At 69.7% G+C, this 45,331-nt stretch carries 31 protein-coding genes, 1 tRNA gene, 1 rRNA gene and 4 pseudogenes; 22 read left to right on the top strand and 15 right to left on the bottom strand.

The window, feature by feature from the left end; genetic code table 11:
- The first annotated feature begins 9 nt into the window (after positions 1-9).
- The 3 genes from rrf to ACIA8D_RS37745 all read left to right on the top strand — a co-directional run bounded on the left by rrf (position 10) and on the right by ACIA8D_RS37745 (position 1,070).
- Positions 10-125 (top strand): 5S ribosomal RNA (rrf, locus tag ACIA8D_RS37755).
- A 119-nt stretch (positions 126-244) separates the two neighbouring features.
- Positions 245-910: a DegT/DnrJ/EryC1/StrS family aminotransferase gene (locus ACIA8D_RS37750; protein ID WP_399239289.1), complete on the top strand. Its 666-nt coding sequence runs from the start codon at positions 245-247 to the stop codon at positions 908-910.
- An 87-nt stretch (positions 911-997) separates the two neighbouring features.
- A tRNA-Thr gene (locus ACIA8D_RS37745) sits at positions 998-1,070 on the top strand.
- A 76-nt stretch (positions 1,071-1,146) separates the two neighbouring features.
- Here the strand turns inward: ACIA8D_RS37745 and ACIA8D_RS37740 are convergent.
- Positions 1,147-3,768 carry a SpoIIE family protein phosphatase gene (locus ACIA8D_RS37740; RefSeq protein ID WP_399239285.1) on the bottom strand — a complete coding sequence of 874 codons (2,622 nt, stop codon included), beginning with the start codon at positions 3,766-3,768 and terminating at the stop codon, positions 1,147-1,149.
- A 380-nt stretch (positions 3,769-4,148) separates the two neighbouring features.
- Here ACIA8D_RS37740 and ACIA8D_RS37735 point away from each other — a divergent pair, with 380 nt between their 5' ends.
- The 8 genes and pseudogenes from ACIA8D_RS37735 to ACIA8D_RS37700 all read left to right on the top strand — a co-directional run.
- Positions 4,149-9,719 (top strand): HAMP domain-containing protein, encoded by a 5,571-nt coding sequence (locus ACIA8D_RS37735; protein ID WP_399239283.1) that lies wholly within the window; start codon positions 4,149-4,151, stop codon positions 9,717-9,719.
- 274 nt (positions 9,720-9,993) lie between these two features.
- Positions 9,994-10,674, top strand: a complete 681-nt coding sequence (locus tag ACIA8D_RS37730; RefSeq protein WP_385769324.1) for a two-component system response regulator — start codon at positions 9,994-9,996, stop codon at positions 10,672-10,674.
- A gap of 136 nt (positions 10,675-10,810) precedes the next feature.
- A complete protein-coding gene (locus tag ACIA8D_RS37725) occupies positions 10,811-13,582 on the top strand; it encodes a DNA translocase FtsK (protein ID WP_399239280.1) in 2,772 nt (923 codons plus the stop codon).
- A gap of 217 nt (positions 13,583-13,799) precedes the next feature.
- Positions 13,800-14,654 (top strand): helix-turn-helix domain-containing protein, encoded by an 855-nt coding sequence (locus ACIA8D_RS37720; RefSeq protein WP_399239278.1) that lies wholly within the window; start codon positions 13,800-13,802, stop codon positions 14,652-14,654.
- 66 nt (positions 14,655-14,720) lie between these two features.
- A complete protein-coding gene (gene rimO, locus ACIA8D_RS37715; RefSeq protein ID WP_399239276.1) occupies positions 14,721-16,193 on the top strand; it encodes a 30S ribosomal protein S12 methylthiotransferase RimO in 1,473 nt (490 codons plus the stop codon).
- A complete protein-coding gene (gene pgsA / locus ACIA8D_RS37710) occupies positions 16,190-16,870 on the top strand; it encodes a CDP-diacylglycerol--glycerol-3-phosphate 3-phosphatidyltransferase (RefSeq protein WP_399239274.1) in 681 nt (226 codons plus the stop codon). Before rimO ends, pgsA begins: the two co-directional genes overlap by 4 nt.
- Positions 16,867-17,448, top strand: coding sequence for a CinA family protein (locus ACIA8D_RS37705; RefSeq protein WP_399239272.1), 582 nt, complete (start codon positions 16,867-16,869; stop codon positions 17,446-17,448). Before pgsA ends, ACIA8D_RS37705 begins: the two co-directional genes overlap by 4 nt.
- A 527-nt stretch (positions 17,449-17,975) precedes the next feature.
- A pseudogene (locus ACIA8D_RS37700) lies at positions 17,976-19,127 on the top strand (RHS repeat-associated core domain-containing protein); the annotation flags it as partial.
- A 567-nt stretch (positions 19,128-19,694) separates the two neighbouring features.
- Here ACIA8D_RS37700 and ACIA8D_RS37695 read toward each other — a convergent pair.
- From ACIA8D_RS37695 to ACIA8D_RS37680, 4 genes and pseudogenes are all read right to left on the bottom strand, one after another.
- Positions 19,695-20,066: pseudogene (locus ACIA8D_RS37695) on the bottom strand (single-stranded DNA-binding protein); the annotation flags it as partial.
- 65 nt (positions 20,067-20,131) lie between these two features.
- Entirely contained in the window at positions 20,132-21,052 is a 921-nt protein-coding gene (locus tag ACIA8D_RS37690; RefSeq protein WP_399239270.1) for a peptidoglycan-binding protein, read from the bottom strand.
- Between the two features lie 393 nt (positions 21,053-21,445).
- Positions 21,446-22,432, bottom strand: coding sequence for an IS481 family transposase (locus tag ACIA8D_RS37685; protein WP_399239268.1), 987 nt, complete (start codon positions 22,430-22,432; stop codon positions 21,446-21,448).
- Positions 22,429-23,907, bottom strand: a complete 1,479-nt coding sequence (locus ACIA8D_RS37680; protein ID WP_399239266.1) for an MFS transporter — start codon at positions 23,905-23,907, stop codon at positions 22,429-22,431. The genes ACIA8D_RS37685 and ACIA8D_RS37680 overlap by 4 nt, the downstream gene beginning before the upstream one ends.
- A 128-nt stretch (positions 23,908-24,035) precedes the next feature.
- Here ACIA8D_RS37680 and ACIA8D_RS37675 point away from each other — a divergent pair.
- A pseudogene (locus ACIA8D_RS37675) lies at positions 24,036-24,206 on the top strand (sigma factor); the annotation flags it as partial.
- Positions 24,207-24,252: 46 nt separating this feature from the next.
- Here the strand turns inward: ACIA8D_RS37675 and ACIA8D_RS37670 are convergent.
- The 3 genes from ACIA8D_RS37670 to ACIA8D_RS37660 form a co-directional block, all read right to left on the bottom strand.
- Complete coding sequence (locus tag ACIA8D_RS37670) at positions 24,253-25,131, bottom strand: DUF6545 domain-containing protein (RefSeq protein ID WP_399239264.1); 879 nt, start codon at positions 25,129-25,131, stop codon at positions 24,253-24,255.
- A 271-nt stretch (positions 25,132-25,402) separates the two neighbouring features.
- Positions 25,403-25,936 (bottom strand): hypothetical protein, encoded by a 534-nt coding sequence (locus ACIA8D_RS37665; protein ID WP_399239262.1) that lies wholly within the window; start codon positions 25,934-25,936, stop codon positions 25,403-25,405.
- A 41-nt stretch (positions 25,937-25,977) separates the two neighbouring features.
- Positions 25,978-26,472, bottom strand: a complete 495-nt coding sequence (locus tag ACIA8D_RS37660; RefSeq protein ID WP_399239260.1) for a hypothetical protein — start codon at positions 26,470-26,472, stop codon at positions 25,978-25,980.
- Between the two features lie 355 nt (positions 26,473-26,827).
- Between ACIA8D_RS37660 and ACIA8D_RS37655 the strand changes: the two genes are divergently transcribed.
- From ACIA8D_RS37655 to ACIA8D_RS37640, 4 genes are all read left to right on the top strand, one after another.
- Positions 26,828-27,322, top strand: a complete 495-nt coding sequence (locus ACIA8D_RS37655; RefSeq protein WP_399239258.1) for a hypothetical protein — start codon at positions 26,828-26,830, stop codon at positions 27,320-27,322.
- Between the two features lie 880 nt (positions 27,323-28,202).
- On the top strand, positions 28,203-28,583 hold the full coding sequence (locus tag ACIA8D_RS37650; RefSeq protein ID WP_188336490.1) for a helix-turn-helix domain-containing protein: 381 nt from the start codon (positions 28,203-28,205) through the stop codon (positions 28,581-28,583).
- A gap of 197 nt (positions 28,584-28,780) precedes the next feature.
- The gene (locus tag ACIA8D_RS37645; RefSeq protein ID WP_399239256.1) at positions 28,781-29,254 is read left to right on the top strand and encodes a Dps family protein; all 474 of its coding nucleotides are present in this window, start codon (positions 28,781-28,783) and stop codon (positions 29,252-29,254) included.
- Between the two features lie 131 nt (positions 29,255-29,385).
- Positions 29,386-29,721, top strand: coding sequence for a hypothetical protein (locus ACIA8D_RS37640; RefSeq protein ID WP_399239254.1), 336 nt, complete (start codon positions 29,386-29,388; stop codon positions 29,719-29,721).
- On the opposite strand, the gene ACIA8D_RS37635 is transcribed toward ACIA8D_RS37640, so the two are convergent.
- The 3 genes from ACIA8D_RS37635 to ACIA8D_RS37625 all read right to left on the bottom strand — a co-directional run bounded on the left by ACIA8D_RS37635 (position 29,669) and on the right by ACIA8D_RS37625 (position 36,263).
- A complete protein-coding gene (locus tag ACIA8D_RS37635) occupies positions 29,669-30,445 on the bottom strand; it encodes an SDR family NAD(P)-dependent oxidoreductase (protein ID WP_399239252.1) in 777 nt (258 codons plus the stop codon). The genes ACIA8D_RS37640 and ACIA8D_RS37635 overlap by 53 nt on opposite strands.
- 102 nt (positions 30,446-30,547) lie before the next feature.
- Positions 30,548-31,354 carry an Fpg/Nei family DNA glycosylase gene (locus ACIA8D_RS37630; protein WP_399239250.1) on the bottom strand — a complete coding sequence of 269 codons (807 nt, stop codon included), beginning with the start codon at positions 31,352-31,354 and terminating at the stop codon, positions 30,548-30,550.
- Positions 31,355-31,430: 76 nt separating this feature from the next.
- Positions 31,431-36,263, bottom strand: coding sequence for an ATP-dependent helicase (locus tag ACIA8D_RS37625; protein ID WP_399239248.1), 4,833 nt, complete (start codon positions 36,261-36,263; stop codon positions 31,431-31,433).
- An 87-nt stretch (positions 36,264-36,350) separates the two neighbouring features.
- Between ACIA8D_RS37625 and ACIA8D_RS37620 the strand changes: the two genes are divergently transcribed.
- The 3 genes from ACIA8D_RS37620 to ACIA8D_RS37610 are packed head-to-tail and all read left to right on the top strand — an operon-like array spanning position 36,351 to position 38,349.
- Positions 36,351-37,343, top strand: coding sequence for an AraC family ligand binding domain-containing protein (locus ACIA8D_RS37620; protein WP_399239246.1), 993 nt, complete (start codon positions 36,351-36,353; stop codon positions 37,341-37,343).
- Complete coding sequence (locus tag ACIA8D_RS37615; protein ID WP_399239287.1) at positions 37,250-38,044, top strand: AzlC family ABC transporter permease; 795 nt, start codon at positions 37,250-37,252, stop codon at positions 38,042-38,044. Before ACIA8D_RS37620 ends, ACIA8D_RS37615 begins: the two co-directional genes overlap by 94 nt.
- Positions 38,041-38,349 (top strand): AzlD domain-containing protein, encoded by a 309-nt coding sequence (locus tag ACIA8D_RS37610; RefSeq protein ID WP_399239244.1) that lies wholly within the window; start codon positions 38,041-38,043, stop codon positions 38,347-38,349. Before ACIA8D_RS37615 ends, ACIA8D_RS37610 begins: the two co-directional genes overlap by 4 nt.
- Here ACIA8D_RS37610 and ACIA8D_RS37605 read toward each other — a convergent pair.
- On the bottom strand, positions 38,339-39,628 hold the full coding sequence (locus ACIA8D_RS37605; protein WP_399239242.1) for an MFS transporter: 1,290 nt from the start codon (positions 39,626-39,628) through the stop codon (positions 38,339-38,341). The genes ACIA8D_RS37610 and ACIA8D_RS37605 overlap by 11 nt on opposite strands.
- The gene (locus ACIA8D_RS37600) at positions 39,628-41,031 is read right to left on the bottom strand and encodes an alkyl sulfatase dimerization domain-containing protein (RefSeq protein ID WP_399239240.1); all 1,404 of its coding nucleotides are present in this window, start codon (positions 41,029-41,031) and stop codon (positions 39,628-39,630) included. Before ACIA8D_RS37600 ends, ACIA8D_RS37605 begins: the two co-directional genes overlap by 1 nt.
- A gap of 156 nt (positions 41,032-41,187) precedes the next feature.
- On the opposite strand from ACIA8D_RS37600, the gene ACIA8D_RS37595 reads away from it, so the two are divergent.
- A complete protein-coding gene (locus ACIA8D_RS37595) occupies positions 41,188-42,366 on the top strand; it encodes a PucR family transcriptional regulator (protein WP_399239238.1) in 1,179 nt (392 codons plus the stop codon).
- 59 nt (positions 42,367-42,425) lie between these two features.
- Here the strand turns inward: ACIA8D_RS37595 and ACIA8D_RS37590 are convergent, their stop codons facing one another.
- Positions 42,426-43,373 (bottom strand): hypothetical protein, encoded by a 948-nt coding sequence (locus ACIA8D_RS37590; RefSeq protein ID WP_399239236.1) that lies wholly within the window; start codon positions 43,371-43,373, stop codon positions 42,426-42,428.
- A gap of 79 nt (positions 43,374-43,452) precedes the next feature.
- Between ACIA8D_RS37590 and ACIA8D_RS37585 the strand changes: the two genes are divergently transcribed.
- Both ACIA8D_RS37585 and ACIA8D_RS37580 read left to right on the top strand, forming a co-directional pair.
- Positions 43,453-43,647 carry a DUF3046 domain-containing protein gene (locus ACIA8D_RS37585; RefSeq protein ID WP_399239234.1) on the top strand — a complete coding sequence of 65 codons (195 nt, stop codon included), beginning with the start codon at positions 43,453-43,455 and terminating at the stop codon, positions 43,645-43,647.
- Positions 43,648-43,704: 57 nt separating this feature from the next.
- Positions 43,705-44,931 carry an AI-2E family transporter gene (locus tag ACIA8D_RS37580; RefSeq protein WP_399239232.1) on the top strand — a complete coding sequence of 409 codons (1,227 nt, stop codon included), beginning with the start codon at positions 43,705-43,707 and terminating at the stop codon, positions 44,929-44,931.
- A 9-nt stretch (positions 44,932-44,940) separates the two neighbouring features.
- Here the strand turns inward: ACIA8D_RS37580 and ACIA8D_RS37575 are convergent.
- Positions 44,941-45,249, bottom strand: a pseudogene (locus ACIA8D_RS37575) (hypothetical protein); the annotation flags it as partial.
- Positions 45,250-45,331 lie beyond the last annotated feature (82 nt).

Raw genomic sequence — 45,331 nt, 5'->3', positions numbered from 1 at the left:
TCATAGTGTTTCGGTGGTCATAGCGTGAGGGAAACGCCCGGTTACATTCCGAACCCGGAAGCTAAGCCTCACAGCGCCGATGGTACTGCAGGGGGACCCTGTGGGAGAGTAGGACGCCGCCGAACTAATTTTGATAAAAGAGCTGGTCCCCGAACCCTTTGGTTCGGGGACCAGCTCTTTTTTGTTGCTCGTCACCTGTCGTTCACGTCGTGTGGGCACGATCCCTGACATGGGCACAGTTGAAATGCTGCGAGCCGCAGGCGTCGGTACCGGCGACGAGGTCATCGTGCCGGCGTTCGGGAACGTCGAGGTCGCCGAGGACGTCGTGCGGGCGGGGGCCGTGCCGGTCTTCGCCGATATTCACCCGGAGACGTACTGCATCGATCCCTCCCACGTAGCCGCCAGTCTTGGTGAACGGACGGCCGCGGTCGTCGCCGTGCACCGCTTTGGGCACCGGGCCGATCTCGCCCGGCTGAGGGAGCTGGGCCGGCGTCACGGCCTGCTCGTGCTTGAGGAGCCCGGCGAGTCCGAGAAGTCGTACGACGAGGTGGCTCAACGCCGCGTGCACGCCGCCTATTTGAGCGCGCGGCTCACCGGCGTGCGGACTCCCGTGGGGCAGGAGGGGCACACGTATCAGCAGTACGTGGTGCGGGTGCCCGGTAATGGGCGGCCGGATCGGGACGCTTTCGCGCGGGTGTTGCGCGGGAAGGGCGTCGAGTGCCGGGTGCCGGTGAAGACGCCGGTGCACCGGCTGCCGGGTTTCCGGTTCGACATCGCGCTCCCGGAAACCGAGTTGGCCGCCGACGAGACGCTCGCCCTGCCGGTCGAAGCGGCAATGTCACGGCGGCAGTTGCAGCGGGTCGTGCATGCCTGCAACGCATTGGGCGGATTGCTGCAGCCGGCCTTCTAGGGCCTACCTGGGCGGTGGTTCGCAGGGGCCTCAACATCAGGTAAGCTTTATTTTGTTGCCGAGCGGAAAACTCCGCGAAAGCGACAGGCCCCTATAGCTCAGTCGGTAGAGCGTCTCCATGGTAAGGAGAAGGTCAGCGGTTCGATTCCGCTTGGGGGCTCGTGAATTGAAGGCCCCCGCCCATTGGGCGGGGGCCTTTTTCATGCCCCCGCCGCCCCCTGTCCCCAGGGGGCCCGTCAATCGTGGTGCAGGCCCGGGACGCGCATCGCGAGGATCGCCATGTCGTCCGACGGGGCGTCCGCGGCGAAGCGCTCCACCGCGCGCATGATGCGGGCGGCAACAGCCCCGGCCGTCAGGCCCGTACAGGTGGAGAGGACATCCGCCAGACCGTCGTCGCCGAGCATGCGGCTGCCCTCGCGGCGCTCGGTGATGCCGTCCGTGACGCAGAGCAGGACGTCGCCCGGGTCGAGCGTCAGCGTCTGCTCGTACAGCTCCAGGTCGTCCATGACGCCGAGCAGCGGCTGGGGCTCCGCGTACGGGGCGACGGAGCCGTCCTGGCGCAGGCGGAGCGGGAGCGGGTGGCCGGCGCAGACCATCTTCACGATCGCCGAGCCGTCCTCCTGCGGCCACAACTCCCCGTAGAGCAGGGTGAGGAAGCGGCTGCGGGCGCCCTCGTCGAGGATCGCCGCGTTCAGGCGTTCCAGGACCGCCGGGCCGCCGAAGCCCTCGCGGGCGAGCAGGCGCAGGGCGTGGCGGGCCAGGCCGGTGACGGCCGCCGCCTCCGGGCCCGTGCCGCAGACGTCGCCGATGGCGAAGCCGTACGCGTCGTCCCGGATGGGGAACAGGTCGTAGAAGTCGCCGCCCACCTCGTTGCCCTCGCCGGCCGCGCGGTAGATGACCTCCACCTCGACGCCCGGGACTTCGGGCAACTCCGGTGGCAGCAGGCTGCGCTGGAGGGACTGGCTGATCGCCATGCGCTCCGAGTAGAGGCGCGCGTTGTCGAGGGCCAGGGCGGCCCTGCGGCTCAAGTCCTCGGCCAGCTCCAGGATTTCCTGGCGGAAGTGCTCGTCCGTCGGCTTGCCGAGGGTCAGCATGCCGATGACGCGGTTGCGGGCCACCAGAGGCAGGACGACGGTCTCGCCGCCGACCGCCGAGGCCGTCTGGAGCGTCGTGCCGATGCCGGAGCTGACGCTCGCCGGTTCGCCGAGACCCAGGCTTCTCATGGACGTACGCAGTGCTGCCTGGTGGGCGGCTTCCGCGGGGGCCGCCCAGACGCGTGCGCCCGGGGTCGGGACCGGGTCCGGGGGCGCGATCTTCGAAAGGAGCGCCTTGAGTCCGTCGATGCGCTCCTCGTCCTCGTGCAGCACATAGGAGAGATATGGCTCGGAGGCCTGGTCGGCGATCGTGTAGACCGCGCACCACGTGGCGAGGGTCGGGACCGTCATCTGGGCCATGAGCGCCAGGGTTTGATCCCTGTCGAGCGTGCCCGCCAGGAGATCGGAGGCCTCGACGAGGAAGCTGAGCGAGCCGCGGCGGAGCTTTTCGAGTTCGCCGAGGCGGGCCGACTCGACGGCCAGTGCGATGCGGTCGGCGGCGAACTGCAGGCGCAGCGCCTCTTCGTTCGAGTAGCGGTCCGGGGCCTCCGCCGCGACGCCCAGGGAGCCCGTGAGGCGGCCCTCGACCTTGAGGGGGACCGTGACGACCGAGCGCATGCCCGTGCCGTTCAGGAGCGGGACGGCGCCGGGGACCTGGGTCAGGTCCTCGTGCACGGCGGGCATTCGGGCCGAGCCGTAGCGGTTGGGGCCGACTTCGACGGGCACGCGCGCGAAGCGCTGCCGTGCGGAGGGCAGGCCGGTCGAGGCGCGGACCTCCAGCTCCGTCTCGTCGTCCGTGGCGAGGAGCAGGAACGCGGAGTCGCCGTCGAGCATGTCGCGGGCGCGCTCCACCGTGCGCTGGAGCAGTCCGTCGAGGTCGTCGGGCGCCGGCGAGCCGATGAAGACCTCGAACGGGTCGGAGCCCTGGCTCTCGGAGTGCGCCCCCGGGTCGGGGGAGGGGAGGCGCAGCGGGGTCTGGAGGACCGCCCGCTCGTGGTCGCGCACCAGGAGGCAGACGGTCGACGGGTCGCCGTCGGTGTCGCGGACGCGCAGGTGCGAGGCGTACACGGGCGTCACGCGGCCGTTGGCGGTGCGGATGCCGTAACTGCCCTCCCAGCGCGAGAGTTGGAGCGCGTCGACGATGCCCGTGCTGGTGCCGGGGGTGTGCGGCCAGGCCGCGAAGTCCGTGAGGGGCTTACCGGTGACCTGCTCGGCCGCGTACCCGAACAGCTCCTCCGCGTCCTCGTTCCACCCGGTGATCGCGCCGACCCGGTCGATCTGGACGACGGCTACGCGGACCCGCTCGTCCGCGAGCGGGAGGAGGTTGGTGGGGAGGTTGGGGCCCGCGGCGCGGGTGCCCACCGAGCGCTCGGGGAGGTCGAGTTGGAACCAGACCCGCTTGTGGGTGGCCGAATAGTCCACGCCCCAGCGGCTGGCGAGCGCGGCGCAGAGCTGGAGGCCGCGGCCGCCCTCGCGGTCCGGGCTGCCCATGTTCATGGCGGACGACTGCAGCGGAATCTCGCGCTCCGGATAGCGGTCGGAGACCTCGATGCGGACGTGGTCCTCACTTCGCAGGCACAGAACCTCCGCGGATGTGCCCGCGTGAACCACGGCATTTGTCACGAGTTCGCTGGTCAGAACGACGGCGTCGTCGATGATGTCCGCATGGCCCCACCCTTGGAGGGTGTCGCGTACGAAGGAGCGGGCGGTCGCGACGGAGCGTCCGACCGGCTCGAAAGTGGCAGCCGCGCGCGCGGTGATCACAGAACTCCCTGTACGAGTTGTACTCGATGTCCGAGTGTCGAGGCTCAGGTCTCCCGTACCCATGTCTCGGCCGCCCCTCCGATGCCCGCTCGTTTTCCGCCACCGCCCAGGCCGGGCAGACCGGGGTGGGTGGACAGCCGTATGCAAGGTTACTTACCTTCGCCGTCCATGCGGATGCCGGTCGTCTGTGTTTCCGCCCGGAGGGTGTGCGGACGGTGTGCGAAGCTGCCGAACTGTTATGGCCTGGTTCAGCCATGGTGAAACACTGGGCAAGCTTCCATAGAAGAACGCATTGAAGTGCCGGTGCGGCGGTAGAAGCGAATCCGAGAAACACCCGAGCAACCCGAGCAGTACAGGTCGATCCCTGCGGGAGGGACACAGTGGAGTCTGGCGCAGCGACGCGAAGCAAGAAGGCGCGCGCAGAAGGCGGACAGTCCCTGACAAAACAGCGCAAAACGCGCGGTGGCAGCGGTACGACGACCGTGGATACCGCGGCGCTGAACAGGCTGCTCGCAGGTCTTGTCGCGATGAGAGACGGCAATTTCCGCAAGCGCCTGACCGTCAGCGGCGACGGGGTGATGTCGGAGATCGCGGCCGTTTTCAACGAGGTGGCCGACCGAAATCTGCACCTGACGGGTGAGATGTCCCGAGTGCGGCGCATGGTCGGCCGCGAGGGCAAGCTCACCGAGCGGCTCGAGACGGGCGCCTGTGAGGGCTCCTGGGCCACGGCGATCAATGCGTCCAACGCGCTCGTGGACGACCTCGTACGGCCCGTCTCAGAGGTCGGGAGGGTGCTCTCCGCGGTCGCGGACGGCGACCTGTCGCCCCGGATGGAGCTGCGGGCCCAGGTGCCGGAAGGGAAGCCCGAGGGGCATGGGCATCCGCTGCGCGGCGAATTCCTGAAGGTCGGCCGGACCGTCAACAACCTGGTCGACCAGCTCTCCACGTTCACCGACGAGGTCACGCGTGTGGCCAGCGAGGTGGGTACCGAGGGCAAGCTCGGTGGACAGGCGCGCGTACGTGGAATGTCCGGTTCGTGGAAGGACCTCACGGATTCGGTCAACACAATGGCGTACCGGCTGACCGCACAGGTACGTGACATTGCTCTCGTCACCACCGCGGTGGCCAAGGGCGACTTGTCCCGGAAGGTCACGGTTCACGTCGCGGGCGAGATGCTCGAGCTGAAGAACACCGTGAATACGATGGTGGACCAGCTGTCGTCGTTCTCCTCCGAGGTCACGCGTGTGGCCCGCGAAGTGGGCACGGAGGGTGAGCTCGGCGGCCAGGCGCAGGTGCCCGGTGTGGCCGGTGTGTGGAAGGACCTCACCGATTCGGTGAACCTGATGGCCGGCAACCTGACCGCGCAGGTGCGTGGAATCGCCCAGGTCACCACGGCCGTCGCCAACGGTGACCTGTCGCAGAAGGTCACGGTGTCGGCGCGCGGCGAGGTCGCCCAGCTGGCCGAGACCATCAACCAGATGACGGAGACTCTGCGAACTTTCGCGGACGAGGTCACGCGTGTGGCCAACGAGGTCGGTGCCGAGGGTCAGCTCGGTGGCCAGGCCAATGTGCCGGGAGCCGCCGGCACGTGGAAGGACCTCACCGATTCGGTGAACACGGTTTTCCGGAACCTCACAACTCAGGTGCGGGACATCGCGACCGTCACGACGGCGGTGGCGAACGGTGATCTGTCGCAGAAGGTCACCGTCGACGTCGCGGGCGAGATGCTCGAGCTGAAGAACACCGTCAACACGATGGTGGACCAGCTGTCCGCCTTCGGTTCCGAAGTGACGCGCGTGGCGCGGGAGATCGGTGTCGAGGGTGAGCTGGGCGGTCAGGCGCTCGTACCCGGCGCGGCCGGTACGTGGAAGGACCTGACCGACTCCGTCAACACCGCGTTCCGCAACCTCACCGGGCAGGTGCGCAACATCGCCCAGGTGACGACGGCGGTGGCGAACGGTGATCTGTCGCAGAAGGTCACCGTCGACGTCTCCGGCGAGATGCTCCAGCTGAAGAACACCGTGAACACGATGGTGGACCAGCTGTCGAGCTTCGCCGACCAGGTGACGCGGATGGCGCGGGACGTGGGTACGGAGGGCCGCCTCGGCGGTCAGGCCCGCGTGGACGGCGTGAGCGGCACGTGGAAGGAACTGACCGACTCCGTCAACTTCATGGCCGGAAACCTGACTTCACAGGTGCGGCAGATCGCTCAGGTCACGACCGCGGTGGCGCGTGGTGACCTGTCGCAGAAGATCGACGTGGACGCGCGCGGCGAGATCCTGGAGTTGAAGAACACCATCAACACGATGGTCGACCAGCTCTCCGCCTTCGCGGACCAGGTGACCCGGGTGGCCCGTGAGGTGGGCACCGAGGGCCGTCTCGGCGGCCAGGCGCAGGTGCCCGGCGTCGCCGGCGTGTGGCGCGATCTGACGGATTCCGTGAACGGCATGGCCGGCAACCTCACGGCCCAGGTGCGCAACATCGCCCAGGTGGCCACGGCGGTGGCGCGTGGTGACTTGTCGCAGAAGATCGACGTGGACGCGCGCGGCGAGATCCTGGAGCTGAAGAACACCCTCAACACGATGGTGGACCAGCTCTCCGCCTTCGCCGAGCAGGTGACGCGGGTGTCCCGCGAGGTGGGTACGGACGGCATCCTCGGCGGACAGGCCGAGGTACAGGGCGTGTCGGGTACGTGGAAGGACCTGACGCAGTCCGTGAACGGCATGGCCAACAACCTGACGCTTCAGGTGCGGAACATCGCCGAGGTCACGACGGCCGTGGCGCGCGGCGACCTCTCCAAGAAGATCACCGTCGACGCCAAGGGCGAGATCCTCGAACTCGTCACCACGGTGAACACGATGGTGGACCAGCTGTCGTCGTTCGCGGAGCAGGTGACCCGGGTGGCCCGTGAGGTGGGCACCGAGGGACAACTGGGCGGTCAGGCAAGGGTTCCGGGTGTCACGGGCATCTGGAAGGACCTGAGCGACAACGTGAACCTCATGGCCAACAACCTGACCATGCAGGTGCGCAACATCTCCCAGGTCGCCAACGCGGTGGCCAACGGCGACCTGACCCGGCAGGTCACCATTGAGGCGCGCGGCGAGGTCGCGCAGCTCGCCGACACGTTCAACACGATGGTGCGGACCCTGAGTTCGTTCGCCGACCAGGTCACCAAGGTGGCCCGCGAGGTGGGCACGGACGGCATCCTCGGCGGCCAGGCCCGCGTACCCGGAGTGTCCGGTACGTGGAAGGACCTGACCGAGTCCGTGAACGGCATGGCCTCGAACCTGACCGGACAGGTGCGCAACATCGCGATGGTCACGACCGCCATCGCCAAGGGCGACCTGACCAAGAAGATCGACATCGACGCGCGCGGCGAGATCCTCGAGCTGAAGACGACGATCAACACGATGGTCGACCAGCTGTCGTCGTTCGCCGAGCAGGTGACCCGGGTGGCCCGAGAGGTGGGCACCGAGGGGCAACTGGGCGGCCAGGCACGCGTGCGTGACGTCGACGGCACCTGGCGCGACCTGACCGAGTCCGTGAACGAGATGGCCGGGAACCTGACCCGTCAGGTGCGTGCCATCGCGGCCGTCGCCACCGCGGTGACGCGCGGCGACCTCAACCTCAAGATCGACGTCGACGCCGCGGGCGAGATCCAGGTCCTCCAGGACAACATCAACAAGATGATCTCCAACCTGCGCGACACCACGATCGCCAACGAGGAGCAGGACTGGCTCAAGGGCAACCTGGCCCGCATCTCGGGTCTGATGCAGGGCCGCCGCGACCTCGACGACGTGGCGGGGCTCATCATGAGCGAGCTGACGCCGGTCGTCTCGGCGCAGCACGGCGCCTTCTTCCTGGCGCTGCCGCTGGACGACGGCGCCGACGCGGCGATCGCGGACGAGGACGCGTACGAGCTGCGCATGTGCGGGAGCTACGGCTACTCCATGGGGTCCATGCCGACGGCGTTCCGGCCCGGCGAGACGCTCATCGGGACGGCCGCGCAGGAGCGGCGCACGATCCTCGTGGACAACGCGCCCAGCGGCTACCTGAAGATCGCCTCCGGGCTCGGTGAGGCGCCCCCGGCGCAGGTCATCGTGATCCCCGTGCTGTTCGAGGACACCGTGCTCGGTGTGATCGAGCTGGCGTCCTTCACGCCGTTCACGCAGATCCAGAAGGACTTCCTGAACCAGATCGCGGAGATGATCGCGACGAGCGTCAACACGATCTCCGTCAATACGAAGACGGAGGTCCTGCTGCGGCAGTCGCAGGAGCTGACCGAGCAGCTGCGTGAGCGGTCCGCCGAGCTGGAGAACCGGCAAAAGGCCCTCCAGGCGTCCAACGCCGAGCTGGAGGAGAAGGCCGAACTGCTCGCCCAGCAGAACCGCGACATCGAGGTGAAGAACACCGAGATCGAGGATGCGCGGCAGGTCCTGGAGGAGCGCGCCGAGCAGCTCGCCGTCTCGATGCGCTACAAGAGCGAGTTCCTCGCCAACATGTCGCACGAGCTGCGTACGCCGCTCAACTCGCTGCTCATCCTTGCCAAGTTGCTGGCCGACAACGCCGACGCGAACCTCACCCCGAAGCAGGTCGAGTTCGCCGAGACGATCCACGGAGCGGGTTCCGACCTGCTCCAGCTGATCAACGACATCCTCGACCTGTCGAAGGTCGAGGCGGGCAAGATGGACGTCTCGCCGACGCGCATCGCCCTGGTGCAGCTTGTCGACTACGTAGAGGCCACGTTCCGGCCACTGACCGCGGAGAAGCAACTCGACTTCTCCGTAAGGGTGTCGCCGGAACTGCCCACTACGTTGCACACCGACGAACAGCGCCTCCTTCAGGTGCTGCGCAACCTGCTCTCCAACGCGGTGAAGTTCACCGACTCCGGTGCCGTCGAGCTCGTCATCAGGCCGGCAGGCGCGGACGTACCGAACGCGATCCGCGAACAGCTGCTGGAAGCGGGCTCGTTGACCGAGGTGGACGGCGATGTGGTCGCCTTCTCGGTGACCGACACCGGCATCGGCATCGCGGCCAGCAAGATGCGCGTCATCTTCGAGGCGTTCAAGCAGGCCGACGGCACGACGAGCCGCAAGTACGGCGGTACGGGCCTCGGCCTGTCCATCAGCCGCGAGATCGCCCGCCTCCTGGGCGGCGAGATCCACGCGCAGAGTGAGCCCGGACGCGGCTCGACCTTCACGCTCTACCTGCCGATGCACCCGCGCGAACTGCCGCCCCAGGGGTACGCGCAGCTCGCGCCGACCATCGAACCGGGGGAGCGGCTCGCCCTCGACGCGGCGCCCGAGCCGGCCGAGGTGGAGACCCCGGCCGAGGTGAGGTCCTACCAGGACACCCAGAACGGGCCCGCGGCGCTCTTCCGGCGCCGTCGCAGGTCGACTCCGGCGGAGCCCGAGCGCACGGCGCCGCAGAGCCCACAGGGCCCGCAGAACCCGCTCCAGGGCCAGCCGCTGCCCGCGCAGGAGCGCGCGGACGAGCACTGGGACGGCGGTGGCACGGTGGGTACGACGGGCGCCGCTGAGAGGAGCACGCCCGCGCCCCGGCACGGGCTGCTGTTCGGCGGCGAGAAGGTCCTCATCGTCGACGACGACATCCGCAACGTGTTCGCGCTCACCAGCGTCCTGGAGCAGCAGGGTCTCTCGGTCCTGTACGCGGAGAACGGGCGCGAGGGCATCGAGGTGCTCGAGCAGCACGACGATGTGACAGTCGTGCTGATGGACATCATGATGCCGGAGATGGACGGCTACGCGACGACGACGGCGATCCGAAGGATGCCGCAGTTCGCCGGGCTGCCGATCATCGCGCTCACCGCGAAGGCGATGAAGGGCGACCGGGAGAAGGCCATCGAGTCGGGCGCTTCCGACTACGTTACGAAGCCGGTCGATCCGGATCATCTGCTCTCTGTGATGGAGCGGTGGATGCATGGTGAGTGACCGGAAACCGGAATGTTCAGGATGAGTTGCTGACTGAGTGTGGTCGAAGCCGTGTAGAGACGCGGGATACGGGGAACCTTCTGGTCTCCCACCGCGTTTCTGCTACGTGCACGGTGACATCGCGGTGACAGGGTGTGGCGACAGGCGGGGTGCGGCTACCATGACCGGCACAAGGACGGACGACGCAAGGGAGTCGTCCCCTGGGGTGGCGAAAGGAGCCTCCCCGAGTCCTGCGGACAGGGGCGGCCCCATGCCGGGGCGAGGAGGGCGGGCCATGGTGCAGAAGGCCAAGATCCTCCTGGTCGATGACCGGCCGGAGAATCTGCTGGCGCTGGAGGCCATCCTCTCCGCGCTCGATCAGACACTGGTACGGGCATCGTCCGGGGAGGAAGCGCTGAAGGCGCTGCTCACGGACGATTTCGCGGTCATTCTGCTGGACGTTCAGATGCCGGGAATGGACGGATTCGAAACCGCTGCGCACATCAAGCGCCGCGAGCGGACACGGGACATCCCGATCATCTTCCTCACAGCGATCAACCACGGACCGCATCACACGTTCCGTGGCTACGCGGCGGGCGCGGTCGACTACATCTCCAAGCCGTTCGACCCGTGGGTGCTGCGCGCCAAGGTCTCGGTGTTCGTCGAGCTGTACATGAAGAACTGCCAGCTGAGGGAGCAGGCGGCGCTGCTGCGGCTCCAGCTGGAGGGCGGCGGCAAGGCCGTCGGGGACGCCAAGGAGCCCGCGGGGCTGCTCGCGGAGCTGTCGGCGCGGCTCGCCGCGGTCGAGGAGCAGGCCGAGGCGCTGTCGAAGCAGCTGGACGACGAGTCCGCGGACGCGGCGGCGGTGGCCACGGCGGCCCACCTGGAGCGCAAACTCACCGGGCTGCGCAGGGCACTTGACGCCCTGGAGCCCGGAACCGGCAGCGGAGCGCCCTCGCTGCCCTCCCAGAACTGAACCGGCCGCCCCGGAATCGGGGCGGCCGCTCGGGCTTTGAGGCCACGTCAGTTTTCGCCCCATCAGTTCGCGACACGATCGGGTGAAGCGGTGGGCACGCGTGTCCAAGGTCGGCTCCCCCGGTAACCTCACACCCATGGCCTCACGTCCCGCAGCCAAGAAGACGCCCGCGAAGAAGACGGCGGCGCCGACCAAGGCTCCGGCGAAGAAGGCCGCTGCCAAAAAGGCCCCCGCGAAGAAGGCCGCCGCCAAGAAGCCGGCTCCCAAGCGGGCGCCCGCCAAGAAGGCGGTGGCGAAGAAGCCGGCTCCCAAGGCGGCGCCCAATCCGACCGGGGGCCTGTACAAGCTCGTGCGCGCCCTGTGGCTCGGTGTCGCGCACAGCGTGGGGGCGATGTTCCGCGGCATAGGGCGTGGCGCGAAGGGGCTCGACCCGGCGCACCGCAAGGACGGGCTCGCGCTGCTGCTGCTCGGGGTCGGTCTGGTCTGCGCGGCTGGTACCTGGTCCAACCTTCAGGGCCCGGTCGGTGACCTCGTCGACATGCTGGTGACCGGCGCGTTCGGCCGCCTCGACCTGCTGGTGCCGATCCTGCTCGGGATCATCGCCGTACGGCTCATCCGGCACCCCGAGAAGCCCGAGGCCAACGGGCGGATCGTGATCGGCCTCTCCGCGCTCGTCATCGGCGTGCTCGGACAGGTCCACATCGCGTGCGGCTCACCCGCGCGCGGGGACGGCATGCGCGCCATAAGGGACGCGGGCGGGCTCATCGGCTGGGCCGCCGCGACGCCGCTGAGCTTCACCATGACCCAGGTGCTCGCGGTCCCGCTGCTGGTCCTGCTGACTGTGTTCGGGCTGCTCGTGGTGACCGCGACGCCCGTCAACGCCATCCCGCAGCGCCTGCACCAGCTCGGCGTGCGGCTCGGGGTGGTGCACGACGACGAGGCCTTCGCCGGAGCCACTCAGGAGGACTACGACGACGAGTGGCGCGAGGCCACGCCCGTGCGCTCGCGCAAGCGCTCCGCGGCCGCCCCGCAGTCGTACGACCCGGACCGGGCCGAGGAGGAGGCGTTCGCCAAGCGGCGCACGTCCAGGCGGTCCGTGCAGCCCGCGATGGAACGGCCGATGGACGCGGTCGACGTGGCCGCGGCGGCCGCCGCCGCGCTCGACGGGGCCGTGCTGCACGGCATGCCGCCCTCGCCACTCGTCGCGGACCTCACGCAGGGCGTCTCGGGCGAGAGCACCGGCGAGAACAGCGGTGAGACGGCCACAGGGGACCGCTCGGCACCCGTTCCGGGGGCCAGGGCCAAGAAGGCCCCGGCGGGCGCTCAGAAGGAGCCTGAGCCGACGCCCCCCGGCGTGCCGGACCTCACGAAGTCCGCCCCCGAGTCGAGGGGCGACCTGCCGCCGCGCGCCGAGCAGCTCCAGCTCGCCGGCGACATCACGTACGCGCTGCCCTCCCTCGACCTGCTCACCCGCGGTGGCCCCGGCAAGTCGCGCAGCGCCGCCAACGACGCCGTCGTCGAATCGCTGCAGACCGTCTTCACCGAGTTCAAGGTCGACGCGGGCGTCACGGGCTTCACGCGCGGCCCCACGGTCACCCGCTACGAGATCGAGCTCGGCCCCGCCGTGAAGGTCGAGAAGATCACGGCGCTGGCGAAGAACATCGCCTACGCCGTCGCGTCCCCGGACGTCCGGATCATCTCGCCGATCCCCGGCAAGTCCGCGGTCGGCATCGAGATCCCGAACACGGACCGCGAGATGGTCAACGTCGGCGACGTGCTGCGCCTCGCGGACGCGGCCGAGGACGAGCACCCCATGCTGGTCGCGCTCGGCAAGGACGTCGAGGGCGGCTACGTGATGGCCAACATGGCGAAGATGCCGCACATCCTGGTCGCCGGTGCCACCGGTTCCGGCAAGTCCTCGTGCATCAACTGTCTGATCACCTCGATCATGATGCGGGCGACGCCCGAGGACGTCCGGATGGTCCTCGTCGACCCCAAGCGCGTGGAGCTGACCGCGTACGAGGGCATCCCGCACCTGATCACGCCGATCATCACCAACCCCAAGAAGGCCGCCGAGGCACTTCAGTGGGTCGTGCGGGAGATGGATCTGCGCTACGACGACCTGGCGGCCTTCGGCTACCGGCACATCGACGACTTCAACCAGGCGGTCAAGGACGGCAAGCTCACCACGCCCGAGGGCAGCGAGCGGGAGCTGAAGGCGTACCCGTATCTGCTGGTGATCGTCGATGAGCTCGCCGACCTGATGATGGTCGCGCCGAGGGACGTCGAGGACTCCATCGTCCGGATCACGCAGCTCGCGCGCGCGGCCGGCATCCACCTGGTCCTCGCCACGCAGCGTCCGTCGGTCGACGTCGTCACCGGCCTGATCAAGGCGAACGTGCCCTCACGGCTCGCCTTCGCCACCTCCTCGCTCGCCGACAGCCGCGTCATCCTCGACCAGCCGGGCGCCGAGAAGCTCATCGGCAAGGGCGACGGTCTGTTCCTCCCCATGGGGGCGAACAAGCCGACCCGTATGCAGGGCGCGTTCGTCATAGAGGACGAGATCCACGCCATCGTGCAGCACTGCAAGGACCAGATGGCGCCCGTCTTCCGGGACGACGTCACGGTGGGCACCAAGCAGAAGAAGGAGATCGACGAGGACATCGGCGACGACCTGGACCTGCTGTGCTCGGCGACCGAACTGGTCGTCTCCACGCAGTTCGGCTCGACCTCCATGCTGCAGCGCAAGCTCCGCGTGGGCTTCGCCAAGGCCGGGCGCCTCATGGACTTGATGGAGTCGAGGAACATCGTCGGACCCAGTGAAGGTTCGAAGGCTCGTGACGTTCTTGTGAAAGCCGATGAACTGGAGGGAGTGCTCGCGGTGATCCGCGGGGAGGATCAACCTTAAGGTGATCCCCTCGAACGACGTCACCCGTACGGGCATCGGGGCAACCGTTTCCTCATCGGCTACGTCAAGTTGAGGGGGAGGTAGCCGCGTACGACGCCGGCGGGATGGCAGGCCATTCCGATGGCGTACAAAGTCCGACCGCCCGGTTGCCTCACCCATTCACACCCCCCCTACACTGAACCTCCAGCAGGTGGCTACACGCTCGAAAGGCGCCCCCGTGTCCATCGGCAACTCCCCTGAAGACGACCGCCCTTCGGAAGACCGCAACCCGCACGCGGACGACGACCGGCCGTCGATCGGTCGTGCCCTTCAGCAGGCACGCGTCGACGCGGGTCTGACCGTCGACGAGGTCAGCCAATCGACCCGGGTGCGCATCCCTATCGTGCAGGCCATCGAGCAGGACGATTTCTCGCGCTGCGGCGGTGACGTGTACGCACGAGGCCACATCCGCACGCTCGCGCGTGCCGTGGGCCTCGACGCCGAGCCGCTGCTCGAACAGTACGGCGACGAGCACGGCGGACGCCCCGCGCCGACGCCTGCCACGCCGCTGTTCGAGACCGAGCGGATCCGCTCCGAGCCGCGCAGGCCCAATTGGACGGCCGCCATGGTCGCCGCGATCGTCGCGGTCGTCGCCTTCGTCGGCTACACCGCCTTCAGCGGTGGCGACGGTGACAGTGGCCAGCAGCAGGCCGCCGAGGGCTCCACCCCGGCGACCAGCAAGCCCACGACCAAGAAGCCGAGCCCCAGCGCCAAGAAGCCCACCGATCCCAAGCCCGACCCGACCGACAGTGCCATCGCCGCGGCCCCCGCGGACAAGGTCACCGTCAAGGTGAACGCCTCGGAGGGCCGCAGCTGGATCTCCGCCAAGGACCACAACGGGCGGACCATGTTCGACGGGCTGCTGCAGGACGGCCAGACGAAGACCTTCCAGGACAACCAGAAGATCGACCTCGTCCTCGGTGACGCGGGCTCGATCAAGCTGTATGTGAACGGCAAGCAGATCGAGGACGAGTTCAAGCCCGGCCAGGTCGAGCGGCTGTCGTACACGAAGGGTGACCCCGAGGTCGGCTGAGCCCGGTGATCCGCCGGTAACCCCTCGCGGCGAGGGCTGTCGGTGGGACGAAGTAGTCTTGATTCCATGCCCGAACGCCGTACCGTCGCACTTGTCACCCTTGGCTGCGCCCGTAACGAGGTGGACTCGGAGGAGCTCGCAGGCCGCTTGGAGGCGGACGGCTGGGAGCTCGTCGAGGACGCCGACGCAGCCGATGTCGCCGTCGTGAACACCTGCGGCTTCGTGGAGGCCGCGAAGAAGGACTCCGTCGACGCCCTCCTCGAAGCCAATGACCTCAAGAGTCATGGAAAGACTCAGGCGGTGGTAGCGGTCGGCTGCATGGCCGAGCGCTACGGCAAGGAGCTCGCCGAGGCGCTGCCCGAGGCCGACGGCGTGCTCGGTTTCGACGACTACGAGGACATCTCCGGTCGCCTCCAGACGATCCTGTCCGGGGGCAACGTGGAGGCGCACGCCCCGCGTGACCGCCGCAAGCTGCTGCCGATCAGCCCGGCCGAGCGCCAGGAGGCGGGCTCCGGGATCGCGCTGCCGGGGCACGCTCCGGTGGAGCCCCCTGTCGACCTGCCCGAGGGCGTCGCGCCCGCGTCGGGGCCGCGTGCCCCACTGCGGCGCCGGCTCGGCGGCACCCCCGTGGCGTCCGTGAAGCTGGCGTCCGGGTGCGACCGGCGGTGCTCGTTCTGCGCCATCCCGTCGTTCCGCGGTTCGTTCATCTCGCGCCGCCCCAGCGACGTACTCAACGAGACGCGCTGGCTCGCCGAGCAGGGCGTCAAGGAGATCATGCTGGTCTCCGAGAACAACACGTCGTACGGCAAGGACCTGGGCGACATCCGGCTCCTGGAGTCGCTGCTGCCCGAGCTGGCGGACGTCGACGGGATCGAGCGGGTGCGCGTGAGCTACCTGCAGCCCGCCGAGATGCGTCCCGGCCTGATCGACGTGCTGACGGGGACCGACAAGATCGCCCCGTACTTCGACCTCTCCTTCCAGCACTCGGCGCCCGGCGTGCTGCGCGCGATGCGGCGCTTCGGCGACACCGACCGGTTCCTGGAGCTGCTCGACACCATTCGGTCCAAGGCGCCGCAGGCAGGTGTCCGGTCGAACTTCATCGTGGGCTTCCCCGGTGAGACCGAGGCCGACTACGCGGAGCTGGAGCGCTTCCTGAACGGCGCGCGTCTGGACGCCATCGGCGTCTTCGGCTACTCCGACGAGGAGGGCACGGAAGCGGCGACGTACGAGAACAAGCTCGACGAGGACGTCGTCGCGCAGCGTCTCGCGCGCCTGTCCCGGCTCGCCGAGCAGCTGGTGTCGCAGCGCGCCGAGGAGCGCGTGGGCGAGACCGTGCGGGTGCTTGTCGAGTCGGTCGACGCGGAGGACGGTGTCCTCGGCCGCGGTGCCCACCAGGCGCCCGAGACCGACGGGCAGGTGCGTCTCACGAGCGGCGCCGGTCTGACAATCGGCCGTATGGTCGAGGCAAAGGTGGTCGGTACCGAAGGTGTCGACCTCGTGGCCGAGCCGCTGGAGATCGCTGAGGAGGCGGACAGATGACCGGAGTCCCGGCGTCCGCTGCGGGCGGCACCGGCAGGCCGTCGCCCGGAAGCAAGCTGGGGACTGCGGCCGTCAACCAGGCGAGCCTGTGGAACATCGCGAACATCCTGACCATGATCCGGCTCCTTCTGGTGCCGGGTTTCGTGGCGCTCATGCTGGCCGACGGCGGGTACGACCCGGCATGGCGGGCCTGGGCGTGGGCGGCATTCGCCGTTGCCATGATCACGGATGTCTTTGACGGGCATTTGGCGCGTTCATACAACTTGGTCACCGATTTCGGAAAGATCGCCGACCCCATCGCCGACAAAGCGATCATGGGCGCCGCGCTGATCTGCCTCTCCTCGCTCGGTGATCTTCCCTGGTGGGTGACCGGCGTCATTCTCGGGCGTGAGCTCGGGATCACGCTGCTGCGATTCATCGTCATTCGGTACGGGGTCATTCCGGCCAGCCGCGGCGGCAAGATAAAGACGCTGACGCAGGGCACGGCCGTCGGCATGTACATCCTGGCGCTCACCGGTCCGCTCGCGACGCTGCGCTGGTGGGTCATGGCGGTCGCCGTCGCGCTCACCGTGCTGACCGGGCTCGACTATGTGCGGCAGGCCGTCGTGCTGCGCCGTGCCGGGCTCGCCGAGTCGAAGGCTGCCGCGCAGGCGTCCGCGGGGGCTGCCAAGAAGTGACGTACGAGGCGGTCGAGGCGCTGCGCCTGTTGACGGAGCGGGGGGAGTCCCTCGCTGTCGCGGAGTCGCTCACCGGCGGTCTGGTGGCCGCGGAGCTCGTGGCGGTGCCGGGAGCCTCGAAGGCCTTCCGCGGCTCGGTCACGGCGTACGCGACGGAGCTCAAGCACCGGCTGCTCGGCGTCGACGCGGATCTGCTGGCCGGGCACGGGCCCGTGCACCCCGAGGTCGCGCTGGCCATGGCGGACGGTGTGCGGGACGCGCTGGGCGCGGACTGGGGCGTCGCCACGACCGGCGTAGCGGGGCCCGAGCCGCAGGACGGGCAGCCGGTCGGCACCGTCTATGTGGCGGTCGTCGGGCCCGGAGCTGATCATTCCCAGGGGGCGGCCGATTTCGCTGGTAGCCACAAAGTGGCCGCTCTGCGATTGAACGGCGACCGTTCGGAAATCCGTATGGAGAGTGTACGGAGCGTACTCGGACTGCTCGTCGAAGAGCTGGTCGGAGCACATTCCGGCGAACGTACTGGGAAAGCGCGGGCACAGGATACGGAACAGAACGGGGGGTACAAGCCTCCTCATTAGCTCTCAGAGCCTCTGAACAGCAAACATGCTGGTCAGGGGCTCTTTTTGGTGAGGATGGCGCCGACATGGACCCGGTTCCGTACGGGTCCATCCAGGGGTACACGGCTACGTACGTAGCCACGAATGTAGCCGTGGCGCAGCCGGCCGCCAGAACGTCCGCACGGCCTCTCCGCCAAGGTCCAGTCCGCTGGCCTGCGACGTCGCGTTCCCTCGCCAGGCCCCATGCTCCGATACGTAGCCCTGCGTAGCCAGTACCCCTTCGACTGCTCGCTTCCAGACCCGTGCGGACGGCAGCGGCCCGGCGGCGGATCGAGCTACGCGAAGGCCCGGAGAGGGGCTCTAAACGACGAGAGCGGGGCTGAGACCAGAAGGGGTGTTGGTCCCAGCCCCACTGAGAGGCGCTGTACGGCCCTCGGGAGGGCCAGGGGGTCATGCTGCAGGAGATACGGTGGCGCGGGTTCGCCGGGCTGTCAGGCTCGCGGCCTTCGCCCCGTGGGTGTCGACGTGATCCTTCAGCAGGTGGCTGTAGGTCCGGCGCAGTCAAGGCGACCAGCAAGTCCAAGGGCACCCTGGTCGACCTCACCTACACCTACGGCTACGGCACGGACGCCAAGACCGACGGCGACAAGATCCGCACCCTGACCGACAACGCCGCCGGCCTGAAGACCACCTACCGCTACGACGGGGCGGGCCGCTTCGCCTTCGCCCAGGAGAAGAAGGGCAGCGCGGTCAACTCGTCCTGGCTGTACTGCTACGACCTGGCCGGCAACCTGACCTCGCAGGGCACGGCGGACGGCTGTCCGGGCGGCTCCACCTACACGCTCAACGACGCCCAGCAGATCACCTCCAAGAACGGCTCAACGGCGAACTGGTCCTACGACCTCGCGGGCAACGAAACCGCGGGCGCCTCCACCCCCGAAGGCACCCGCACCGCGGAAACCTGGTCGGACCACAGCCAGCTCACCTCCCTGACCGTCGGCGGCAAGACGTCCACCGGGCAGTACGGCTCCACCGACCAGGCCGAACGCATCCGTCTCGGGGGCACCTACTTCCACAACGGACCCATCGGCCTGTCCGCCACCTCAACAGCGGGCGTGGACACGGGATTTGTTCGCGAGCCCGGGGGCACGGTTAACTCCATGACCCGCAGCGGGAAGGCGTACTACTACCTCACCGACGCGCTCGGCTCCGTCATCGGTGTCACCGACGAGACCGGAGCGAAGGTCAACACGTACGCCTACAGCCCCCGCGGCGTCACCCGCACCACGATGACCAGCGAACAGGTCACCCAGCCCTACCAGTTCGCCGGCGGCTACCACGACACCACCGGCCTCTACCACTACCAGGCCCGCTACTACGACCCCAACATCGGCCGCTTCACCCAACCCGACCCCTCCGGCCAGGAACAAAACCCCTACCTCTACGCCGCAGGCGACCCCGTCAACCGCATCGACCCCAGCGGGCTCTTCTGGGGCGAAGGGGTCCTCAAAGCCGGTGCCCAGCTCGTGAGTGACATCGCGGGTTGCGCTGGTGGCGTGAGCGCGGCATCGAATTCTGGGCTTCTCCTGGCGGGTGAGGTCTTCGGCGGTCCTGTCGGCTTTGTCGCAGTCGGGGCTACCGCCTGCGCCGTAGGGATGATCGGATCTCGAACGGGCGCAAAAATTGTAACGTACGGTTGATTCTTCGGTAGGTATTCCGCGCGCCTCGCGGAAAGGTCATCGACAATCAGGCTTCGACTCCCTTGGAGAATCCGGAGGGGCAGGGAGGGGATGTTTTCCAGGCCTTTGCGCCCGACATCAACCTCCTTGCCATCCTCTTGTACATCTAAATGTACGCACCTGTGACGACACTAATGAGGATTCCGTGCGAAATTTGCTCATCTTTGTAATCTTGGCCCTTTGTGTCGCCGTGGGAGCTGTATTTTTCGGATTACAGAGCGGCGATGCCGTATTCGCCGGTTTGGGTATTTGCGTCGTAGTACTGGTGGCAGTTCTTATTATTGCCATCTGGAACCATAGTTTCAGGAAAAAACGCCCCTGAGCGCGCGGCGTCACACATCCCACGGGAGTAAAGTGCCTGCGTGAATAGCACGCCCGGCCTGGTGCATCTTCAGATGTCACCCGGTCGTGCTGCAGACCATTCCCGGACGGCGCGCTTTGGCATGAAGGGCTAGAACGGCGGCTCTTGGGTGGGCCAGGGGGCACCGGCGGCTGCGGCGGCGGCGGGGGCGGGGCGGGGCGGGAGAACCCGGCTCCGCTGCTCTTGGTCACCTTGGCCGTCGCGTTCTTCAGGCTCGCTCCGACTTCCTCGACGTCCAGCTCGTACACGGTCCGCTTGACGCCTTCGCGGTCTTCGTAGGAGCGCTGCTTGAGTCTGCCCTGCACGACGACGCGCATGCCGCGCTGCAGGGACTCGGCGACGTTCTCGGCGGCCTGACGCCATACGGCGCAGGTCAGGAACAGGCTCTCGCCGTCCTTCCACTCGTTGGTCTGCCGGTCGAAGGTGCGCGGGGTCGAGGCGACGCGGAACTTGGCGACCGCGGCGCCGGAGGGGGTGAAGCGAAGTTCGGGGTCGTCGACCAGATTGCCGACGACGGTGATAACCGTCTCGCCTGCCACAGCAGCGGGCCTTTCGAGGAGAACGGGCCCGGCCCGCCCAGGGGTGCGGGCGGGCCGGGAGCGGGTCAGGAGAACAGGAGCTTCCAGGTCAGCGGGCCGGGGTATCCGTCCGCGTCACCGGAGAGCTGCTTGTGGGCGCGCTGGAACGAGGCCACGTTCTGCCGGTCCGCCTCGCCCCAGTCCTTGGACGGGCCGACCTTGTAGTGGCTCCCGAAGCCCTTCTTCACGAGCCGCTTGCCGAGGGCGAGGATGTGGGCGTTGGACTTGCCCGGGCCGAAGAACTGGGTGCCCGGAAACGGCGGGGCGGGCTTCGACGCGCTCGACGAGGAGGACGAGGAGTCCGACGGCGAGGTGACGGTGCCGGACTTGCCCTTGGCGAGCTTCAGCAGCTCGGCGAAGTCGAGGTCTCCCGGATCACCGTGGACGTTCTCCGGGACGTGGGAGTGCCCGCACCAGCCGTTGAACTCGTTCCACGCCTTGAACGACAGGCGGGCGCCGCCCGAGGTGCCGTACGAGGCGGGGTAGGCCAGCCACTTCGACGGCCCGGAGAGCGGGATCCCGTTGTTCTTGTGCTGCCACGCCATGAACTCGGCCAGCGAGTCGAGCGCCCACCGCGGGGCGTCCGGCCAGTACAGGTACTCCTCGCCGGCCTTCGCCCCGTTCCACGACTTCTTGCGCTTGGGGTCGCAGGTGCCGACTAGCTCGATCTGGATGCAGTTCAGGGTGTTCGTCTCGACGCCGCCGGCCGTGTTCACCAGTGCGCGCGCGGACCGGTTGAACGCGTAGTGCTGGTAGTAGTCCAGGCGCTTCTTCGCGAAGTTCGGCTTCGCGGTGATGTTCGGGGCCTCGGCGCCCTGCCCGTACGAGGGCAACGACGTGCCCTCGGTGGTGTGGATGACGCCGCAGTTGGGCTTGATGGTGTCGCCCTTGTAGCGGTCCGAGTAATCGTATGCGCGGGACGCGCCCGGGTAGTACAGAACGGTCACGGTGCTTCCTCCGATGCGTTGGGAGGGAGCACCGTGACCGGCGCAGATCATTAGTGTCGCGGACTCGGGCCTCGTGCTCGACGATCTTGAGTGGGTGCTCGCGCGGTGCGTGCCGGTGCCTCTCGCGAATCTGCGCGAGGGGCACCGTGCTCGTGCAACTAGCGGCCCCCGGTGGGCTGACCGGTCGAGAAGACCGCAGGTGCCGAACCTGCGAAGAACGCTACGACGACTGCGAGAGCCTGTTCGCTCAGCCATGGGGCCAAGGCGATGGCAAGAATGATGATCACCAGGGTCCTCTGGCGACTCCAACCGGAACAAGCACGAGTCCAGTTGGCCGACACGCATGAAGCCCGCACAGACACAACTCCTCCACTCGGTAGGGGTGAAAGTGGGTTAGGTGTACTGATCCGAGAGGTTGATTAAGCGCGCGGAGGGCGGCTTGTTCCCAATAGCGGTGTGTGGGCGATGGTGGTTGTAGGTGTGGAGCCACGCTGAGAGAGCGGCTCGACGTTCGTCTTCTGAGCTATAGCAGCGGGCGTAGCCCCAGCCGTCGGCGAGGGTGCGGTGGAATCTCTCGATCTTCCCGTTGGTTTGAGGGCGGCGGGGCCGGGTGCGTGAGTGCTTGATCTGAAGTTCGGTGCAGGTGTCGCGCCAGAGGTGTGACACATACGCGGCTCCGTTGTCAGAGAGCACTCGCTCGATGGTGACGCCGCGGTCGGCGTACCAGATCACGGCTCGACGGAGTACGGCGACGGCAGTAGCCGCGGTTTCATCGTCGTGAATCTCGGCGTACGCGACACGGGAGTGGTCGTCGATGACGGTGTGAACGAAGGCGTAGCCCATCTTCGGGCTGTGGTGTCGGTTCTTCGGTTTCCCTTTAGTCTGCGCGCGGTTGCGCGTGCCCTGGGCGCGACCGACGAATCGCCATCCGCCTCCGTCGGGGATGTTCCCGAGCTTCTTCACGTCGACGTGGATCATCGATCCCGGGTGCGGATGTTCGTAGCGGCGTACCCGGTCGCCTGTGGCGCGATCGAGGTAGTTCAGGCGGTTGATCTGGCAGCGCCGAAGTACGCGATGTGCGGTCGACGGCGCGACTCCGGTCAGGGCGGCGAGTTGGACCGGGCCGATGCGTTTGCGTAGGCGCAGCGAGACGATTCGCTTTGTGGTTGCTGGCGTCGTTTTCTGGGGGCTGGTGTGTGGCCGGGAGGATCGGTCGGTCATGAGCTGTCCGTCGGCGTACCGGGTGGCCCATCGTTTGACGGTGGGCCGCGAGCACTGAAATCGCGCGGCGACTTCGCGGATCGGAACGTTGTGGTCGACGACCAGTTGGGCGACCTTGAGCCGTGCCCGCGGAGTGAGGGCAGCGTTGGCATGGCTCACAGGATCGGCTCCTTCGCGTCCGTCGCCCCGATGGGTGCTGTGCGCGGTTTGAACGCGTGCGCTGAGAGCCACACGGCGAGCAGGAGACTGGCAATGCAGATCCCGAGGGCGACGTGGTACCCGGTCTCGAACGCGTTGCTTGCTGCCGCCCGCATCTGTGGTGGGACTCCGTGGAGGTTCCCCGCCGCGACGGGGCCGGAGGACATCTGGGTTTGCCCGTATGGCGACGCATCCCAGCTGTGTTGGGTGACTGCCGCACCAATCGCCCCGACGAGTGCGAGTCCTACCGCCGTACCGAGTTGGCGGGCGGAGTTCAGCACCGCCGAGGCAGCACCCGCGACCGGGCCGGCGACGTCGCGCGTGGCCACGTTCGTGATCCCGGGAACAAGCAGCCCGAACCCGACTCCAGCGACCAGGTATCCAGCCGCTGCAACGGCGAAGGGGGTGGTGGGTGTCAGCGTGCTAAGCGCTGCGACTCCGAGCGCTCCAGCTGTGCAGCCCGTGGTGACGATGGCTCGTGGCGTGAAGTGTTGACTGAGTTTGCCGGCCATCTGGGCCGCGACGAGGAACGGGGCGTTCATCAGCAGCCAGGACAGTCCGGTGCGCAGGGCGGACCAGCCGAAAAGGTTCTGGAACATCAAGGTGACGTAGTAGAGCGTGCCGCTGAAAGCGAGGTAGCTGAGGAAGTAGATGGCGCAGGCGCTGATGAACGCTGTGTTGCCACGGACAGCTCTGGAAACCAAAGGCTCGCTGGCGCGGCGCTGCCACTGCACGAAGGCCGCGAGTACGAGGGCGCCGAAGATCAGCGGAATCAGGGTTGGCACGGGCTTCCACGGAACTTCGCTCGTGGTGATCAGACCGAAGGTCACTCCTGCCAGGCCCAGCGACGCGAGGACGACACCCGGCACGTCAAGCGGCCTCGGGTCGGAGGCCGCGGCGGCTCTGGGGACCGCTCGAAGGATCAAGCCGACCGTGAAGACAACGATCGGGAGGTTGACCCAGAAGATCGTTGACCAGCCGAAGCTGGAGATCAGGAGGCCGCCGACAATCGGACCCGCCCCGAAGCCGACGCCGCCCATTGCTGCCCACCAGCCGATTGCGTGACCGCGCCGGGCGGGCGGGTAGGTGTCGGTCAGGACAGCGAGGGTGAGCGCCAAGATCGCTGCTCCACCAACCCCTTGGCCGACGCGCGCGCCGATAAGCGCCGAAGGGCTGGAAGCCAGGGCCGCTCCCGCAGAGCAGAGGCCGAAGACGACCATACCGGCGAGCAGGACAGGGCGATGTCCGAGGCGATCACCGAGTGCCCCCATCAAGGGGATGAGCGCGGCCAGCCCGAGGGCGTAACCGCTGATGATCCACTCCAATGCGCCGGTGGTGGCATCGAGCTCGTGTTGGATCGTCGGGAGGGCGACATTGACGATGGTGACATCGAGCTGGATCACGAAACCGGCCAGACACAGCGCCAGGAGCGCCATCCGCCGCCGTCGGTGGACATCTGGGGCGGGTGCTGATTGATTCGGGGGCGTCACGTCGGGCTCCTGTCACGTTCTCGGTCGTAGGCGTGTCATGGGCACTGACACCCCGCAACACGAGGACGTGACCGATGGCCCCCGCCGAACGGCTCAGCCGACACTTCGAGGCCAACCGCCGACGGCTGACCGCACTGGCCCACCGGATCCTCGGCAACCGCGGCGATGCTGAAGACGCTGTCCAAGGCGCCTGGGTCCGCCTCAGTCGACCCGGAGCAACAGATCTCGCGGCCGTGACCAACCTCGACGGGTGGCTGACCGCAGTCGTCTCACGCACATGTCTCAACAAGCTCAGAGCCCGAGCCGCGCGGGCAGAGCAGTCGGCTCGCCGTCGACAGCCCGGCGCCGCGCCAGGTGCAGGCATGCCGCGACGGCGGCAGCTTCCGCATCGTCTCCCTGGATCCCGTGGGCGCGAGCGGCGGACAACGAGCGGGCGGGGAGGTCGGGTTCGATCCACGGCAGCAGCTCGAACGCGGCATCGGAGATGTCCACGATCCGCTCGTCGAGCCGTTCGTACGCGTGCCGGAGCCCCCAGCGGTCACGCGCTGGGCTGGCGCCGTGCAGCAGGTAGCCGCGGATCTTGTCCGTTCCCAGGACGCACGCGAGGTCTGCCCACATGGGGCGAAGCCGGATGAGAGCCTGGCGGCTGCGTCGGGCCCGGGCCACGAGGTCGATGCCGCGGATGCTGGAGCCGATGACGACCGGCAGGATCGTGGCGATCTGCAGCAGGCTTCCGCCCATGTCGAACGTGTCCCCGTCCAAGGGGAATTCGACCCCGTCAAGGCCATAACTGAGGTAGAGCAGGCGGTACAGCGGATAGCTGATGCCGATGAAGCAGCCGAGTGCCATCAGCTTCATGCAACGTCGGTAGGCGCCGCGGGGGTTGCGGGCCGCCGCAGCCATGCACAGTGCAGTGGACAGGGCCAGCGCCACGCCGATCGGGACGAGGTACAACGCCAGGTACGCGGTTCCAGCGACATCCCCGAACTGCCCGTTGATGAAGTCGGTGTCGCCGTTCGGTGCGATCCGCGCGGGCGCTGACCCGCCGAACATGGCGATCGCGGCTACGGCGCTCACCGCGCCGAAGACGAGCCTCACCTTCAGGCCGGCCAGCTTGCGCCACCACGGCTCGGGATCGCGGGGCGGCACGACGGAGTCGACCCACCCCACGAGCAGAAGACAAGACGCCATGACCGAGAGGTGCTTGGGCAGGACCGCCCCGTCAGGGACCCCGGTCAGGGCTCTGACCGCATGCTCAAGCGGTGAAAGTCCAGAGCAGGGCGTCCTGGCCGGGGTTGGGATTGCCCTGCCTGTTGCGCTGGAAGCGCGAGTAGGCGCGGAAGGCGACGACCAACCACAAGGGGATGACCGTCAGCAAGGCTATGGAGTCGTCGGATGTCAACGGTGGTGCAGGCTCTCTGGGCAGGAGGGAAGTGCAGGGTCAGAGCGACTTGTAGAGGCGGTCAAGGAGGACGTCGTCGCGGTGACGGTTCTCCCGGGCCTGGGCCGCCGCCTTGCGCCGGAGCGCGAACGCGAACCGCTCGGCCTGGTCCTCGGCCTGCACGTGCTCCGGGTCGTGCGGGCCGTCCTGCGAACGCGTACGGCCCAGCAGACAGCCGCCCGTAAAGGCCGGGCTGAGGTACTGAAACTCCTCGACCGCGGGCTTTCGCTTCGCCGGCAGGACGATCGGCGTATGGCCGAGGCGGAAGTGGCCGAGCTCGTGCGCGAGGCTGTGGACCGCGGCCGCACCGGTCAGTTCCGGCGCAATCCACATGGCGTCACAGTCCTCACCGGGACGGGTCAGCCAGAGGCCGTTGGCCCGAAGGCCCTCGACGGGCGGGTCCCCGCGCAGCAACTCCAGGGGCCGTGGGTACAGGTCCTGGACTACGGCGAAGAGGGACTCGACGCTCAGTAAATCGGGTAGGGCGATGCCGTCGAGGGCGCTCCGGATCGCGGGGTCGGCGTGCTTGATCACCGGTCGTACACCTTGCGTGGGGAAGTGGCGGCTTCCAGCTCTCAGCGCTCTGCGTCGCGCTCCATCTGTTCGATCTCTTCGAGGCGGGACACGTACTGGGCGGCTTTGGCCTGGTTCTTGAGGGAGAGGCGGCGAACGGCCCTCGCAAGTACGGCGACTTGCGGAGCCTCTTGTTCCTCTTGCTGCGTTTGACGCCTGGCTTCAACAAAACGTTGCGCTTCGGCCATGACCTTGTTGGCGATCTCGCTCGGATCGCCCGTGATCTTGAAGGCGTCCAGCGGGACCTGGAAGAAGTCGGCGAGAACCGCCATGTACGGCTCCGTCGGACTGGGGCCGCCAGGTTTGCGAAGGCGCCGGATGTACTCGCCTGTGATTGTCCCGTCGCCGTGGTGACGATTGATCTCGGCGGCAACCTGCTGGTTGCTGTACTCCACGTACTTGCCGGGATGGTCGGGATCTTCGGGCGCGCACGCCTCGAACAGCAGATTCAGCCGCTCGGCGAACGAACCAGGCCTCTGCGTATGCGATGAGGTCACGGGAGTGTGGATCTTCCTTGGCGGGTTTCGGGGTCCTCACCCTATCTCCACATCCAACGATCGTTTGGCCTCGGGTGGCACTGGCCACTGATCGTTTGACGAATCGTGTTCGAACGCTTTTGCTGGTGCGTCGGATCGGTGCGCTTTCCTGCGTGAACTGCCGCGGCGGCCCCGCCTCACCTCTCCGCACCGACAGCCCGAGGAGTGTCACCCCCCATGGCGTCCCCGTCACCCCAGGCCCAGCCGCCCGCACCTGTGCCACGCCCCCTCCACCGCTTTCAGTAGATCGAGTGCTGCGCGCGAAAGCGCTTCGAACTAACATTCGATCACGAGTCACCGACGGGACGGACCAACCGTGACGATCTCCGACGCCATGCCCCAGCTCTGGGCCTCCAGCCTGCGAACCACCGCAGCCGGGAACGCTGCTGCCACCACGCAGGTTCTCGACGCGGAGAAGTCCCTCGACTTCCGGATCGGCCCCGAGTGCGCCCCTGCAAGAGCCATGCAGAGAGCCACTCGATTCGCCGCCATGGTGCTGCCGGCGCTCCTCGCCGAGGCGCCCGACCCCGAAGCCGCCGCCGACACCGTGCTCCAGGTCCACGGCGAACTCGTCGACGTCACGGCCCGGCACCGCGCCAGCCTCGACGTGGCAGGCCGCATCTCCTTCGACGGCGACCACGTGCTCATCACCGTCGAAGAAATGGACCAGCCCCTGCCCGCCCCCGAAGCCGAGCCCGGCCTCTACCTCGTCCACCGCCTCACCGACGACCGAGGCCAGTACTGCGGCGAAGCCGGAGGCTTCACCACCTGGGCCTCCGTACCCGTACTGCGGAAGGCTCCCCAGCTCTAGCCGACCGAAGGACCCCGCCGGTACCGCGGCGGCGCGGTACCGGCGGGGGCGGCCGGGCGCGCCCCGGCGTGTTCGGCCGCGAAGTCGCCGAACCTGCGGGGGTGGGCGCCCTCGGTCACCGACGACCGGGGGCGTCGATCTGTCTGCGCGGGGCCCCTGGAGGGAGGCGCGCGCGACGCCGAGGGCTGCAGCGCGTGCTTGCGAGTTTCCGCACAGGGCTGGGGTGTCGCTGTGTCGAGCTGTGCGCGAGCGGCGGGCCGCCTGGCTCGGGACGTCGGGGCCGTAGTGAGCCCCCGCGGTATTCGCTCGTTGATTGAGCGGTGCGCGATGTCCGGGACGTATATAGGGGAGTGCGTCAGGGAGGTGTCGCGGGCATGGCGTCTAGAATGTGGCGGAATGAAATGGGTGCCCCCGTGTGTTGGCGGGTAAATGGCCCCCCATGATTCGTGAGCAAGGAAATGAAGTGCAGTCGCGGGGTGAGGGCGCCAGGTTCAGGCTTCGCTCGCCTGGGAAATCTCAACGTGGGCAATAATCTCGGCGAGCGTGTGACGCACACCGCAGGCGGTGTCCACGATGTGGCCGCGTGCGGGTGGCGTCGGAAGGTTCGAAGTGGTGAGCGAAGCGTGAGTCGGTCCGTGAGTCCGTGGCATCGCAGAAGTACAGGGGGGAACGGGGTGGAAGACGTAAGTAGCCCCCAAAGTAGCCACAGTGGCCCATATTGTGGCGTCGGCGCAGGTGGCAGCGTTGGAGCGACTCTCCGGGGGGTTTTGATGTTTGCAGCCCTGAGTGAACACGACATCGCTCCCCGCACGGCCGCGGCACGAGGCGGTACGGTGGGGCGTGAAGGATGCGGCTACGCGGTCCGAGGAGGGAGCCACCGATGATTCTGCTCCGTCGCCTGCTGGGTGACGTGCTGCGTCGGCAGCGCCAGCGCCAGGGCCGTACTCTGCGCGAAGTCTCCTCGTCCGCCCGAGTTTCGCTCGGCTATCTCTCCGAGGTGGAGCGGGGGCAGAAGGAGGCTTCCTCCGAGCTGCTCTCCGCGATCTGCGACGCGCTTGACGTACGGATGTCCGAGCTGATGCGCGAGGTGAGCGATGAGCTTGCCCTCGCCGAGCTGGCCGAGTCGGCAGCAGCGGTCCCGTCGGAGCCGGTGCCCGCACCGGTTCGTCCGATGCTCAATTCCGTCTCCGTGGCCGGCGTCCCGCCGGAACGCGTGACGATCAAGGCGCCTGCGGAGGCTGTGGACGTCGTAGCGGCGTAGCGCCTGCGCTCAGTGTCCTGAGCCCAGCTTGAACATGGGGAAAGCCCCGGCCGAGAACGATCGGCCGGGGCTTTCTGCTGTCTGCTTCGGGGTGTGCGTCTGTCTGCTTCGGGGCGCGTCGGCGAGGGCCCGCTCGATGTGTCCGTAATAGTCCATGTGTGCCATTGTTGAGGGTGATTTCGATACGGAGGTGACGTATGTACGTCGTGAAGAGTCCGCTGCCCGATGCCGACCTGAAGACCGTGGGAGAGGCGCTGCAGGGCGCCCTCGTCGACCTGGTGGACCTGTCCCTCGTGGCGAAGCAGGTGCACTGGAACGTCGTCGGTCCGCGGTTCCGGTCGGTGTACCTTCAGCTCGACGAGGTCGTGGACACCGCCCGGCAGCACTCGGACACGGTGGCCGAGCGGGCGTCGACGCTGGGCGTCCCGCCGGACGGCCGCGCGAAGACGGTGGCGGACACCAGCGGCGTCGGGGTGGCCCCTGACGGCTGGGTGAAGGACACGGACGCGGTGGGGACGCTCGTGGACGCGCTCGGTGCGGTGATCGCGCGGATGCGGGCGCGGGTGGACGCGACCGGTGAGGCGGATCCCGTCAGTCAGGACATCTTCATCGGGATCACGGCCGACCTGGAGAAGCACCACTGGATGTTCCAGGCGGAGAACCGGGGCTGAGAGTCGGGGCCGAGAGCCGGGGCTGAGAGCCGGGGCTGGGAGAGAGCCGCCAGAGAGTCCGTCCCGGCGTCCCGGGGCAGATTGACTGTGGTCGGTGGTCTCGGAGGTCGTCGGGCGGAGGTGAGCGGTCGGTGGCACGGGCTGGGTGGCGGGCGCTCCGATGGGTGCCGGCCCTCGTGTGCGGCGCACTGTGGTGGTGGGGCGCCCTGCGGCTCGCGTTCGCGCCGGGCGCCGGGGTGTTCGAAGGGACGCTCGTCGCCGGGGGCTGGGGGCTGAGCCTGCTGCCCGTGCACGCGCTGCCGAAGTCCCGGGCGGCCGGTGTGGCGGGGGCGCCCGGGCGGCACGGCGCGCGGCGTGTGCGTACGCGGGCCGTGCGCGCCGGGCATGAGGTCGCGGGCGGGGTGCGGCGGGAGGTCACCAGGGCATGGCGACGCCTCCGTTCGGGCGGAGGATCTGGCCCGTCGTGAACGACGCGGCGTCCGAGGCGAGATGCAGCACCGCGTGCGCGATGTCCTCCGCCTCGCCGACCCGGCCGAGCGGTGACATGCGCACCATGAGGGCTTCGGTGTGGGCCTGCGCGCTCTCGTCGTGGCGGGTCGTCATCGGTGTACGGATCCAGCCCGGCGCCACCGCGTTGACGCGGATGCCGTGCGAGCCGACCTCCGTGGCGAGCGTCTTCGTGAGCTGGACGACGGCGGCCTTCGCCGCGCCGTAGCAGAGCAGCCCGGGGCCGCCGGTGTCGACCGCGCCGGAGGCCATGGTGACGATGCTGCCGCGGGTGCCGGCCGCGATCATGGTGCGGGCCGCCTCCTGGCACGCGTACAGCACCCCCTTGAAGTTGATGGCGAGGACGCGGTCCAGGTCCTCCTCGCGGGTCTCCAGGACCGTGCTGTTGTGCATGACTCCGGCGATTGCGGCCATGACGTCGAGGCCGCCCGAGGTGCTGGTCGCGCTCGCGACGGATTCTGTGATCTGGGCGTGGTCGGCCACGTCGACGGTGTGAGTGTGGGCCGTGCCGCCGCTCTCCTTGATGAGGGCCGCCGTCTCGTCCAGGCCCTGCGCGTCGCGGTCCGCGCAGTGGACGGTGGCTCCCGCCTGCGCGAGGAGCGTCGCCGACGCGCGGCCGATGCCGCTCGCCGCGCCGGTGACGAAAGCGGTGCGTCCGGTGAGGTCGTACGCAGTGAGGGGCATGCTGGGACCGTACGAGGTTTTCTGACGGAGCGTCAATTGTCGTGCGGGGGTTGTGTCCGGCGGCTGTGGTGGGGCGGCGGTGCGGGCGGCGGCGCTGTTCGGCTACGGCGTGGGGGGCGGGCCCTGTTGGCAGTGCGGGCACCAGTACGTGGGGCGCTCGCGGGAGCCGTCGCCCTGGTCGGCCGTGCGGATGGGGGTGCGGCAGCGCAGGCAGGGGCGGTGGGCGCGGCCGTAGACGTAGAGGCGCTCGTCGGGGCGCGGGCGGCCGGTGGTGACGCGGGCCGGGCGGTCGCGGTTGGCCTCCAGGAGCTTCTTCGCGAGGAGCGGGAGGCGGTCGGCGGTCTCGGCGGGCAGCTCGCCGGCCGGAAGCCACGGGGTGACGCGCAGCAGGAAGCAGAGCTCGGACTTGTAGATGTTTCCGATGCCCGCGAGGTTGCGCTGGTCGAGGAGGGCCTCGCCGAGCGGCCGGGCGGGGTCGCCGAGGACGTTGCGCAGCGCGGAGTCCGGGTCCCAGTCCGGGCCGAGGAGGTCCGGGCCCAGATGGCCGACGGCCTTGGACTCCTCGGTGGTGCGCAGCAGTTCCAGGATCGGGAGCCGGTAGCCGACCGCGGTGCGGGTCTCGGTGCCGAGGATCGCGCGGATCTGGTGGGTCGGACCGCCGCGCCAGCGCTCGCCCGGCGCGTAGAGCTTCCACGAGCCGTCCATCCGCAGGTGCGAGTGCAGGGTGAGGCCGCCCTCGATCCGGGTGAGCAGATGCTTGCCGCGCGGGGTGACGTCCAGGACCGTGCGCCCGGTGAGGTCCGCTGTGGCGTACCGGGGGACACGCAGGTCGGAGCGGGTGAGTACCTGGCCCGCGAGGGCGCTGTGCAGCCGCTTCGCCACCTGCGCGACCGTGTCTCCTTCGGGCATGGCGTCCAGAGTAGGGCGGCGTGCGGGCGCGCGCTGCGGGACGGGGCGCCGGGAGGTGCGTCGGCGCGGCCCGGTCTCATGCGCGCAGGCGCAGGCCGCGCGGTGTCGCGTGGAACCCGGCTCCTTCCAGGAGAGGGGCGTACGGGGAGCTGAGCGCGGACTCCGCGTTGACCCGCTCGACCGTGATCGTGCCGAGGGCGCCGGAGCGGGCCGCCTCCGCGAGCGCCTGCGCGGCGGCGGGCATGCGGGGGTCCTCCGCGACCTGGGCGGGGGTGAGGGCGGGTCTCGGGCCGCGCGCCTCGGTCGCGGTGCCGGACGCTTCCGAAGCGGGGGCGGCGTGGGCCGGGTCGGACGCGGACCAGGCCAGGAGGGTCTTGCCGCCGCGCTCCATGTAGAGCGTCAGCTCGCCGTCGACCAGGACCACCAGGGAGCCCGCCTTGCGGCCCGGCTTGTGCCCCGGCTTCTGGCCGGCGCCGGTGGGGGGATCGGGCCAGGGCAAGGCCGCCCCGTAGGCGTTTGCCGGATCGGCCGCCGCGAGGACGAGGGCGCGGGGTGCGGAGGCCTTGCCCTTGCCGGCGGGGGCGTCGACCGGGGCGTACGGGTCCGGGGGAGCGGCGCCGCGCTCCTGCGCGTTCGCCACCGCGCGCAGGCGGTCCACGGCGCCGTCCATCGCGAACTGGGCCGCGCCGAGACCCTCCACCACGTAGCCGCGCCGTGCCTGTCCGCTCTCCTCGAAGACGGACAGGACCCGGTACGTCGCCGAGAACCCGCCCTCGACGCCTTCGGCGGCAACCGCTCCCCGGGTGACCACTCCGTGTCGGTCGAGGAGCGTGCGGGCCAGGGTGTGGGCGCGCACGGTCGGATCGGCCTCCAGGCCGGGCAGCAGCGACCAGCGCCCCGCGACCGTGGGCGGACCGGTGCGCGACGTGGGGCGGGCGCCCGCGGTGAGGCCTCCGTAGCGTCCGCGCGGCACGGATCTGCGGGCCCGGTGCGCGGTGGAGCCGGCGGTGCGGCCGGAGCCGAGGACGGCGCGCATCGGGGCCAGCGTGTCGTTCGTGAGGCGGCCCGACCAGGCCAGCTCCCAGAGGGCATCCGCCAGTTGGGGATCGGTGACCTCGAAGGGGGCGCCTGCCTGGCTCGCAGGGCCCTGAGTGAGGGGGGCGGCCCGGACCCGGTCGGCGATCTGGCGGAAGAACAGGCCGTAGCCGCCGAAGAGCGCGTCCAGGACCGCCTGATGGAGTGGCGTGAGCTCCAAGGGGTGCGGGGGCGGGAGGAGCAGCGGGGCCGTGTCGGCGAGGTAGAGGCTGACCCAGCCGTCCTTGCCGGGCAGCGAGCCGGCGCCGGCCCACAAGACCTCGCCGGATGCCGTGAGTTCGTCGAGGAGCGCGGGCGCGTAGCCGGAGACACGGGACGGGAGGACGAGCTTCTCCAGGGCGGAGGCGGGTACCGAGGCGCCCTGGAGCTGTTCGACCGCCCGGACCAGGCCGTCGACCCCGCGCAGTCCGTGCCCGCCCACGTGCTGCCACTGGGGCAGGAACTGGGCGAGCGCCGCGGGCGGCACCGGCTCCAGCTCATGGCGCAGTGCGGCCAGCGAGCGGCGGCGCAGCCGGCGCAGGACCGTGGCGTCGCACCACTCCTGGCCGATGCCCGCCGGGTGGAACTCGCCCTGGACGACGCGGCCCTGGGCGGCGAGGCGCTGGAGCGCGCCCTCCGTGACCGCGGCGCCGAGGCCGAAACGGGCCGCCGCCTGGGTGGAGGTGAACGGGCCGTGGGTGCGCGCATAGCGGGCCAGGAGGTCGCCGAGCGGGTCCTTGACCGGCTCGGTGAAGGCTTCGGGGACGCCGACGGGAAGTGCCGTACCCAGGGCGTCGCGCAGGCGGCCCGCGTCCTCGATCGCCGCCCAGTGCTCGGTGCCCGCGATCCGCACGCGGATGGCACGCCGCGTGCCCGCCAGGCTCTCGGCCCAGCCGCGCTCGGCGCCCCGCTCGGTCAACTCCTCGTCCGTGAGCGGTCCCAGGAGGCGCAGCAGGTCCGCGACGCCTTCCTCGTCCTTGACGCGGCGGTCCTCCGTGCGCCACTGCAGCTCCTGCTCCAGGTCGCTGAGAACCTCCGCGTCGAGCAGTTCGCGCAGTTCGGCCTGGCCGAGGAGCTCGGCGAGCAGGCGGGAGTCCAGGGACAGCGCGGCGGCGCGGCGCTCGGCCAGCGGGGAGTCGCCCTCGTACAGGAACTGCGCCACGTAACCGAACAGCAGCGAGCGGGCGAAGGGGGAGGCCTCCGGGGTGGTGACCTCGACGAGGCGGACCTTGCGGGACTCGATGTCGCCCATCAGCTCGGCGAGGCCCGGTACGTCGAAGACGTCCTGGAGGCATTCGCGGATCGCTTCCAGGACGATGGGGAACGAGCCGAACTCGCTCGCGACCTGGAGCAGTTGGGAGGCGCGCTGGCGCTGCTGCCACAGCGGTGTGCGCTTGCCTGGGTTGCGGCGGGGCAGCAGCAGCGCGCGGGCGGCGCACTCGCGAAAACGCGAGGCGAACAGGGCGGAGCCGCCGACCTGGTCGGTGACGATCTGGTCCACGTCACCCTTGTCGAAGGCGACGTCGGCCGCCCCGATGGGCGCCTGCTCGTCGTCGTACTCCATGCCCGGCTTGGAGGGCTCCTGGTCGAGGAGGTCCAGGCCCATCAGATCGGCGTCCGGTAGGCGCAGCACGATGCCGTCGTCGGCGTGCATCACCTGGGCGTCCATGCCGTACTTCTCGCTGAGGCGGGCGCCGAGGGCCAGCGCCCACGGAGCGTGCACCTGAGCGCCGAACGGGGAGTGGACCACGACCCGCCAGTCGCCCAGCTCGTCCCGGAACCGCTCGACCACGATCGTGCGGTCGTCGGGGATGTGGCCGCAGGCTTCGCGCTGCTCGGCGAGGTACGAGAGGACGTTGTTCGCGGCCCACTCGTCGAGCCCCGCCTCGGTGAGACGCACGCGCGCGTCGTCGGGCTTCTGGGAGCCGACCTCGCGCAGGAACGCGCCCAGCGCCCGGCCCAACTCGAGCGGGCGGCCCAGCTGGTCGCCCTTCCAGAAGGGGAGGCGGCCGGGGACTCCGGGGGCGGGTGAGACGAGGACGCGGTCGCGCGTGATGTCCTCGATGCGCCAGGAGCTGGTGCCGAGGGTGAAGACGTCCCCGACCCGGGACTCGTAGACCATCTCCTCGTCGAGTTCGCCGACACGGCCGCCGCCCTTCTTGGGGTCGGCTCCCGCGAGGAAGACGCCGAAGAGGCCGCGGTCGGGGATCGTGCCTCCGGAGGTGACGGCGAGGCGCTGTGCTCCGGGGCGGCCCGTGACGGTGCCGGCCACGCGGTCCCAGACGACGCGTGGGCGCAGCTCGGCGAAGGCGTCGGAGGGGTAGCGGCCCGCCAGCATGTCGAGCACGCCCGTGAACGCGGATTCCGGCAGCGAGGCGAACGGGGCGGCGCGGCGGACCAGCGTCAGCAGGTCGTCGACCTGCCAGGTGTCCAGTGCTGTCATCGCGACCAGCTGCTGGGCGAGCACATCCAGGGGGTTCGCAGGAAGGCGCAAGGACTCGATGGCGCCCGACCGCATGCGCTCGGTCACCACCGCCGACTGCACCAGGTCACCGCGGTACTTCGGGAACACGACCCCGGTGGACACCGCGCCCACCTGGTGGCCCGCACGGCCCACGCGCTGCAACCCGGACGCCACGGACGGGGGCGACTCCACCTGGACGACGAGGTCGACCGCGCCCATGTCGATGCCCAGCTCCAGGCTCGACGTCGCGACCACGGCGGGGAGCCGGCCCGCCTTCAGATCCTCCTCGACGAGCGCGCGCTGCTCCTTGGAGACCGAGCCGTGATGGGCGCGCGCGATGACCGCAGGAGCGCCCTTCGCGGCGCCCGACTCCGCCATCAACTCGGCCGGGGTGTGGTCCTCGGGAAGAGGTTCGCCGGTGGCGCGCTCGTAGGCGATCTCGTTCAGACGGTTGCACAGGCGCTCCGCCAGGCGGCGGGAGTTGGCGAACACGATCGTCGAGCGGTGGGCCTCGATCAGGTCCGTGATCCGCTCCTCCACGGAGGGCCAGATCGACGGGCGCTCGGCCGTCTGATCGGAGTCGGCCACCGGGGAGCCGCCGAGCTCACCGAGGTCCTCCACGGGGACGACCACCGACAGGTCGAACTCCTTGCCGGACGGCGGCTGGACGACCTCCACCCGGCGCTGCGGCGAGAGATAGCGCGCCACCTCGTCCACCGGCCGGACCGTCGCGGACAGGCCGATGCGGCGGGCCGGGCGGGGCAGTAGCTCGTCGAGCCGCTCCAGGGAGAGGGCCAGGTGGGCGCCGCGCTTGGTGCCCGCCACCGCGTGCACCTCGTCCAGGATCACCGTGTCGATGCCCGCCAGCGCGTCGCGCGTGGCCGACGTCAGCATCAGGAACAGCGACTCGGGCGTCGTGATGAGAATGTCCGGCGGACGCGTGGCGAGCGCGCGGCGCTCGGCGGGCGGGGTGTCGCCGGAGCGGATGCCGACCTTCACCTCGGGCTCGGGCAGGCCGAGGCGGACGGCCTCCTGCCGGATTCCGGTCAGCGGGCTGCGCAGATTGCGCTCCACGTCCACCGCGAGGGCCTTCAGCGGGGACACGTACAGGACCCGGCAGCGCTTCTTCGGGTCGGCAGGAGGGGGCGTCGACGCGAGCTGGTCGAGCGCGGCGAGGAACGCGGCGAGCGTCTTGCCCGAGCCGGTGGGCGCGACGACCAGCACGTCCGAGCCCGCACCGATCGCCTTCCACGCACCGGCCTGCGCGGCCGTGGGCGCGGAAAAGGCCCCCGAGAACCAACCGCGGGTCGCGGGGGAGAAGCCACTGAGGGCCTGCGAGGCGCTGTGGGCCCCTTGCCTGGACCTGACCATGCCCCCATCCTGCACCCCACCACTGACAATGGCGGTGACCTGCACAAACGGGTGGTTCGTCGCGGGGTCCTGACGCAGAATGGGGCCATGGCACGGACGGCGGCGAAGGGTGAATGGGCGCGGCACTGGCGCTATGAGCGGCTGCCGGGGCTCGACCTGCTGCGGGCCCGCTACGTCCGGCACACCTTCCCGCGCCACAGCCACGACGGCTTCGTGATCGGCGCGGTCACGCGCGGGGTCGAGGCCATCGGCCTGCCCGACGACACCTTGCACGCGGGCCCCGGAACCGTCGTCATGCTCAATCCGGAAGTGGCGCACACGGCGCGGGCGGGCGGCCCCGACGGCTGGGCGTACGCCACGCTCTACCCCTCCTCCGAGGTCATCGCCGAGATCGCGGCGGAGACCGGCACGGGGCGCGGAACGACAGTCTTCGGCGAGCAGATCGTCACCGACCCGCAGGCCTCGCAGATGATCAACGAGGTGCACAGGGCGGCGGAGCAGGGCAACGCGCTGGCGGCCGACAGTCTGCTCAGGGTGGTGCTCGCCCGCCTGCTGCGTGCTCACGGAACCGACCTCGCGGCACGACCCCGGCGGTCCGCGGGGGCCTCGGCCGCCGACCGCGCGCGCGAAGTCCTCGAAGAGCGGCTGGCGGACCCGCCGTCCCTGGAAGCCCTCGCGGACGAGCTCGGCACCAGCCCCTTCGCGCTGCTGCGGGCCTTCCGCGACGCGTACGGGATGCCGCCGCACACCTGGCTCACCAACGCGCGGGTGCGCGTGGCACGGCGGCTCCTGGAGGCGGGGACGGTGCCCGCCGACGCCGCCGTGGCCCTCGGCTTCACCGACCAGCCGCACCTGAACCGGCACTTCACCCGCATCGTCGGGGTGCCGCCGGGCGCCTACCAGCGCGAGCGCAAGAACGTACAAGAACCGGACGCGGCGCTCCTCGTACCGTGCGAGGCGTGGCAGACAAGACAACATCCACAGACATACGCACAGCGGCGGCCGACCCTCCCGAGCCCGAGCGGACGACCCAGCTCAGGCTCGGGGCAGAATCCGAGCCCGGGCAGGCCGGCGCGGTAGGCAAGCCCGACGCCGCCGTCGTCCGTGACGCGCTCGGCGTCGGCGTCGCGGTGGGCCTTTCCGGATTCGCCTTCGGAGTGACCTCGGCAGGCAGCGGGCTCAGCGTGCTGCAAACTTGTGCGCTCAGCCTCCTCGTCTTCACGGGGGCGTCGCAGTTCGCGCTCGTCGGAGCGCTCGCGGCGGGCGGCAATCCGCTCACCGCCGCGGCGGGGGCGTTCTTCCTGGGCGTGCGCAACGCGTTCTACGGGCTGCGCCTGTCCCAGCTCCTCGCCCTCCCGCGCGTAGTGCGGCCGTTCGCCGCGCACTGGGTCATCGACGAGACGTCGGCCGTCGCGCTGGCGCAGCCGACGCGGCGCAGCGTGCGGCTCGGCTTCACCGTCACCGGGCTGACCCTGTACGTGCTGTGGAACCTCACCACACTGCTCGGCGCCCTGGGCGCCTCGGCGATCGGCGACACCGGCGCCTGGGGGCTCGACGCGGCGGGGCCCGCGGTGTTCCTCGCGCTGCTCGCGCCGATGCTGAAATCCACCACGGAGCGGGCCGTCGCGGGCCTGGCCGTGCTTCTGGGCCTCGGCCTGCTTCCCGTGCTGCCGGCCGGGGTGCCGGTACTCGTGGCCGCCCTGGCGGCCCCGGCCGTGCTCTACGTAGAGGGGCGCCGCCGCGCGACGGCGTCCAACGCACCACAAGGAGAAGACCGTTGAACGTCTGGATCGCCATCGCGGTCACCGCGGTCGGCTGCTACGCGGTGAAACTCATCGGACTGCTGGTGCCCGCCGGCGCCCTGGAACGGCCCGTGGTGAAGCGGCTTTCGGCGCTGCTCCCGGTCGCCCTGCTGGCCGCCCTCACGGCCCAGCAGACCTTCGCGGACGGGCGTGCGCTGGTCCTCGACGCCAGGGCGGCCGGGGTCGCAGCGGCCGCCGTCGCGCTCGTGCTGCGGGCACCCTTCCTGGTGGTGGTCGCGGTGGCCGTGGTGGTCACCGCGGGGGTACGGGCCCTTACGGGGTGACCTGGTGCGCGGGGTCGGCGGCCGGGGTCTCCGGGATTCCGAGCCGCTCCGCCGTGCGCTCTGGGCGGCAGAAGACGGCCGCGAGGACACCGCCCGTCGCCAGAAGGGCGGCGGTCAGCAGCCAGCCGTGCTCGTAGCCCGCCGGCACGGTGGCGGCGCCGTCCACCAAGCGCCCCAGGACGAGCGGCGAGACGATGCCGCCGAGGGCGTACACGCAGGTCAACACGCCCAGGACCGTGCCCCGTTGGATCGGGGGTGCGATACGGGAGCAGGCCGTCGCCGCGACCGTGAGCATCACCATGGCGAGCGCCATCGGTCCCAGCATCATCGGGATCTTCACGGCCTGTGAGCCGGTAAGGGCGAACAGCGCCGTCGCACAGCCCGAGAGCGCGACGAGGAGGCCCGCACCCGCGCCCACCGGGAGGCGGGGCGGCGTGCCCTTCAAGGCCGAACGCCGCGCCAGTAGGCCGTGCGCCAGGAGGATGACGCCGTGAGCGACGGCGCCCGCGCCGACCATGGTGCTCGCCTGGTGCAGATCCCAGCCCATGACCGTTTCCATGTAGTCCGGCGCCCAGGTCAGCGTCGCGCTCATCGACCAGTACGCGGCGAACGACCCGAAGGCCGCGGTCAGGAACGTGGGTGACAGCAGGACGCGGCGCAGCGGCACCGGGAGGCTGTCCCGTGGCGCCTCTCCCGCCTCCTTGCCGACGCTCGGGGCCAGCGGGCCCTCCTTGCCCCACAGGAGCCACACCGCCGCCCAGACGAGGCCGACCAGACCCACGGCCCCGAACGACCAGCGCCAGCCCCAGTGGGTGATCACCCAGCTCAGCGCGGGCGCCGCCACCGCGACCCCGGCCGCCGCGCCGACGAGCAGTAGGGCGGTCGGCAGCGCCCGCTCGCGCTGCGGGAACCAGCCGTGCACGTGATGCATCGCGACCGGAGCCGCCGGCCCCTCGGCGGCGCCCAGCAGGACGCGCGTGGCCACCAGCGCCCCGAACCCCGCCGCGCCCCACAGCATCGGCAACTGCGCCGCCGACCACAGCAGGGCGAGCGCCAGGAGCAACGGCGTGGTGCGGACCCGCTTCGTGAGGGCCGATACGCCGAGGGCCGCGACCGAGAACAGCGCGAAGAACGCCGACTGCGCGGTGCCGAACTCCTGGCGGCTGATGCCGAAGTCCGCCCGGATGTCGGGACCCGCGAGCCCGAGGACCGCCTTGTCCGCGAAATTCACCACCATGAAGGCGAGCAGCAGCCAGGTGGTGCGCCAAGCCGCGCGCATCAGCAGCAGCCGTCCTCGTCGTCGACCACGCCGACGCTGATCGAGCCACCGGCCCGCTTGCGGCCCTCGGGGGAGCGCGTCAACTCCGTGGCCACGTCCGTTCCTTCGGCCACCGCGGCGGACTCGGCAGCCGCCCAGGAGAAGACCCCGCGCGCCATGGTCGAGGTCTCCTTGCCCGCCCGCTGCGCGTACACCTCGGCACGCGTGCGTGCCACTTCGGGATCCGTGGGGGCCGCCAGGGCCGCCGTCTCGGCCAGATGCGAGGCGAGCCGTGCGTCGCCCGCGGCGAGCAACTCCCGGGCCCGCTCGGCCAGCGCGGCCGCGCCGCCCGCCGCGCGTGCGTACTCGGCCGCGACGACCGCCTCCGGGGCGGGCTTGAGGTGGGCCGGATTCTGGTCGTACCAGCCGCCCCACAGGCGCCACAGGTTCCGCACGACGAACTCGGGCTCGTCGTAGGCGGGGTGGAGGTACGGGCGGGACAGCAGCTCTTCGGGGACCTTCACGTCGTGGATGACCGTGTCGAGCCGGTGCCCCGCGTTCATCAGCTCCCGTGTCTGCTCGCAGAGCGACTCCAGGAAGCGCGCGGTGTCGTCCAGGGCGCGGTTCACACGTTCGACGCCCATGATGGGCACGCCGTGCCCCGGCAGCAGCAGCTCCGCGCCCAGCTCCTGCATGGCGCGCAGGGCCCGCGCCCAGTCCTCGGGGTAGCGCTGCACCTTCTGCGGGTTGCCCGCGTTCGGTGTGTTCCAGATGAACAGGTCGCCCGTGCACAGGGCCTTGAGCTCCGGCACCCATACGTAGGTGTGGTCGTCGGTCTCCCCGCGCGCGTGGACGAGCTCGAAGGTCAGCTCGCCGCGGCGGAACGTCCGCCGGTCCCGGTAGACGGTGTCCGGGTAGCGGTACGTGGTGGGCCACTCCAGGGAGGGCACGCCGAACTGCCGCCGGTTGATCCACGCGTTGTAGCCCGCCGTCCGGATGTAGCGGTCGAAGCGGGTGGAGACGGCCTCGTGCGCCACCACCTCGGGGCGTACGGTGCCCGTCTGCTCCGCCTCCTTGTCGAAGGGGAACACTCCGAAGACGTGGTCCACGTGCCCGTGTGTGTACACCACGGAGCGCACCGGCCCTGCCCCGAAGCCCTTGACCGCCGTGTGCAGTTGCGCCGCCGTACGGAAGTCGCCCGAATCGACGAGAACCGCACCGTCACCGGTGTCGAAGGCGGTCACGTTGGCGAAGGCGGGGAAGAAGCCCACTCGGGGGCTCAGCCGCACCAGTTCGTCCCCCGTGTAGGCGCCCGAGAGATGCGGCAACAGCGTCTCCGACCCCTGCCAGACCCGGTCCGCGTAGGCGGCGTAGTCCACCGGCTTCCGCGAGGCCGTCTTCGGTGCGGTGTTGTGCTCGGTCATGGGTGCGGCTCCTCCGGGGCGGGTTCGTTCCTGGGCCGCCTCCGAGTCAAGGCGCACGGGGAGGCCCACAACAGCGCTTGGCGTCACACCCAGGCAGTCCCGGCGCTGTGACGCGTCACAATGGGGCGCTCAGTAACCGATGTCGGTGGAGGGCCTGTGCCGTTGTCCCCGGAAGCGCGTTCGCTCGCCGCGCGCTGCGAGCCGCGCGTCAACGAACTGGCGCGGCGCATGGCCAGGGAGGCCTTCGAGGAACTCCCCGGCTACGCGGAGCTGCCGGACGATGTGAAGGACCTGGAGGTCGCGGCGACCGCGCGGTACGGCGTCCGGCTGTTCCTGCGCCACGTCGACGACCCGGAGGCACAACGGCCCGGAAGCCACCGGCTGTTCCGCGAGAGAGCCGCTCAGCGCGCCGAGGAGGGCATGCCGCTGCACCTCCTGCTGCGCACGCACGCGCTCGGCTCCTACGTCCTGTGGCGGGCGCTGCGCGAGGCGGCGGGGCCCGGGGACGAGGCGGCCCTCGTCGAACTCGTCGACCTCCTGCTGCGGGCCCAGCCGGACGTCGTCGGATCGGTCGCCGAGACGTACCTGGACGAGCGGTCGGCTCTGGAGGCCGAACGGCACGCGCAGCAAAGGTCGTTGGTGCGAGGACTGCTCGACGGGATGGTGCCGCCCGGGCACGTGCTCCTCGACCAGCTCCGGCTCACGGGGCCCGCCCACGTGCTCGCACTCGGCATGGACGCCGCCCCCTCGGAGGGACCGGTCGCGGTGCGCCGTCGGCTGCGCCGACTGCAGAGCGTCCTGGACCGCACCTTCGGTGCGACCGTGCTCACCCTCCTGGACGGCGACGGGGGGCGGGTCGTCGTCCCGAAGGACTGCCCTCCGCCCGACGACCTGCCGCACCACCTGAGCCGGGCGAGCGGCCTGCCCGTACGGGTGGCCGCGGTGCGGGCGGACGGCCCCGAGCGCATTCCCGACGCGGCCCGCACCGCGACCGAGGTCCTGCGCATCACGCGCGCGTGCGGCCTGCCACCGGGGCTGCACCGCCTCGACGACGTGCTCCTCGAGTACCACCTCTCCCGGCGCAACGAGAGCAGTCACCTCATCGCCGCCCTCCTCGACCCGGTCGCCGAGCGGCCGGAACTCCTGGAGACGCTCCGCACGCATCTGGCCCACCAGCAGGACCGCAGGGCCACCGCCGAAGCGCTCGGGCTGCACCCGAACACGGTCGACAACCGGCTGGCGAAGATCGCCGGGTGGACGGGCATCGAACTGTCGTCACCGCGCGGCACGGCCTTGGCCATCGCGGCACTGCTGCTGCGCGACGCGGACCACTGAGGCGGACCGCTGAGCGGGAACGCGGCAGGTGCACGAGCGGTACTACAAGAGCGGGACTACTAGAGACGTCCGTAGGCGCGCAGCGTGCGCAGTGCGTCGATGGTCACCATGGGGCGCGCCTCCATGGAGATCGTCGGAGCCCACTGCTGCCAATTGATCGGCCAGCCGCCGTCCTCCTGCTGCTCGCTCACCAGATGGTCGAGCGAACGGGACATCTCCTCGTCGGTGAACCAGGAGCGGGCCAGCGACTCGGGCGCCTTGGCGAAGTCGTACGGGAAGTGGTGCTCGTCCGGCGCGTAGCCGGGTGCCACCGGATAGTCCTCCCTGCGCTCCGGGTCGAGCACCGCGAGCCGCTGCTCGCGCACGAGCCGGCCGAGCCGGTCGGCGGCGACCCGCGCGCGCGGGCGGTCGGGGGCGCTGTCCAGGAAGGCGACCGCGGCCTGGACCTCGTACGGATGGGACGTCTTCAGGGACTCGACGGCCGACCAGCAGAAGTCGGTGGCCCGGAACAGCCAGGCGTTCCATACCTCGTTGCGGTGCAGCAGGCCGACGACCGGCCCGGTGGCCAGCAGCTCGCTCGGCGGGTCGTCCACCACCGGGACGAACGGGGCGCAGGGGTAGCCGCGTTGGCTGGGATGCACCGCCGGAAGCGCGCCTTCCGGGGTGGAGACGGCGGTCAGGTAGCGGCACACGCGCTCCACGCGCTGCCCCGAGCAGCGGCCGATCGAGTCGAGGACGCGCAGCGCGTGTCCGGTGTGCAGGGGCTGGCTCACCGGGCCGCGCAGGTCCGGTTCGAGGGCGTGTCCGTAACCCTCGTCCTCATTGCGGTACGCCGTCAGTGCCGTCTCGACGGCGTCGGCCGCCGTGGGGGAGCCGCCCAGGAAGTGATAGGCGAAGCGGCGTTGTTCAAGGACGCGTGCGGTCAGCCAGACGAATGTCTCGGCACGGGAGAGCGGGGAGCGTGCCGGGGGTGACGGGGGGAGTGGGGAAGCTCCGGTTTCGGCCATGCACCGACCGTAGGACGGAAAGCGTTCTCGACAAGCCTCCCGGGCACGGCTGCACTCTCAGGGGCGGGATACTGGACGCATGCGGTTGACGGTCTTCTGGCAGCGAATGACGGATCACTTCGGATCCGGTTACGCCGACACGTTCGCGCGTGATCATGTGATGGCGGGGCTCGGTGGGCGAACGGTCCACCAGGCGCTCGACGCGGGCTGGGAGGCCAAGGACGTCTGGCGCGTCGTGTGCGGCTCGATGGACGTGCCGGACGAGAAGCGCTGAAGAGTGACGGAACAGGGGCGGCCGACGATTGTCGGTGGCGTGGGCGAGACTGGCAGCGTGGCACCGACAGACGAGACTTTCCAGGTGGCGGACGACGCCGCGCCGCCCGGTACGACGCCGCCCGAGCAGCCGCCGGGTTCGGCGCCGACCCCGCGCGCGGGTATGCCGCGCTGGCTGCCGCGCGCCATGGTGCTCGCTCTGGCCCTCTTCGCCTGTTTCCAGCTGGGCTACTGGGCGTTCCACCAGCTGATCGGGCTGCTGATCAACGTGTTGATCGCATTCTTCCTGGCGCTCGCCGTGGAGCCGGCGGTCAGCAGGATGGCGGCGCGCGGTCTGCGCCGGGGCTTCGCGACCTTCCTGGTGTTCCTCGTCGTGATGATCGTGAGCGCGGGCTTCGTCGTGCTCATGGGTTCGATGCTGGCGGGCCAGATCGTGGACATGTTCGACGACTTCCCGAAGTACCTCGACCAGCTCATCAGCTGGGTCAACGACACGTTCCACACGGATCTCAACAGGGTCGAGGTGCAGGACAGCCTGCTGCACTCGGACTGGCTCCAGAAGTACGTCCAGAACAGTGCCACCGGCGTCCTGGACGTCTCCACGCAGGTGCTCGGCGGACTGTTCCAGCTCCTGACGGTCCTGCTGTTCTCGTTCTACTTCGCCGCCGACGGCCCGCGCCTGCGGCGTGCGCTGTGCTCCGTCCTGCCGCCCGCCAAGCAGGCCGAGGTGCTGCGCGCCTGGGAGATCGCCGTCGACAAGACCGGCGGGTACCTCTACTCGCGCGGCCTCATGGCGCTGATCTCGGGGATCGCGCACTACATCCTGCTCGCGGCGCTCGATGTCCCGTACGCGCCCGTGCTGGCCGTGTGGGTCGGGCTCGTCTCGCAGTTCATCCCGACCATCGGCACGTATCTGGCGGGCGCCCTGCCGATGCTGATCGCCTTCACGGTGGACCCCTGGTACGCGTTGTGGGTGCTCGTCTTCGTCATCGTGTACCAGCAGTTCGAGAACTACATGCTGCAGCCGAAGCTGACTGCGAAGACCGTCGACATCCACCCGGCGGTCGCCTTCGGTTCGGTCATCGCGGGCACCGCGCTCCTGGGGGCCGTCGGCGCCCTGATCTCGATTCCTGCCGTCGCGACGTTGCAGGCGTTCCTGGGCGCGTACGTGAAGCGCTACGACGTCACCGACGACCCGCGCGTGCACGGGCACCGCAGGCGTGGGGCATCGGTCTGGGCGCGGATGCGGCGCGTCGTGAAGGAGCCGGATTCCGAGGAGCGGTAGCCCGCTTCATTACATGAGAGCCGCCCACAGCGCGGACGCGAGAACGGCGGCCGCGTACGCGCCGACCGCCGCGTACATGACCCGCAGTTTGAGGCGCTCGCTCCAGGCCGTGCGGGACATCGACCAGGCCAGGGCCGGGAGTACCAGCACCGCGTGCAGGCTGACACCGTGCAGCGGCTTGAGGGCGGCCGTCGAGGCGTAGGCCGCCTCCTGGTGACCGGTCCGCGTGAGGAAGACACCGCGCGCGATCATCGCCGCGCCGGACGCGAGGGCCACCAGGAGGACGGCGAATCCGGCGCGCACGGCTAGGTCGTGTCCGCAAAGTCATGGCAGCCAGAGTCGTAGGCAGGCGATGGTGACCATGGCTTTGTAGTGGAGGGCGCGTTTGTCGTAGCGGGTG

It is taken from the genome of Streptomyces sp. NPDC051684 (assembly GCF_044453445.1).
Taxonomy (GTDB): Bacteria; Actinomycetota; Actinomycetes; order Streptomycetales; family Streptomycetaceae; genus Streptomyces.
The sequence above is the reverse complement of the archived record's forward strand: the minus strand, read 5'-3'. Positions and strand labels throughout refer to the sequence as shown.

Excerpts from the sequence above, each read along its gene's own strand:
- ACIA8D_RS37750 (WP_399239289.1), top strand. The coding sequence starts at position 245 with ATGCTGCGAGCCGCAGGCGTCGGTACCGGCGACGAGGTCATCGTGCCG.
- ACIA8D_RS37730 (WP_385769324.1), top strand. The coding sequence starts at position 9,994 with ATGGTGCAGAAGGCCAAGATCCTCCTGGTCGATGACCGGCCGGAGAAT.
- ACIA8D_RS37725 (WP_399239280.1), top strand. The coding sequence starts at position 10,811 with ATGGCCTCACGTCCCGCAGCCAAGAAGACGCCCGCGAAGAAGACGGCG.
- rimO (WP_399239276.1), top strand. The coding sequence starts at position 14,721 with ATGCCCGAACGCCGTACCGTCGCACTTGTCACCCTTGGCTGCGCCCGT.
- pgsA (WP_399239274.1), top strand. The coding sequence starts at position 16,190 with ATGACCGGAGTCCCGGCGTCCGCTGCGGGCGGCACCGGCAGGCCGTCG.
- ACIA8D_RS37680 (WP_399239266.1), bottom strand. The coding sequence starts at position 23,907 with ATGGCGCTCCTGGCGCTGTGTCTGGCCGGTTTCGTGATCCAGCTCGAT.
- ACIA8D_RS37650 (WP_188336490.1), top strand. The coding sequence starts at position 28,203 with ATGATTCTGCTCCGTCGCCTGCTGGGTGACGTGCTGCGTCGGCAGCGC.
- ACIA8D_RS37645 (WP_399239256.1), top strand. The coding sequence starts at position 28,781 with ATGTACGTCGTGAAGAGTCCGCTGCCCGATGCCGACCTGAAGACCGTG.
- ACIA8D_RS37635 (WP_399239252.1), bottom strand. The coding sequence starts at position 30,445 with ATGCCCCTCACTGCGTACGACCTCACCGGACGCACCGCTTTCGTCACC.
- ACIA8D_RS37630 (WP_399239250.1), bottom strand. The coding sequence starts at position 31,354 with ATGCCCGAAGGAGACACGGTCGCGCAGGTGGCGAAGCGGCTGCACAGC.
- ACIA8D_RS37625 (WP_399239248.1), bottom strand. The coding sequence starts at position 36,263 with ATGGTCAGGTCCAGGCAAGGGGCCCACAGCGCCTCGCAGGCCCTCAGT.
- ACIA8D_RS37620 (WP_399239246.1), top strand. The coding sequence starts at position 36,351 with ATGGCACGGACGGCGGCGAAGGGTGAATGGGCGCGGCACTGGCGCTAT.
- ACIA8D_RS37605 (WP_399239242.1), bottom strand. The coding sequence starts at position 39,628 with ATGCGCGCGGCTTGGCGCACCACCTGGCTGCTGCTCGCCTTCATGGTG.
- ACIA8D_RS37600 (WP_399239240.1), bottom strand. The coding sequence starts at position 41,031 with ATGACCGAGCACAACACCGCACCGAAGACGGCCTCGCGGAAGCCGGTG.
- ACIA8D_RS37590 (WP_399239236.1), bottom strand. The coding sequence starts at position 43,373 with ATGGCCGAAACCGGAGCTTCCCCACTCCCCCCGTCACCCCCGGCACGC.
- ACIA8D_RS37585 (WP_399239234.1), top strand. The coding sequence starts at position 43,453 with ATGCGGTTGACGGTCTTCTGGCAGCGAATGACGGATCACTTCGGATCC.